The 55,425-nt window shown below is 63.6% G+C and carries 53 protein-coding genes and 1 riboswitch (2 of these 54 cut by a window edge); of the genes, 19 read left to right on the top strand and 34 right to left on the bottom strand.

Annotated features, from left to right (window positions below; genetic code table 11):
- Positions 1-223, top strand: the final stretch of a protein-coding gene (locus BRO63_RS32235) for an arabinose transporter (protein ID WP_088143600.1). It extends 977 nt beyond the left edge of the window; the window shows 223 of its 1,200 coding nt (coding positions 978-1,200); its start codon lies off the left edge, out of view; it ends in the stop codon at positions 221-223.
- Between the two features lie 40 nt (positions 224-263).
- Here BRO63_RS32235 and ribB read toward each other — a convergent pair whose 3' ends face one another.
- Positions 264-983 (bottom strand): 3,4-dihydroxy-2-butanone-4-phosphate synthase, encoded by a 720-nt coding sequence (gene ribB, locus BRO63_RS32240; protein ID WP_088143601.1) that lies wholly within the window; start codon positions 981-983, stop codon positions 264-266.
- 111 nt (positions 984-1,094) lie between these two features.
- Positions 1,095-1,249: riboswitch (FMN riboswitch) on the bottom strand.
- Between the two features lie 112 nt (positions 1,250-1,361).
- Positions 1,362-1,889, bottom strand: coding sequence for an SET domain-containing protein (locus BRO63_RS32245; RefSeq protein WP_088143602.1), 528 nt, complete (start codon positions 1,887-1,889; stop codon positions 1,362-1,364).
- A 105-nt stretch (positions 1,890-1,994) separates the two neighbouring features.
- On the opposite strand from BRO63_RS32245, the gene BRO63_RS32250 reads away from it, so the two are divergent.
- A complete protein-coding gene (locus BRO63_RS32250; protein WP_088143843.1) occupies positions 1,995-2,915 on the top strand; it encodes a bestrophin family protein in 921 nt (306 codons plus the stop codon).
- An 8-nt stretch (positions 2,916-2,923) separates the two neighbouring features.
- On the opposite strand, the gene BRO63_RS32255 is transcribed toward BRO63_RS32250, so the two are convergent.
- Complete coding sequence (locus tag BRO63_RS32255; RefSeq protein WP_013390823.1) at positions 2,924-3,394, bottom strand: Lrp/AsnC family transcriptional regulator; 471 nt, start codon at positions 3,392-3,394, stop codon at positions 2,924-2,926.
- Positions 3,395-3,487: 93 nt separating this feature from the next.
- Here BRO63_RS32255 and ilvB point away from each other — a divergent pair, with 93 nt between their 5' ends.
- Positions 3,488-5,308: a biosynthetic-type acetolactate synthase large subunit gene (ilvB, locus tag BRO63_RS32260; protein WP_088143603.1), complete on the top strand. Its 1,821-nt coding sequence runs from the start codon at positions 3,488-3,490 to the stop codon at positions 5,306-5,308.
- A gap of 95 nt (positions 5,309-5,403) precedes the next feature.
- On the opposite strand, the gene BRO63_RS32265 is transcribed toward ilvB, so the two are convergent.
- The 5 genes from BRO63_RS32265 to BRO63_RS32285 all read right to left on the bottom strand — a co-directional run bounded on the left by BRO63_RS32265 (position 5,404) and on the right by BRO63_RS32285 (position 11,696).
- Complete coding sequence (locus BRO63_RS32265) at positions 5,404-6,183, bottom strand: SDR family oxidoreductase (protein ID WP_088143604.1); 780 nt, start codon at positions 6,181-6,183, stop codon at positions 5,404-5,406.
- Positions 6,184-6,231: 48 nt separating this feature from the next.
- Entirely contained in the window at positions 6,232-7,086 is an 855-nt protein-coding gene (locus BRO63_RS32270; RefSeq protein WP_088143605.1) for an ABC transporter permease, read from the bottom strand.
- Positions 7,087-7,099: 13 nt separating this feature from the next.
- Positions 7,100-7,870 (bottom strand): ABC transporter ATP-binding protein, encoded by a 771-nt coding sequence (locus BRO63_RS32275; RefSeq protein WP_013390827.1) that lies wholly within the window; start codon positions 7,868-7,870, stop codon positions 7,100-7,102.
- A complete protein-coding gene (locus BRO63_RS32280) occupies positions 7,870-8,928 on the bottom strand; it encodes an ABC transporter substrate-binding protein (RefSeq protein WP_088143606.1) in 1,059 nt (352 codons plus the stop codon). Before BRO63_RS32280 ends, BRO63_RS32275 begins: the two co-directional genes overlap by 1 nt.
- A gap of 131 nt (positions 8,929-9,059) precedes the next feature.
- Positions 9,060-11,696: a DNA topoisomerase III gene (locus BRO63_RS32285; protein ID WP_088143607.1), complete on the bottom strand. Its 2,637-nt coding sequence runs from the start codon at positions 11,694-11,696 to the stop codon at positions 9,060-9,062.
- A 62-nt stretch (positions 11,697-11,758) separates the two neighbouring features.
- Between BRO63_RS32285 and BRO63_RS32290 the strand changes: the two genes are divergently transcribed.
- Positions 11,759-14,389 carry a GDYXXLXY domain-containing protein gene (locus BRO63_RS32290; RefSeq protein WP_088143608.1) on the top strand — a complete coding sequence of 877 codons (2,631 nt, stop codon included), beginning with the start codon at positions 11,759-11,761 and terminating at the stop codon, positions 14,387-14,389.
- Here BRO63_RS32290 and gluQRS read toward each other — a convergent pair.
- From gluQRS to BRO63_RS32310, 4 genes are all read right to left on the bottom strand, one after another.
- Entirely contained in the window at positions 14,376-15,272 is an 897-nt protein-coding gene (gene gluQRS / locus BRO63_RS32295) for a tRNA glutamyl-Q(34) synthetase GluQRS (RefSeq protein WP_179215271.1), read from the bottom strand. The genes BRO63_RS32290 and gluQRS overlap by 14 nt on opposite strands.
- Before the next feature lie 66 nt (positions 15,273-15,338).
- Positions 15,339-15,797 (bottom strand): DUF494 family protein, encoded by a 459-nt coding sequence (locus BRO63_RS32300; RefSeq protein ID WP_013390832.1) that lies wholly within the window; start codon positions 15,795-15,797, stop codon positions 15,339-15,341.
- 239 nt (positions 15,798-16,036) lie between these two features.
- Positions 16,037-18,061, bottom strand: coding sequence for a TRAP transporter permease (locus tag BRO63_RS32305; protein WP_088143610.1), 2,025 nt, complete (start codon positions 18,059-18,061; stop codon positions 16,037-16,039).
- 110 nt (positions 18,062-18,171) lie between these two features.
- Positions 18,172-19,131, bottom strand: coding sequence for a TAXI family TRAP transporter solute-binding subunit (locus BRO63_RS32310; protein WP_088143611.1), 960 nt, complete (start codon positions 19,129-19,131; stop codon positions 18,172-18,174).
- Between the two features lie 253 nt (positions 19,132-19,384).
- On the opposite strand from BRO63_RS32310, the gene BRO63_RS32315 reads away from it, so the two are divergent.
- Positions 19,385-20,524, top strand: a complete 1,140-nt coding sequence (locus tag BRO63_RS32315; protein WP_088143612.1) for a DSD1 family PLP-dependent enzyme — start codon at positions 19,385-19,387, stop codon at positions 20,522-20,524.
- Positions 20,525-20,530: 6 nt separating this feature from the next.
- Positions 20,531-21,910, top strand: a complete 1,380-nt coding sequence (locus BRO63_RS32320; RefSeq protein WP_256943449.1) for a DUF6630 family protein — start codon at positions 20,531-20,533, stop codon at positions 21,908-21,910.
- Positions 21,911-21,986: 76 nt separating this feature from the next.
- Here BRO63_RS32320 and BRO63_RS32325 read toward each other — a convergent pair whose 3' ends face one another.
- From BRO63_RS32325 to BRO63_RS32335, 3 genes are all read right to left on the bottom strand, one after another.
- Complete coding sequence (locus BRO63_RS32325; protein WP_013390837.1) at positions 21,987-22,115, bottom strand: entericidin A/B family lipoprotein; 129 nt, start codon at positions 22,113-22,115, stop codon at positions 21,987-21,989.
- Between the two features lie 56 nt (positions 22,116-22,171).
- Complete coding sequence (locus BRO63_RS32330; RefSeq protein WP_013390838.1) at positions 22,172-22,357, bottom strand: CsbD family protein; 186 nt, start codon at positions 22,355-22,357, stop codon at positions 22,172-22,174.
- Positions 22,358-22,497: 140 nt separating this feature from the next.
- A complete protein-coding gene (locus BRO63_RS32335) occupies positions 22,498-24,051 on the bottom strand; it encodes a helix-turn-helix transcriptional regulator (protein WP_088143614.1) in 1,554 nt (517 codons plus the stop codon).
- A gap of 155 nt (positions 24,052-24,206) precedes the next feature.
- On the opposite strand from BRO63_RS32335, the gene BRO63_RS32340 reads away from it, so the two are divergent.
- A complete protein-coding gene (locus BRO63_RS32340; protein ID WP_088143615.1) occupies positions 24,207-24,449 on the top strand; it encodes a hypothetical protein in 243 nt (80 codons plus the stop codon).
- A gap of 87 nt (positions 24,450-24,536) precedes the next feature.
- Here the strand turns inward: BRO63_RS32340 and BRO63_RS32345 are convergent, their stop codons facing one another.
- Positions 24,537-25,502: a Bug family tripartite tricarboxylate transporter substrate binding protein gene (locus BRO63_RS32345; RefSeq protein ID WP_088143616.1), complete on the bottom strand. Its 966-nt coding sequence runs from the start codon at positions 25,500-25,502 to the stop codon at positions 24,537-24,539.
- 210 nt (positions 25,503-25,712) lie between these two features.
- Here BRO63_RS32345 and BRO63_RS32350 point away from each other — a divergent pair, with 210 nt between their 5' ends.
- The gene (locus BRO63_RS32350; RefSeq protein WP_088143617.1) at positions 25,713-26,906 is read left to right on the top strand and encodes an acetylornithine transaminase; all 1,194 of its coding nucleotides are present in this window, start codon (positions 25,713-25,715) and stop codon (positions 26,904-26,906) included.
- A gap of 160 nt (positions 26,907-27,066) precedes the next feature.
- The gene (locus BRO63_RS32355; RefSeq protein ID WP_088143618.1) at positions 27,067-27,396 is read left to right on the top strand and encodes a YegP family protein; all 330 of its coding nucleotides are present in this window, start codon (positions 27,067-27,069) and stop codon (positions 27,394-27,396) included.
- 88 nt (positions 27,397-27,484) lie between these two features.
- On the opposite strand, the gene BRO63_RS32360 is transcribed toward BRO63_RS32355, so the two are convergent.
- From BRO63_RS32360 to BRO63_RS32380, 5 genes are all read right to left on the bottom strand, one after another.
- Entirely contained in the window at positions 27,485-28,852 is a 1,368-nt protein-coding gene (locus BRO63_RS32360) for a Fic family protein (RefSeq protein ID WP_088143619.1), read from the bottom strand.
- Between the two features lie 375 nt (positions 28,853-29,227).
- Entirely contained in the window at positions 29,228-30,121 is an 894-nt protein-coding gene (locus BRO63_RS32365; protein ID WP_088143620.1) for a TIR domain-containing protein, read from the bottom strand.
- 147 nt (positions 30,122-30,268) lie between these two features.
- A complete protein-coding gene (locus BRO63_RS32370; protein WP_256943450.1) occupies positions 30,269-30,826 on the bottom strand; it encodes a hypothetical protein in 558 nt (185 codons plus the stop codon).
- Positions 30,827-30,983: 157 nt separating this feature from the next.
- Complete coding sequence (locus BRO63_RS32375; protein ID WP_088143622.1) at positions 30,984-32,678, bottom strand: RNA-directed DNA polymerase; 1,695 nt, start codon at positions 32,676-32,678, stop codon at positions 30,984-30,986.
- Between the two features lie 244 nt (positions 32,679-32,922).
- Positions 32,923-36,534, bottom strand: a complete 3,612-nt coding sequence (locus tag BRO63_RS32380; protein ID WP_088143623.1) for a YobI family P-loop NTPase — start codon at positions 36,532-36,534, stop codon at positions 32,923-32,925.
- 616 nt (positions 36,535-37,150) lie between these two features.
- Here BRO63_RS32380 and BRO63_RS32385 point away from each other — a divergent pair.
- Entirely contained in the window at positions 37,151-37,483 is a 333-nt protein-coding gene (locus tag BRO63_RS32385; RefSeq protein WP_088143844.1) for a hypothetical protein, read from the top strand.
- 41 nt (positions 37,484-37,524) lie between these two features.
- Here the strand turns inward: BRO63_RS32385 and BRO63_RS32390 are convergent, their stop codons facing one another.
- From BRO63_RS32390 to BRO63_RS32400, 3 genes are read right to left on the bottom strand one after another with little or no spacing between them, the layout of a single operon-like run.
- Positions 37,525-38,082 (bottom strand): sugar O-acetyltransferase, encoded by a 558-nt coding sequence (locus BRO63_RS32390; RefSeq protein ID WP_088143624.1) that lies wholly within the window; start codon positions 38,080-38,082, stop codon positions 37,525-37,527.
- A 57-nt stretch (positions 38,083-38,139) separates the two neighbouring features.
- Entirely contained in the window at positions 38,140-38,565 is a 426-nt protein-coding gene (locus BRO63_RS32395) for a hypothetical protein (protein ID WP_088143845.1), read from the bottom strand.
- Between the two features lie 15 nt (positions 38,566-38,580).
- Positions 38,581-38,955 carry a glutaredoxin family protein gene (locus tag BRO63_RS32400; RefSeq protein ID WP_013390852.1) on the bottom strand — a complete coding sequence of 125 codons (375 nt, stop codon included), beginning with the start codon at positions 38,953-38,955 and terminating at the stop codon, positions 38,581-38,583.
- 400 nt (positions 38,956-39,355) lie between these two features.
- Between BRO63_RS32400 and BRO63_RS32405 the strand changes: the two genes are divergently transcribed.
- Entirely contained in the window at positions 39,356-39,562 is a 207-nt protein-coding gene (locus BRO63_RS32405; RefSeq protein WP_088143625.1) for a hypothetical protein, read from the top strand.
- A 60-nt stretch (positions 39,563-39,622) separates the two neighbouring features.
- On the opposite strand, the gene BRO63_RS32410 is transcribed toward BRO63_RS32405, so the two are convergent.
- Positions 39,623-40,579, bottom strand: coding sequence for a GlxA family transcriptional regulator (locus BRO63_RS32410; RefSeq protein ID WP_088143626.1), 957 nt, complete (start codon positions 40,577-40,579; stop codon positions 39,623-39,625).
- 142 nt (positions 40,580-40,721) lie between these two features.
- Between BRO63_RS32410 and BRO63_RS32415 the strand changes: the two genes are divergently transcribed.
- From BRO63_RS32415 to BRO63_RS32435, 5 genes are all read left to right on the top strand, one after another.
- On the top strand, positions 40,722-41,045 hold the full coding sequence (locus BRO63_RS32415; protein ID WP_373557808.1) for a DUF3817 domain-containing protein: 324 nt from the start codon (positions 40,722-40,724) through the stop codon (positions 41,043-41,045).
- A gap of 3 nt (positions 41,046-41,048) precedes the next feature.
- Complete coding sequence (locus tag BRO63_RS32420; RefSeq protein WP_088143627.1) at positions 41,049-41,477, top strand: CopD family protein; 429 nt, start codon at positions 41,049-41,051, stop codon at positions 41,475-41,477.
- A 240-nt stretch (positions 41,478-41,717) separates the two neighbouring features.
- Complete coding sequence (locus BRO63_RS32425; protein ID WP_088143628.1) at positions 41,718-42,380, top strand: hypothetical protein; 663 nt, start codon at positions 41,718-41,720, stop codon at positions 42,378-42,380.
- Between the two features lie 21 nt (positions 42,381-42,401).
- Entirely contained in the window at positions 42,402-42,884 is a 483-nt protein-coding gene (locus BRO63_RS32430; protein WP_256943451.1) for a hypothetical protein, read from the top strand.
- An 80-nt stretch (positions 42,885-42,964) separates the two neighbouring features.
- Positions 42,965-43,360 carry a YkvA family protein gene (locus BRO63_RS32435; RefSeq protein ID WP_088143630.1) on the top strand — a complete coding sequence of 132 codons (396 nt, stop codon included), beginning with the start codon at positions 42,965-42,967 and terminating at the stop codon, positions 43,358-43,360.
- 29 nt (positions 43,361-43,389) lie between these two features.
- Here BRO63_RS32435 and BRO63_RS32440 read toward each other — a convergent pair whose 3' ends face one another.
- From BRO63_RS32440 to BRO63_RS32455, 4 genes are all read right to left on the bottom strand, one after another.
- The gene (locus tag BRO63_RS32440) at positions 43,390-44,100 is read right to left on the bottom strand and encodes a hypothetical protein (protein WP_088143631.1); all 711 of its coding nucleotides are present in this window, start codon (positions 44,098-44,100) and stop codon (positions 43,390-43,392) included.
- 56 nt (positions 44,101-44,156) lie between these two features.
- Positions 44,157-44,597 carry a hypothetical protein gene (locus BRO63_RS32445; protein ID WP_088143632.1) on the bottom strand — a complete coding sequence of 147 codons (441 nt, stop codon included), beginning with the start codon at positions 44,595-44,597 and terminating at the stop codon, positions 44,157-44,159.
- A 105-nt stretch (positions 44,598-44,702) separates the two neighbouring features.
- The gene (locus BRO63_RS32450; protein ID WP_088143633.1) at positions 44,703-45,278 is read right to left on the bottom strand and encodes a cysteine hydrolase family protein; all 576 of its coding nucleotides are present in this window, start codon (positions 45,276-45,278) and stop codon (positions 44,703-44,705) included.
- Positions 45,279-45,457: 179 nt separating this feature from the next.
- Complete coding sequence (locus BRO63_RS32455) at positions 45,458-46,582, bottom strand: agmatine deiminase family protein (RefSeq protein WP_088143634.1); 1,125 nt, start codon at positions 46,580-46,582, stop codon at positions 45,458-45,460.
- A gap of 148 nt (positions 46,583-46,730) precedes the next feature.
- Between BRO63_RS32455 and BRO63_RS32460 the strand changes: the two genes are divergently transcribed.
- Complete coding sequence (locus BRO63_RS32460) at positions 46,731-47,609, top strand: LysR substrate-binding domain-containing protein (protein WP_088143635.1); 879 nt, start codon at positions 46,731-46,733, stop codon at positions 47,607-47,609.
- Positions 47,610-47,699: 90 nt separating this feature from the next.
- Complete coding sequence (locus BRO63_RS32465) at positions 47,700-48,452, top strand: SDR family NAD(P)-dependent oxidoreductase (RefSeq protein ID WP_088143636.1); 753 nt, start codon at positions 47,700-47,702, stop codon at positions 48,450-48,452.
- A gap of 72 nt (positions 48,453-48,524) precedes the next feature.
- Here BRO63_RS32465 and BRO63_RS32470 read toward each other — a convergent pair whose 3' ends face one another.
- A complete protein-coding gene (locus BRO63_RS32470) occupies positions 48,525-49,430 on the bottom strand; it encodes a hypothetical protein (protein WP_179215272.1) in 906 nt (301 codons plus the stop codon).
- Positions 49,431-49,671: 241 nt separating this feature from the next.
- On the opposite strand from BRO63_RS32470, the gene BRO63_RS32475 reads away from it, so the two are divergent.
- Entirely contained in the window at positions 49,672-51,060 is a 1,389-nt protein-coding gene (locus BRO63_RS32475) for an MFS transporter (RefSeq protein ID WP_088143637.1), read from the top strand.
- A 29-nt stretch (positions 51,061-51,089) separates the two neighbouring features.
- Here the strand turns inward: BRO63_RS32475 and BRO63_RS32480 are convergent, their stop codons facing one another.
- From BRO63_RS32480 to BRO63_RS32495, 4 genes are all read right to left on the bottom strand, one after another.
- A complete protein-coding gene (locus BRO63_RS32480) occupies positions 51,090-53,516 on the bottom strand; it encodes a TonB-dependent siderophore receptor (protein ID WP_088143638.1) in 2,427 nt (808 codons plus the stop codon).
- A gap of 100 nt (positions 53,517-53,616) precedes the next feature.
- On the bottom strand, positions 53,617-54,639 hold the full coding sequence (locus BRO63_RS32485) for a FecR family protein (protein WP_088143639.1): 1,023 nt from the start codon (positions 54,637-54,639) through the stop codon (positions 53,617-53,619).
- Positions 54,636-55,181 (bottom strand): RNA polymerase sigma factor, encoded by a 546-nt coding sequence (locus tag BRO63_RS32490; RefSeq protein ID WP_088143640.1) that lies wholly within the window; start codon positions 55,179-55,181, stop codon positions 54,636-54,638. The genes BRO63_RS32485 and BRO63_RS32490 overlap by 4 nt, the downstream gene beginning before the upstream one ends.
- 129 nt (positions 55,182-55,310) lie before the next feature.
- Positions 55,311-55,425: the 3' end of an MFS transporter gene (locus BRO63_RS32495; RefSeq protein WP_088143641.1), read on the bottom strand. 1,106 nt of this gene lie beyond the right edge of the window; only the last 115 of its 1,221 coding nucleotides appear in the window; its start codon lies off the right edge, out of view — the gene reads right to left on this strand; its stop codon occupies positions 55,311-55,313.

The following is a 55,425-nucleotide window of genomic DNA, read 5'->3' on the forward strand; positions in this document are numbered from 1 at the left end:
ATTCCCTGCCTTCGGCGTCGAAGCCGTGCGCCGCGTGCCCGCGGCAAGCCGGGGCGCAGCCATGGGGGCGTATGTGGCCTTCCTGGACGTGGCCTTGGGGCTGAGCAGTCCGGCAGCCGGCTGGCTGGCCGGCGAGCAAGGCTACGGCGCGGTGTATGCGATGGGTGGCGCATGCGCGCTGGCGGCGATGGTCGTCGCCATGGCGCTCAGGACGCGGAGGTAAAAAAATGGCGGCGCCGGATCCGGCGCCGCCTGCGCAAGGATCAGACCGTCGCGGCCATCTCCAGCACTTCGTCGTCGATCGCCTCGGCCTGGCCGTCCTTCAGCTGTTGCAGATGGTCGGCCAGTTCCGCGATGGTCAGCGCCACCAGCCCGTGCTGGGCGGCGTAGCGTTCCAGGGCGGCGCCGCGCATCATGGTGCCGTCGGCATTCATCAGTTCGCACAGCACGCCGGCCGGGCGCAGGCCGGCCAGCACCGCCAGGTCCACCGAGCCTTCGGTGTGGCCGCGGCGGGTCAGCACGCCGCCCGGCTGGGCGCGCAGCGGGAACACGTGGCCCGGGCTGACGATGTCCTCGCTCTGCGCCGACGGCGAAATGGCGGCGCGGATGGTGGTGACGCGGTCCACGGCCGACACGCCGGTGCTGACGCCTTCGCGCGCTTCGATGGAAACCGTGAAAGCCGTGGCAAAGCGGCTCTGGTTGCGCTGGACCATCGGCGGCAGTTCCAGCCGGTCCAGGGTTTCGCCGGGCAGGCACAGGCAGACGATGCCGCTGCCGTCGCGGATCAGTTGGGCCATGACAGGTACCGTCAGCTTGTCGGCGGCCACGATCAGGTCCGCCTCGTTCTCGCGGTCGAAGTCGTCCATGAGGATGACGGGACGGCCCAGGCGCAGATGATGCAGGGCGCGCTGCAAGCGGGCGGCGAAAGGCTGCGAAGCCAGGCTGGGGATGGGGGACTGCGGGGTAAGGGTAACGTTGGACATTTGAAACGCTCTCGCAAGTTAAAAGGGGCGAAAAACGTTTCAGGGCTACTCGACAGCCGAACGCAATACAGCAGTCCAGGCGCGGGTGCGCCCGGTGCTACCGTTGTGCCGGCACATCTTCTCTCATCCGGACTATGACCGTCGGCCCTGGCATCTCACCAGATCTGCTGACCCCGGTATCCGTGAAGGACGCCGGGCGCTCGCGGGCTCGCCACATTGCATGGCATACCGCCGGTGGGGAATTGCACCCCGCCCTGAAGACGTACTGCATGTCGTGTTAACGACCTGGGGGATTGTACGCCTGTCGGGGGCTGGGGCCGGAATACGCCCGCTGCGACCGGGGTCTTAGGGACGCGGCGGGGTCCGACCCCGCCAGGATCAGGAGGCCGCTTCGACAGTTTCGGGCTGGTCGGCCGCTTCCTTCTTCTTCTTTTTGGCCGGCAGCGCCAGCATCGTGCCGCGGCACGGCGGCGTGCCGCAGAGGCAGCGGTAGCCTTCCTTCAGTTTCTTGGTGATGCGGCCGTCCAGCACCAGACCGTAGTCGTACGACAGCTCGGTGCCGCGCGGGATGTCCTGCAGCGCGACGATGTAGACGCGCTTGCCGTGCTTGCCTTCCTGCGCCTCGCAGTTCGGTTCGCAGGAATGGTTGATCCAGCGGGCGTCGTTGCCGTTGTCGCCGCCGTCGATCACGCGGCCGGAGCTGAGCGCGAAGAAGAAAGTGTGGAAGGGATCGTCCGGATTGGTCGGATGGCGGCGGTCGGCTTCCTTGGCGCTGATGCGCTCGCCGCCGTACTCGACGATGCGCGTGCCTGCGGGAATCTTGCGCGCGGCGAAGACGCCGTTGCCGTGCAGCTTGGAGCGGCGGACGGCATACCAGGGCTTGATCGGAGTGTCTTCGTTGGTCATTGCTCGGTGGAAGTGGCGGTGAGACGAAACAGAATTATATCGGCGCGTATTTGACAGCTTGATGGGCGTATAGTGTGCGCCGCCTTGTTCTTCCTGGTTAGCACCATGATTGTCCGTCCGCGTCCTTCCGCGCTGGCTTTGTTCTTTGTCTTGCGCGGCTCCATCATTCCCCGGATCCTCAGCCGCATCCTGGTCATCACGGCGCTGTCCTGCCTGGTGGTGTGGATGTACCACCAGGAGTGGTTCTCGCCCGCCCACCTGTCGGCGGTGCCGTTTTCGCTGTTCGGCCTGGCCCTGTCCGTGTTCATGGGCTTTCGCAACAACGTCTGCTACGACCGTTGGTGGGAAGCGCGCAAGCAATGGGGCGAGCTGATCGTGCAGGCGCGTAGCCTGGCGCGCGAAAGCGCGGTGCTGCTGGCGGCCAGCACCGCCAACCCCGTGCAGGAACGCATCGTGCGCCGTTGCATCGGCTTCGGCTACGCGCTGGCGGCGCGGCTGCGCCAGGAAGACATGGTTTCTGCTGCGCGCCCCTGGGTGCAGCAGGACGAGGCCGAGACCCTCAACGGCTGCCGCAACGTGCCCGACGCCCTGCTCATGGCCATCAACCGCGATCTGGCGGCCTGCCTGCGGCGCGGCGAGCTGAGCGACATCCTGTACCAGGCGCTGACCCAGCGCGTGGCCGCCTGCGCCGCCATCCAGGCGGCCTGCGAGCGGATCAAGTTCACGCCCTCGCCCTTCGCCTATTCGCTGCTGCTGCATCGCACGGCCTGGCTCTTTTGCCTGCTGTTGCCTTTCGGCCTGGTGGGCACGCTGGAATACATGATGCCGGCGGCCGTGACTATCGTGGCCTATACCTTCTTCGGCCTGGACGCGGTGGGCGACGAACTGGAAGACCCGTTCGGCTCGGATGAGAACGACCTGCCGTTGTCTGCGCTGGCCCGCGTGATCGAGATCGACCTGCTGGAGGGCCTGGGCGTGCGGCCGCTGCCCGAGCCCGCCGAGCCGGTGGACTTCGTGCTGCGCTGAAGACGCGCCTATTCCGCCAAACCGGTCAACGGCAGCTTGGTTTCCTTAAGCCGGCGCAGCACGAAGCAGGATTTGCTGTGCCGGATGCCCGGGATGCGGTAGAGCTGCTCACGCAGCAGCCGCTCGTAGTCGCGGGTGTCGCGCACGGCGATGCGGATGTAATAGTCGTAGTCGCCCGAGACCAGGAAGGCTTCCAGGACCTCGGGAATCTGCGCCAGCGCCCGGCCGAACTCGTACAGCGTCTCCTCGCTGTGACTTTCCAGCGTGACGTGGACGATCACCGTGTCCATGAAGCCCAGGCTGGCTGGGTCGATGTCCACGGTATAGCCGCGGATCACCCCGGCGCTTTCCATGCGCTTGATGCGGTTCCAGCACGGCGTGGACGACAGGCCCACCGCCGCGCCGATGTCGTTCAGGCTGGCGCGTGCGTTGTCCTGCAGCACCTTCAAAATGGCGAGATCAAACTTGTCCAGGTTCATTTTCTTTGATTCCTTCAAATCAAAGATAAATTTACTCCGTCCAGTCGTTATTCGTGGAAAAGAAGATAAATATTCTTCCGATCTACGAATAAGATGGATAGCATGAACGATCGCCTGCACCCCACCGCCGCCGCCGCGCTTGCCGCCACTGAACGCCCCGCTCATAACGGGGCGAAAATTCTGCTCGACACGCTGATTGCGTGCGGCGTGGATACCATTTTCGGATACCCCGGCGGCGCGGTGCTGCCGCTTTACGACGCGCTGTACGCCGAGCCGCGCCTGCGCCACGTGCTGGTGCGCCACGAGCAGGCCGCCGTGCATGCCGCCGAAGGCTATGCCCGCAGCACCGGCCGCACGGGCGTGGTCTTCGTCACTTCCGGTCCCGGCATGGCCAACACCACGTCCGGCCTGCTCGATGCCATGTGCGATTCGATCCCAGTGCTTTGTATCAGCGGCCAGGTCGCCACGGCCGCCATCGGCACGGACGCCTTCCAGGAATGCGACGCCATCGGCATCTCGCGCTCCGTGACCAAATGGAATACGCAGGTCCGTTCGGTGGACGACGTGGCCGCGGTGACGGCCCGCGCCTTCGAACTGACCCGCCAGGGCCGGCCCGGCCCGGTGTTGCTGGATTTCCCCAAGGACGTGCAACTGGCCGTGCCGCGCGATGCGGATGACGATGCCGAGCCCTCGCAACAGCGGCTGGCCGCGCTGCGCGCGCGCCGCCAGGCGGGCAAGCTGGCGCCCAAGCTGCCGCAGTCGGCCGTGCGCCGCGCCGCCGCGCTGATCGCCCAGGCCAAGCGGCCCATCTTCTACGGCGGCGGCGGGCTGGTGAACGCCGGCCCCGAGGCTTGCGAGGCCTACACCGATCTGGTGCGCCACACCGGCGCGCCCTGCACCCTGACCCTGATGGGCCTGGGCGCGTTCCCCGCGTCCGACCCGCAGTTCGTCGGCATGCTGGGCATGCACGGCACGGTCGAGGCCAACCTGGCCATGCACAACGCCGACCTGGTGGTCTGCATAGGCGCCCGTTTCGACGACCGCATCACCGGCAAGCTGTCGGAGTTCTGCCCGCACGCGCGCAAGATCCATATCGACATCGACCCCGCCTCCATCAACAAGGTGGTGCGCGTGGACGTGGCGCTGGTGGGCGATTGCCTGCCGCTGGTGCGCGCGCTGCGCGCCGAACTCGGCGACGAACCGATGGACGCGGCGCGGCTGGCGCCCTGGTACAAGCGCATCGCCGCCTGGCGCGCCCAGGACTGCCTGGGCTACACGCCGGCCGCCGACGCGATCCTGCCGCAGCACCTGATGTCGCGCCTGAACGCCGCGCTGGCGGACCGCGACGCCATCGTGTCCACCGACGTGGGCCAGCACCAGATGTGGGCCGCGCAATACCTGCGCTTCGACAAGCCCAACCGCTGGCTGACCTCCGGCGGCGCCGGCACGATGGGCTACGGCGTGCCCGCCGCGATCGGCGCGCAGGTCGCCCACCCGGACAAGACCGTGGTCTGCGTCAGCGGCGACGCCTCGGTGCTGATGAACATCCAGGAACTGTCCACCGCCATGCAGCACCAGACCCCCGTCAAGGTCGTGCTGTGCAACAACGGCTATATGGGTATGGTGCGGCAATGGCAGGAGCTGATCCATGGCGGACGCTATAGCCACAGCTACAACGCCTCGCTGCCCGATTTCGTGGCGCTGGCGCGCGCCTTCGGTTGGGGCGCGGCCCGGGTGGACGATCCGGCACAGCTGGATGCGGCGCTGGCCGAGTGCCTGGCGCATGACGGCCCCTACTTTTTGGACGTGGCCGTGACGGCGCAGGAGAACTGCTTCCCGATGATGCCAGCCGGGCATGGGCATCAGAAGATGATGCTGGCCGAAGGCGTCTGGTATCAGGACGAGACGACTTAAGCGTCGCTGTCGGGCGCGCGGGGCGGCAGCCGCTTGGGCTCACGGGCACCGGTGGTATGCGCGCTCCGGCTTTCTCGCGCTTCGCCCTGCCACCCTCAAAACTGAATCGACAAGCCCCCATCCACCACCAGCACGTGCCCGTTCACGTATGACGCCGCGGGCGACGCCAGGAACACGGCGGCGCCTGCGATTTCCTCCGGCTCACCCCAACGCCCCATGGGATTGCGCTCGGCGATCCGCGGACCGACCGCGGGGTCAGCCACCATTTCCGCATTGGTTTCGGTAGCGAAGGTGCCCGGCGCGATGGCGTTGCTGGTGATGCCGTAGCCGCCGAACTCCGCCGCCAGCGCGCGCACCATGCCCGTCAGGCCCTGCTTGGCCGCGGGATAGACCGCATCGCCCGAGCGCGCCAACTCGCCCACCACCGAGGTAATCGCGATCAGGCGGCCGCTGCCCTGGCGCACCATGCGCTCGGCGGCGAACTTGGCCAGCAGCATGCCGGCGACCATGTCGGTGTCGATCAGCTCGCGGATCTCGGCGGGGCTGGTGTCGCGCAGGGTCTTGCGGTTGCGCGCTCCCACGTTGTTCACCAGGAGGTCCAGGCGGTGGTGGTCGCGGTCTATGTCCAGGAACGCGCGCTCCATGGCGGCGTCGTCGCTGATGTCGAACGGCAGCGGATGCGCGTCCAGTCCTGCGGCAGTCAGTTCACCCGCCGCGGCCGCGACGGCCTCGGCGTTACGGCCGTTGATCAGTACGCGCGCGCCACAGCCGGCCAGTGCCCGCGCGATGCAGAAGCCCAGCCCGCGGGCAGAACCTGTGACCAGGGCGACCTGTCCGGTCAGGTCGAAGTTGCGCAGATACGGCAGCGTATTCATGTCAGTCGTCCAAAATGCTTTGTCTCAATCAGGGCCGCGCGGATCTACCTATTCCCGGAACTCCGGCGCCCAGTGCAGCAGCCGGCGTTCCAGCCAGGTCACACAATAAACCAGCGCGATGCCGACAATGGACAGCAGCGTTACCGCCGCGAACATGTCGGTGGCGTTCAGCGTCGCCAGCGCGGTGATCATCAGATAGCCCATGCCCGTGGTGGAGCCGACGAACTCCGCCAGCACCACCCCGATCAGCGCGAAGCTGATGGCATTCGGCAAGGCCGCGAAGGTCCACGCGGCCGCGGTCGGGATGCGCACCCGCCACAGGATCTGGCGCGGCGAGCCGCCCAGCGTGCGGCAGAAGTCCACCAGTTCGCGCTCCACGCTGCGCCCGCCCTTGTAGGTGTTGAAGAACACCAGGAAGAACACCACGAACCAGGACGTCACCACCTTGGACGCCAGCCCCAGCCCGAAGAACATGGTGATGAGCGGCACGAAGGCGATGCGCGGCATCGAGTTGAACGCCACGATGAAGGGATTGAACACGTCGGCCAGGAAGCGGCTGCGGCTGAGCGTCATGCCCACCACGAAGCCGCTGCCCACGCCCACCAGCAGCCCCACCATGGTGGCCTGCAGCGTCAACCATAAATGCGGCCAGACCGAGCGCGGGCCGGGCTGCAGCCATTCCCACAGCCGCACGGCCACGCGCGAGGGCTGGCTGATGAAGAAAGGATCGAACAGCGTGTTCTGGGTGAACCAGGGGATGCGCGTGAGCGTTTCCCAGGAACCCAGGATGATGGCAAGTATCAGCACTTGCCACAGCGTGATGCGCAGCCGGCGCGCGATGCTGGCGCGGCGGTCCAGGCGTAGCTGGTCCTGCAGGGAGTCGGCGGTATCAGTCGTGGTCATGACGCGTATCGGTTCAGGCGGCGGCGCGGAACTGCTGTCCCAGCACGCTCCATAGGCTTTGCACGTGGGTCACGAACTGCGGCGTTTCGCGCAGCGTGAAGACGTCGCGCGGATGCGGGATCTCGATGCGCTCGTCCAGCAGCACGCGGCTGGGTGGGCCGGACAACACCACCACGCGGTCGGACAGCAGGATGGCTTCGTCCAGGTCGTGCGTGACCATGACGATGGTCTGACCCAGCTTGCGCCAGATCTCGATCAGTTCGCGGTGCAGGTGCGTCTTGGTGTGGGTGTCCAGCGCGCCAAAGGGCTCGTCCAGCAGCAGGATGCGCGGCTCGACCGCCAGGCTCATCAAGAGCGCCACGCGCCGCCGCATGCCGCCCGACAGCTGGTGCGGAAAGGCATCGGCGAACTGGCTCAGGTGGCCCATTTCCAGCAGTTCGGCCACGCGGCGCTCGATCTTGTCGGCGGACACGCCCTGGAACTTCAGGCCCAGCGCCACGTTCTTCCGCACGCTGAACCAGGGCAGCAGCGTGTCCTTCTGGAAGATGTAGCCCAGCGCCGGCGGCACCTGTCCGTCGACCACGCGTCCGTCCACGCGGATGGTGCCGGTGGTCGGGCGCAGAAAGCCCGCGATCATGTTCAGCAGCGTGCTCTTGCCGCAGCCCGAGGGGCCGACGATGGAGACGAACTCGCCCTCCGGGATCGTCAGGCTGACCTCGCCCACCGCGTGCGTGGTGGCCTGGCGCGTCTGGTAGGCCTTGCCCACCTTGTCCAGCGTGATCATCAAAGGCCCCGGGCGCGGCGCACGAAGCTCATGTTCACGCAACGGTCGTAGGGCACGGTCTTGATCTCGTCGTTGGAGAACTGGCGGCCGTCGCCCATGATGGCCGTCATGCGGTCATAGGCGTCCTGGGTGATGATGTTGTCCTTCAGGAACACCGTTTCCTTGTAGACGCCCAGCGTTTTCTCGATGGCGGCGCGCGGAAAGGCGTTCAGGTAATCGTCGTAGATCGCGTCGGTGACGGCCGCGGCGCTGTTGGCGCTGATGAAGTCCTGCGCGCGGACCAGGCCGGTCACGAAGGCCTGCACCACTTCGGGACGCTTCTGGATGGTGTCCTGCAAGGTCAGGGCCGCGATGCCGGGCACGTCGCCGCCCATGAATTCGTTCCACGAGCTCTCAGTGGTGGCGTCGAAAATGGGCACGCCCCAGCCTTCTTGCTGGGCCTGTTCCATCATGGACATGGTGGCCATGCTGGCGGACACGGAGCCGGTCTTGAGCGCGCCCAGCATGGTCGCCAGGTCGCCCAGCGGGCGGATGTCCACCTTGTCGGCCACGCCGGCCTTCTGCATCAGGTACAGCGCCATGAGCCAGGTGCTGGACTGCGGCTGGGTGGCGCCCACGCGCTTGCCGGCCAGGTCCTTCAACGATTTGATCTTGCCGCTTTCGAAGTCTTCGCGGCGCACGATGACGTTGGCGTAGGTGAGCTTGCGGTCGAAGCCGAACACCAGCGTGGCGGGCTTGCCGGCCAGCGTCAGCGCGGGGGCGGCCGTCGCGGCGGTGGCGCCGAACACGATCTGGCCCGCGGCCAGCAACTGGTTGGTGCGCGGACCGCTTTGCGAATTCAGGTATTCGACTTCCAGCCCACCCTCGCCGAAATAGCCCTTCTTCAGCGCGACATAGCCCGCGGCGAAGAACGGGTCGATGCTGCCCTGGCCGTAGACGATACGGCCCAGCTTGGGCTGCGCGAACGCGACGCGGCCGTTGACCAGGCTGATGCCGGCCAGCGCGCCTGCGGCGGCCAGCACGCGGCGGCGGGTGGTGGAAGCGGGGCTGTTGCTCATGTCGTCCTCGGAATAGGTCTGGTTGCAGCGGTTTGGCGTAGACAATACCCCAGCAACTGGCGTCCAACAATGGAAAACGCCCGGTTGCCCGGGCGTTGTGCGCGATACGCCGAAGAGGCGTGGCTCCCCTGCTATGCGGCGGTCTTTTTAGGCGCAGCCTTCTTCACCGCTTTCTTGACGGCTGTTTTCGTGGCCGTCTTGGTTGCGGTCTTGGTTGCCGCCTTTTTCACCGCGGCCTTCTTGGCCGGCGCTTTCTTGGCGGCGGTCTTGGTCGCGGTTTTGGTGGCCGTCTTGGCCGGCGCGCGGCCCGGCTTTTCAGGACGCGGCTCGAACTCGAAGCCGATCTTGCCGTCCGGCTGGCGGACGAGGAAGGCCTTGAACTTGCGGTTGGTGCGGCTGGAGACAAAGCCGTCGAGCAGGTCGGTGCGGCCGTTGGTCAGCAGCTTTTCCATCTGCTCGCGCGAGATTTCTTGCTGCAGGATGACCTTGCCCGAACGGAAATCGCAGCTCTTTTCGGGGCCGACGGATTTCTCGCAGACATAGCTCATGCCGTGCTCGAACACGCGCGACTGGCACTTGGGGCACGAGCCCACCGGCGTGTGGCCGGAGAAGTCCACGGCCTCGTTGTCGTCTTCGTCGTTCTGGCCGAAGTCGAACTCCAGCTTGAATTCATCGCTGATACGCAGGATGGCGGCGAACGGCCGGCCCATCTTGCTGATGAAGCCTTGCAGCGGGCCGATCTCGCGCTTGGCCAGCAGCTCTTCGACTTCCGGCAGCTCGAAGGTGCGGCCGCCCGGGTGCTTGCCGATGGAGAAGTCGCAGGCAGTGCAGGCAAAGCGGCGATAGTTTTCCTTCACCACGGCGCCGCACTTCGGGCACGGCGTCTGCAGCGTGGCGTAGTCGCCCGGCACCGTGTCGCGCTCGTATTCCTTGGCGCGCTTGACGATGACCTGCGTCATCTGCGCGATCTCGCGCATGAAGGCCTCGCGGCCCAGGCCGCCCTGCTCGATCTGCTTGAGCTTGTGTTCCCATTCGCCGGTGAGTTCCGGCGAGGTCAGTTCGGTCACGTCCAGACCCGACAGCAGCGTCATCAGCTGGCGCGCCTTGGCGGTGGGCACCAGGTCGCGGCCTTCGCGGCGCAGGTAGACCTCGTTGAGCAGGCCTTCGATGATGGCGGCGCGCGTGGCCGGCGTGCCCAGGCCGCGCTCGGACATGGCCTCGCGCAGTTCCTCGTCGTCCACCAGCTTGCCGGCGCCTTCCATGGCCGACAGCAGCGTGCCTTCGTTGAAGCGCGCCGGCGGCTTGGTGGTGAGACCCACGGCCTCGACGTCCTCGGTGCGCACGGTCTCGCCGTCCGCCACGGGCACCAGGTTGGCGTCTTCGCCCTGGGCTTCCTTGCCGTAGACGGCCAGCCATCCCGGGCTGACCAGCACCTTGCCGTCGGTGCGGAAGCGGTGCCCCTGCACTTCGGTCATGCGGGTGGTGACGCGGTATTCCGCGGCGGGGAAGAACACCGCCAGGAAGCGCTTGAGCACCAGGTCGTACAGCTTGGCCTCGGCCTCGCTCAGATCGTGCGGGATCTGCAGCGTGGGGATGATGGCAAAGTGGTCCGACACCTTCTTGTTGTCGAAGATGCGGCGGTTCGGCTTGACCCATTGATTGCCGACCACGGTTTCCGCGTGGCGCGCCAGGCCGCCCACGGCGTTGGAACCGCCCTTGGCCAGCGCGCGCATGGTTTCCTGCACCGTGGCGATGTAGTCCTCGGGCAGGTAGCGCGAATCGGTACGCGGGTAGGTCAGCGCCTTGTGGCGTTCGTACAGAGTCTGCGCCAGCGCCAGCGTGGTCTTGGCCGAAAAGCCGAAGCGGCCGTTGGCTTCGCGCTGCAGCGAGGTCAGGTCATACAGGGCCGGCGACATCTGGGTCGACGGCTTGGATTCTTCCGTGACGTTGCCCGGCTGTTCGCGGCAGGCGGCCACCACGCTTTGCGCGGCGGCTTCCGACCACAGGCGCGATTCGCGCTTTTCCGGGTCGCGGTCGTCTTTCTTGAACTGCGGGTCGATCCAGCGGCCTTCGTAGAGGCCGGCGGCCGCCACGAAGGTGGCGCGCACTTCCCAGTAGTCGCGCGGCACGAAGCGGCGGATGCGCTCTTCGCGCTCGGCCACGATGGCCAGCGTGGGCGTCTGCACCCGGCCGACCGGGGTCTTGAAGAAGCCGCCGTCCTTGCTGTTGAAGGCAGTCATGGCGCGCGTGCCGTTGATGCCCACCAGCCAGTCGGCCTCGGCGCGCGAGCGGGCGGCGGCTTCCAGCGGCTTGAGCTGGGAGTCGTCGCGCAGGTTGGCGAAGGCTTCGCGGATGGCGGCCTGGGTCATCGACTGCAGCCAGAGGCGCTGGATCGGCTTCTTCACGCCCGCGTACTGAATGATGTAGCGGAAGATCAGTTCGCCCTCGCGCCCGGCGTCACAGGCGTTGATGATGGCGTCGACGTCCTTGCGCTTGGCCAGGCGGACCAGCAGCTTAAGCCGTTCGGCGGATTTCTTGTCGGTGGGGCCCAGTTCGAACTCGGGCGGAATCACGGGCAGGTGCGTGAAGCTCCACTTCCCCTTGACCGGATCGTTGGGCGCGACCAAGCTGAGCAAATGCCCGATACTCGATGCGAGGACGTAACGTTCGCTTTCAAAATAGTCGCCCTCCCGCGCGAAGCCTCCCAAGGCGCGTGATATATCAAGGGCCACCGAGGGCTTCTCGGCAATAATCAGCGTTTTATTCATGTGTATCCAGTGGCGGCAGTCCCGCCGTAGTAGCGCGGATAATAAGATCGGAGATTCGCCAGATGCAAGTCGGCACTGAAAGACAAGCGGGATCCGAACTACACGCTTGGCGTCAATTTCTGGCGCGCAGCACCCTCTGGCTAGGTGTTTTGTTGCTGGGAAGCGCCGCAGTTTGCTGGGTCGCCGCCAACTGGCAGGACATGACGAAAGTGCAGCGCTTCGCCGGCGTCCAGGGGTTGCTGGCGGTTTGTGCGCTAGCCGCCGCCTGGGCCGGATTGCGCCTGCGGGCCAGTCCCGGCGTGCGCCGCACCATACCGGGCGCCCTGCTCGCCCTGGCCGGCATTCTGCTTGGCGCGCTGCTCGCTTTACTAGGCCAAACTTACCAGACTGGCGCCGACACCTGGGAATTGTTCGCCTGGTGGGCGCTTTTGCTGCTGCCCTGGGCGCTGGCCGCCGGCAGCCAGGCCGTCTGGCTGCTGTGGGCGCTGGTGCTGAATGTCGCCATGGCCTTGTGGCTGGGCGAGCGGGTGTTCTCCTGGATGCTGATATTCGGCGGCCCGGGCGTGCCCGGCCTGATGATGGCCGGCTTGAACCTGCTGCTGCTGCTGGGCTGGGAGCTGGCTGCCCGCCGCTGGCGCGCCAGCACCCTGGTCGGTCCGCGGGTCCTGGCCGCCCTGGCGATCAGCGTGCTGGTGCTGACCCAGATGCTTGGCGACTTCCTGGGCCGCGGCCTGGGCCTCTATAACGGCATCGCCTGGGTCGCGGTGACCCTGGGCCTGGGCTTCTATTATCAGAAGGGCCGGCGCGACCTGATCATCCTGGCCATGCTGGCCGCCGGCGTCATCTGCGTGTCGCTGCGGGTGGCGGGCGAATGGCTGCTGCGCCTGGAGCCCGGCGTCTGGGCGGCCCTGCCGCTGGCGGCGCTGCTCATGGCCGAGGCCGTCCTGGCCGCGCGCTGGCTGCGCCGGCTTGCCGGCGACCCGCAGACGGCGGTGGCCGCGGCTGCCGATTCCGAACCGGCTGCGGCTTCGGCCGGCAACTCGGTGGACCCGGCCGACGCCAGCGCGCCGGTCGCGCAGCTGGCGCCCGCTCCGGCGCCGCAGGCGGATCCGCCCTGGTACGTGCAATGCCTGCTTGGCCTGAGCGCCTGGCTGTCGACGGTGCTGCTGTTGGTGTTCATCGCCTTCTCGGGCTTCATCACCTCCGAAGGCGGCGCGCTGGTGGCCGGGCTGGTGCTGTGCGCGGCCGGCGTGGCGGTACTGCGCAGCGATGCGGGGCCGTTCTGGCGCCAGTGCGGCACGGCCATGGCTTTCGCCGGGCAGGTCCTCATCATCTTCGGGCTGTCCAGTTCGACCTCGTTCGCCAGCGCCTGCGTCTTTGTGCTGCTGATGGCGGCCACGGTCTATGCGGTCGGGCCCGACGTCATCCTGCGCTTCCTGAGCGGCCTGCTGATCGCGGCGGCCGGCGCGGGCCTGATCTGGCGCGTGCTGTCGCCCGACCTGGGGCAGGAGGACCTGCTGGACGCCTGGATGGCGTTCGACGCCCTGCGTGCCACCTTCCTGTGGCTGCCCATTGCCGTGACCGGCGCCTGGGCCACCGCCGTCATCTTCACCGTCAGCCACCGCCTGGGCGGCAAGCGCGCCCATGCGCTGCAGCCGCTGGGCTGGGCGTTCCTGCTGTCGGTGCAAGGCATGGTGTGGCTGGCCAGCGGCATCTCCATCAAGCAGCTGCCCGCCATGTGGCAGCTGAATCCGCATACGGCCGTGCTGGTCGCGGCCGGCGCGCTGCTGCCCGTCGCGACCGCCTTCGCGGTGCTCTGGCCGCGCCGCCGCATGCTGACGGCGGGCGTCACCTGGGGCGTGCCCATCGGCCTGCTGATCCTGGCGCTGTTCTGGCTGCCCAGCCCCGGCGTGGGCTTCGCGCTGGCCTGGCTGCTGCTGGGCTTCGGCTTGAACCAGTCGCGCGTGGTGGTGTTCGGGGTCATCAGCCTGCTGGCCTATCTGGGCGTCTACTACTACCAGTTGGAGATGCCGCTGCTGCAAAAGGCCTTGTGGCTGGGCGGCGCCGCGTTGCTGCTCTTTGTGCTGCGCGCCATGGTGTGGCTGGTGCCGCGCCTGATGCGCACCATTGCGCCCAGCCAGCGCGGCGCCTTGCCGCCGGTGTCGACGCCCTTGCGCTGGCGTACGCTGGCCATTCTGGGCGGCCTGGTGCTGGTGCTGGCGGTCACCAACGGCGGCATCTGGCAGCGTGAAAAGCTGCTGGCCTCGGGCAAGGTGGTCATCCTGGAACTGGCGCCAGTGGATCCCCGTTCGCTCATGCAGGGTGACTACATGGCGCTGAACTTCGCGGCCAGCCGGGAGGTCACGCGCCTGCGGCTGGGCGGCGAGCGTCCCGAGGCCGAGGAGTCGGTCATGGGCTACGAGCCGGACGGCTATGTGATGCTGCAGACCGACGCGCGCGGCGTGGGCCAGCCGCTGCGCATCCAGCCCGACACCCACCCGCACAGCGAGGCGGAAGTGCCGTTGCGCTACCGCATCCGCGACAACAGCGTGCGCATCGTGACCAACGCGTATTTCTTCCCGGAAGGCCAGGCCGAGCGCTATCAGGTCGCCAAGTATGGCGAGCTGCGCGTGGCGGAAAACGGCGAGGCCCTGCTCGTCCGGATGCTGGACCAGGACCTCAAGCCGCTGTAGCGGCGGGCAGCGGGAAGCGCCGCGCCCATTGCGCGGTGGCTTCCCGCAGGAAATGGCCGCGGTCCGCGGTGTCGATGGCGTCGAAGCCCAAGGCGCGCCAGGCGGCCAGCAGCGCCGCCAGGGGCGCGCCGGTGTCGATGGGCGGGGCCCCATTCTGCTTGGACAGTTTCAGGCCGCTGGAAGCGTCCAGGATCAGCGGCACGTGCAGGTAGCGCACGGGCGGCAGCCCCAGCAGCCGCCCCAGCACGCGCTGGCGCGCGGTGGAGCTGAGCAGGTCCGCGCCGCGCACCACGTCGGTCACGCCCTGCGCGGCATCATCCACCACCACCGCCAATTGGTAGGCCCATAGGCCATCGGCACGGCGCAAGGCGATGTCGCCCACCGCCTGCGCCACGTCCTGCTCCTGCGGACCCAGCCAGCGGTCCACGAAATGTTCCACGCCCTCCGGCATGATCACGCGCCAGGCGCGGGCCTGGCGGCCCTCCGGCAAGCCGTGGCGGCAGGTGCCGGGATACGGCCGTTCGCCGTCGGCGCCGGGTGCGGTCTGGCCGCGCAGCGCCGAATCGGCGATTTCGCGCCGGGTGCAGCCGCAGCCGTAGATCAGGCCGCGCGCGGCCAGGGAGTCGAAGGCGGCCTGATAAGCGTCGTTGCGGCGTGATTGCCACATGATGTCGCCGTCCCAAGCCAGGCCCAGTGCATCCAGCTGGCCCATGATGACCTCGGCCGCGCCCGGCACCGTGCGCGGCGTGTCCACGTCCTCGATGCGCAGCAGCCAGCGCCCGCCATGGGCGCGCGCGTCCAGCCAGCTGGCCAGCGCCGCGACCAGCGAGCCCGCATGCAGCGGGCCGCTGGGACTGGGGGCGAAGCGGCCGACGTAATTCACGATGGGACGCCCGCGCGGCACGGCGCGCGGGTAAGGAGTAACGGCATCAAGCGACGCGGATGCCGTTCAATGCAGCAAGCGCACGCCGTCTTCGTCCAGCAGCTCTTCCAGGACCAGATTGTCGATCTCGGCTTCCTGGCTCCAGAGAACCATGAGGGCGATGATCTTGATCTTGGACAGCGGCACGGGCGTTTCCGGCGAAGCCAGGCCCCGGTCGATGACGATCTCGCGCAAGGGCGCGGGCAGCACGCCAGCCGATTCCAGGAAGGCGATGAAGCCAATGGATTCGGTGCCGAGCTGCTGGTATTCGTTGTCGGTGTAGATCCGGGTGCCGGTGGCGGGGGCCTGGGCGAGATCGACGCAGCGTTCGGTGGTTTCGGCCAGGCCATAGAGCCAGCCTAGGGCGTCGTCGATGTCTTCGTGCTCGAAACCGGCGGCGGCAAGCCGCTTTGCGAGCACGTCCGCCGCAGGACAGGCTTGCGGCGTGTAGTAATTCTCGTACAGATAGACCAGGATATCGAACATATGGCGCAGTTTTGTGCCTGTTTGCACAGTCGGCCCGCATATCGGCAGACCAGCAAACATGAATTTTACTTTACGCTGATTTATAGGGGTGGGCAACCGGCCGGAGGGAGGAATGTTGTATGGAGTCACCCTGCGCCAACATGCGCACATTTTCATCCTAAAAGCTGCCAATATTCATGATTCGGAGCAAAAAGGGGCGGACCTCATGGGTCCGCCCCTTTTTGTTTTCGGACCGCTGGTCAGGCGGCCTTGGGGGCGCTTTCCAGCTTCAGCTGCGCCAGTTGGCGCATGAATACCGGGATGCAGATCGCCAGTCCGACCAGGCCGCTGGTCAGGCCCGGCAGGATCGTCAGCAAGGCGCCGATGGTGCACAGCCAGCGCTCCCAGCTCTTCATGCCCACCAGCATGTAACGCGAGAACGCCGCCGACAGCAGCACCAGGCCGACCATGCAGCCGAATAGCGTCACGAAGAAGTCGTACCAGGTGAAGCCCTGCACCGAAATCAACAGCGACGGCGAGAACACGAACACGAAGGGCACGATCAGCTTGGTGATGCCCAGCCTGAAGGCCGTGTTGCCGGTCTTGAACGGATCGCTGCCCGCCATCCCGGCCGCCGCATAGGCCGCCAGCGCCACCGGCGGCGTGATGTCCGCCAGGATTCCGAAATAGAACACGAAGAAGTGCGCCGCGATGGGCTGCACCCCCAACTGCACCAGCGTGGGGGCGGCCACCGCCACCATGATCAGGTAGTTCGCCGTGGTGGGCACGCCGCAGCCCATCAGGATGCAGACGATGCCGGTCATGATGAGCGCGGCGATCAGCGTCAGCGTCTGCATGTTGGCGATCGTGTCGGGGAGCACCATGGCTGCGCCGCTGGCCAGCACCTGCGAGGCCGAGATCACGATGTACGAGATCTTGAAGCCCACGCCCGTCAGCGTCACCACCCCGATCACGATGCCCACGGTGCCCGCCGCCGCGCCCACCGCCAGCGCGTACTTGGCGCCGGTCTCGAAGGCTTCGTACAGGTCGCGCCAGCGCAGCCGCTGGAACGGATTCAGCAGGCCCACGATGATGCAGCCGGTAATCCCCGCGAAGGCTGCCAGGTACGGCGTGCGGCCGCTGGCCAGCACGCCGATCAGCAGGACCAGCGGGATCAGCGTCGGCCAGCGCATCTTGAACGACTGCTTGAGCTTGGGCATTTCCTCTTCGGTCAGGCCGCGCAGCCCTTCGCGCTTGGCCTCGAAGTGCACCTGCATGAACATGCCGAAGAAGTACAGGAAGGCCGGGAAGATGCCCGCGATGGCGATCTGCTGGTACGGAATGCCCAGGAATTCGATCATCAGGAACGCGGCCGCGCCCATGATGGGCGGCGTGATCTGCCCGCCCGTGCTGCTGGCCGCTTCCACGCCCGCGGCGAAATGCCGGGGATAGCCGATGCGAATCATGGCCGGAATGGTCAGCGAGCCCACCGTGACCGCGTTGGCCACCGACGAGCCCGACAGCATGCCAAACATGGCCGAGCCGAACACCGATACCTTGGCCGGCCCGCCGGCATAGCGCCCGGCGACGGTCGAGGCTACGTCCAGGAACAGCTGGCCCAGGCCGATGCGGGTGGCCAGCACGCCGAACAGCACGAAGTGGAAAACATAGGTCGCGACCACGCCGACCGCCACGCCGTACACGCCCTGGCTGGTCAGGTACATGTGGTTGACGACCTGCGACCACGTATTGCCGGCATGCTTGAGCAGGCCCGGGAAATACGGCCCGAACATGGCATACGCCATGAACACGATGGCGATGATGGGCAGCGGCCAGCCCATGGCGCGGCGGGTGGCTTCCAACAGGCCGATCAGCAGGATGGACCCCATCAGCACGTCCATGGGCATGGGATTGCCCACGCGGAATGCCAGGTCCTCGAAGATGTAGGGGATGTACAGCACCGACAGCGCCAGCGCGATGGCGATGATCCAGTCGTACAGCGGAATGCCGCCGGGCGAGAACCAGGTGGACTTGGGCTGGCGCTGGTAATGCGACTTGGAAAAGCCGAACACCAGGAAGATCAGGCTCAGCACGAAAGCCAGGTGCACGCCGCGGTGCGTGGCCTCGCGCAGCAGGCCGAAGCCCGCCGTGTAGTAGTGAAAGAGGGACAAGGTGACGAGCAGGCCCGACACGATCCAGGTGGCCGTCTTGTCCAGCGGGCGGAAGCGGATTTCCGAATCGTACTTTTCCGCCAGCTGCTGGGTTTTCTCGTGGTCAATTTCCATCGCGGTGAGTCTCTGGTGATACAGCAAGCAGGGCCGCTCGTGGCGGCCCTGCTCAAACACGGCGAGTCAGACTGCGCCGTGGTCTATCCGTGAAAGAAGTTCCGGCTCGCTTACTTGAGCAGGCCGACTTCCTTGTAGAACTTCTCCGCGCCCGGGTGGAACGGGATGCCCGCGCCCTTGACGGCGTTTTCCTTGGTGATCAGCTTGCCCTTGGCGTGGCCGGCGTCCAGCGTCTTGCGCGTGGCGTCGCTGTACAGCGCCTTGGTCACGTCGTACACCACCTGGTCGGGGATCTTGGCCGAGGTGACCATCTGCGCGTTGACCGAAATGGTCTTCACTTCAGGGATGTTCTGGTACGTGTTGGCGGTGATGACGTCAGGCGTGAAGAATTCCTGCTTGCCGCGCAGCGCGTCGATTTCCGGGCCGACCAGCGACACCAGTTCGATATTGCCGGTGGAGGCCAGTTCGGCGATCGCGCCGGCGGGGGCGCCGCCCACGAAGAAGAACGCGTCCAGGCCGCCGTCCTTGAGCTTGTCGCCAGCCTGGTTGGGCTTGAGGTATTCGGCCTTGATGTCCTTGTCGGTCAGGCCGTAGGCGCCCAGGATCAGGCGCACGTCCACCAGCGTGCCGGAGCCCGGCTCGTCCATGGACACGCGCTTGCCCTTCAGGTCGGCCACGCCCTTGATGCCCGAGCCCTTGCGCGTCACCAGGTGGATACTTTCCGGATACAGCGTGGCGATCAGGCGCAGGTCCTGAGCCTTGGGCTTGCCTTCGAAGGTGCCGGTGCCGCTATAGGCCCAGAAGGCCACGTCGGATTGCGTGAAGCCCGCTTCGAACGAGCCGCCCATGACGCCGTTGATGTTGGCGACCGAGCCATTGGACGCCACCGCGGTGGCGATAAGCTTGCCCGGCTGCGATACGGCGTTGCCGATGATGCCGCCCACGGGGTAGTAGGTGCCGGCGGTGCCGCCGGTGCCGATACGGAAGAACTGTTGGGCCTGCGCCGAACCGGCGGCGCCGACGGCGGCTGCCGCGATGGTCAGGGCGGTGATCCAGGTCTTGAGTTTCATGCGAGCTTCTCCGAATTCTTGCTGACGGGTATCAGTAATGTGATCTCTGCCGATGGGCGAATTCCCCCGGCAAAAATCTGCCTCCCCTCGGGGGCTTTCTTTATGATGAAATTCTGTCATGCCCACCCCCTGTAGCCAATGATTACAGGGCTATGGTTTTCCAGGGGGTCGCATCGCCCAAGGTTATGGGTGGTCGCGCTTTGGTTATGGTGTGCGGTTACATCCCTGCAGTGCTGATAACGGAGTTTCCAAGATGTCCCAGGAAGTCATACGCGGCATTGCGCTGCCCCCCGCCGCCCAGCCGGGCGATCCCCTTGCCCGCGTCGACACGCCCAGCCTGGCGCTGGACCTGACCGCCTTCGAAGCCAACCTGCGCGCCATGCAGGCCTGGGCCGACCGCCACGAAGTGGCCCTGCGGCCACATGCCAAGGCTCACAAATGCCCGCAGATCGCGCTGCGGCAAGTGGCCCTGGGGGCGCGCGGCATCTGCTGCCAGAAGGTCAGCGAGGCCCTGCCTTTCGTGGCCGCCGGCATCCGCGACATCCACATCAGCAACGAAGTCGTCGGCCCGGCCAAGATGGCGTTGCTGGGCCAACTGGCGCGCGCCGCCAAGATCAGCGTCTGCGTGGACAACGCGCAGAACCTGGCGCAGCTGTCGGCCGCCATGGTCCAGGCCGGCGCCCAGATCGACGTGCTGGTGGAAGTGGACGTGGGCCAGGGCCGCTGCGGCGTGTCCGACGACGCCACCGTCTTGGCGCTGGCGCAGCAGGCGCGCGCGCTGCCGGGCCTGAATTTCGCGGGCCTGCAGGCCTATCACGGATCGGTGCAGCACTACCGCACGCGCGAAGAACGCGCCACCGTCTCCCGCCAGGCCGCCCGCATCGCCGCATCCTACGCGCAGCTGCTGCGTGAAAGCGGCATCGCCTGCGACACCATCACCGGCGGCGGCACGGGCAGCGTGGAGTTCGACGCGGCCAGCGGCGTCTACACCGAACTGCAGGCCGGCTCCTATGCCTTCATGGACGGCGACTACGGCGCCAATGAATGGGGCGGCCCGCTCAATTTCCAGAACAGCCTGTTCCTGCTGTCCACCGTGATGAGCACGCCCACGCCTGACCGCGTGGTGCTGGACGCAGGCCTGAAATCGGCTTCCGCCGAATGCGGCCCGCCCGCCGTCTACGGCGAATCCGGCCTGACCTGCACCGCCATCAACGACGAGCACAGCGTGGTGCGCGTGGAACCCGGCGCCACGGCGCCCGCGCTAGGCAGCGTGCTGCGTCTGGTGCCCGCGCACGTGGACCCCACCTTCAATCTGCACGACGGACTGGTGGTGTTCAAGGACGGCGTGGTGCAGGACATCTGGGAGATTTCCGCGCGCGGCTTCTCGCGCTGAGCCGTGATGCAGCAGCCCGTCTCCTTCGATTGGAAGATTCCCCTGTCCGACGTGCTGGACACGCTCAGGCAAATCTATTCGACCCGCCACCCGGCGCTTGCATCCGCGCGCCTGGACCTGCTTCGGTCCGTCATGAGCGACGACCGGGCCGACGACTTCCTGCCGGCGCTGGGCCAGGAACTGGAGGCGTTGGGGCTGGCGCTTATCGAGCAGCGCGAAGAGGATGACGCGATTCGTCTGCTGATCGTGCCGCAGGCCCAGGCAGATAATCTCAAGACGCAAATACAGGCGCGGGGTTGGGAGGCCGTTGCACATCGCCAGGAAGGTGCCGCGGCTGGCGCCCAGGCGGCCCTGCCTACGCCGGCTTCGGGTCCGCTGTGCGGCCCCGAGGACTATCTGGACATTCCCTACGCCCTAGCGGTGGCTCCGGGATGGGCCTGCGCCGCAATGGAGGACTGGGAAGCCCCGATGCTCACCGACCTGCGTGCATGGCGGGCATTGCGCGCGATCGACGGCAAGTTTCCGGCGCGGCGTGGGCTGCTCGCCTCCTGCGTAAGCCTCAGCGGCGTACATGCCTGGATCGAACAGGGTCCGGACGGACTGTCCAGCACGCCCTATGCGCGTCTGCTGCATTCCGGCCAGGTCGAGCTGCCCCCTTCCAACCGGCCCGGCATGTCCCTGCCGCCGCGCGCCGCGCAAGCGCAACGCCGGACGCCGGAATTCAGCCTGGGGTTTGCGGGCGACGATCTGCTGCTGGTGGACCGCGGCATGGTCTTTCTTTATCCCGCCTACGGGCGGCAGGCAGGAGACTCAACGGTGGAGCCGACGCTGCTCCACACGGCGCCAGCGCAACGCCGTCCCGTCAGTGACAGGTCCGCCGTCATTCCTACGCCGGACGGCCGAACCTGCGTGCTGTGCCGCGGCCAACTGCTGGAGTTTCGCGAAGGGCGGCTGCATCCCTTGCCGTTCTCTTATGCCGTGCCATTGTCGGGCGACATCTCGCATCCCGTGGCCTTGGGCGACAGTGCCATTGCGTGGCTGGAGGACGACATGCTTTGCCATGCAGGCCTGGATGCTGGCGCCGTTCATCAGCACGAAGTGGCGCATCTGCCTGCCGGCGGCATGACGCTGCAAGCGCTGCAGGGCGGCTGGTTGTTGCTGGGCCATTGGCATGCGCCGCATCGAAGCATGGACCTTGGCCAGCTTTGGCATCCGGCGTCGGGCCAGTTGCTTCGAATCCGCCATGGCGCGCTGGACCTGGATAGCGGGATACAACAGTGGGTCGGCCTGCCAGGCGGCGAGGTCGTGGCGGGCGGTCAGACGCGCTACGCGCGGCTAGGCCGTTTCGACGCCTTGCTGGGCCGCCTGGACGCAAAAGCGCCATAGGACGCAACGCGTAAGCGCAAAAAGGCCGGCGCGCCTTCAGCGCGCCAGCCGTCCAGGCAGGCTACAGGTTCAGGACTTACTGGGCTTTCTGCTGGATCTTCTCCCCGCCACGTTCGATGTCCTTGCCGGCGCCTTCCATCGTGTTGCAACCGGCCGTGATGGCGGTGATTGCCAGCAGCAGCGCAAGCCAGATTCGATGCGTCATTTTTTTCTCCTTTCGGCGTTCATGGGCGTAGCGGGTCATGCCGACAGGCAGCCGCGCTATTTCTTGTTCAGCAAGTCCCGTGCCTGATCCTTGGCTTCGCCCACGTTGCGCTGCACCTTGCCCACGGTTTTCTCCGCTTTCCCTTCGGCTTCGGTCTCGCGGTTGCCGGTCAGCTTGCCTGCCGTTTCCTTGATCGAGCCTTTGACTTCCTTGGCTGCGCCCTTGATGCGGTCGTTATCCATGTTGTCGCTCCTAATTCCAGGTTGCGTGAAACCGCGCTGGAGAGGCCTGCGAAGCCTGGCTCCAACTGCGGACGAACCCACTATAGGAAGCGCATGGCGCGCGCGTAAGAAGCGCGCGCATCAGATCGGCTGGTACTTTTCTACCGAATCCTGTGGACCCGTTTGTCGGCTTGCTTGCCAGGCTGCCTGTCTGGCTGCTTCTGCGCCTGCTTGCGCGCCGGCTTTTCGTATCCCACGATGCCGCGCTGCCGCGCCCAGATGATGGCGGCGCTGCGCCTATGGACGTCCAGCTTGCTGTACAGCGCCGCCACGTGATTGCGCACCGTGTTGCGCGACAAGTGCAGGCTGGCCGCGATCTCCGGGTCCGTGTGGCCCTGGCACATCAGGCCCAGGATCTCGCGTTCGCGCGGCGTCAGGTCCGCCAATTCGCCTTGCCCCTGCGGCGCGCCTTGCGGTGTGCGGATCTGCGCCAGCTTCTCGATGACGGTGCGGCTGAACCACGAGGTGTCCTGCATCACTGTCTCGATCGCCTCCATCAGCTCGACCTCGTTGCGCTTGCGCTCGGTGATGTCCTGGATCGCCGCCAGCACGCAGGGCTGGTCCTGGATGGACACCGGCGCGGCCGACACCAGGCAGTCCAGCAGCGCACCCTCGCGCGTGCGCAGCGCCATTTCCTGGCTGCGCACGCTGGCGCCCTGTTCCAGCGAGGCCATGGCGCGGTCGTAGGCTTGCGGGTCGGTCCACAGCTGCGCCAGCGCATCCTCGTCGCGCGCCAAGGTCTTGGCGTCGTAGCCGGTGGCTGCGACGAAGGCATCGTTGACCTCCAGCAGCCTGCCTGCCGTGGTGCTCAGCGTCATGGGCACGGGCGCCAGCCGGAACGCCGTGGCGAAGCGCTGTTCACTATCGCGCAGCGCCGTCTCGGCCTTGCGGCGCGGCTCCAGGTCGTTGAAGGTGAACAGCATGCAGGGCTGCTCCGCGACCTCGATGGGCTGGCCCGCCACGATCACCAGCTTGTTGCCGCCGCCCTGCACCGCGATGATGGTTTCCGTCTGCGGAATGGTCGTGCCTTCCGCCAGCCGGTGCAGCGCATCCTCGCGTTGCGGCGTATCGCCCAGCACGTCCAGCTGGCGCAGCGTCTTGCCCAGCACTTGTTCGCGCGTGTAGCCCGTCATCGCCAGAAAACCGTCATTGACCTTGATGTGCCGCAGATCCGCCAGCGAGCAGATCACGGCCGGCGCGGGGTTGGCGTTGAAGGTCCGTTCAAAGCGCTCTTCCGCGCTAAAGCGTTCGGTCACGTCCAGCAGCACCAGCACCATGCCCTCGGCCGCGCCCTGCGCATCGCGCAACACCAGATTGCGCACTTGGTGCATGCGGCTGAAGTCCGGATCGCGCCGGCTGGTCACTTCCACCACCACGTCCTTGTAGGCCTCGCCCGCCAGCGCGCGGTCCAGCGGATACTGCGCCGCGCGCAGCACGCGGTGATTGCGGTAGCGCAGCGCAAACGCCTTGCGGTAGCCGGCGGCGGTGCCGCCCAGCGCGGCCAGATCCGTTACGCCATGCATGGCCAGCGCCGTGTCGTTGGCCCAGACAATGCGCCGGTCCTGATCCAGCAGGATGATGCCTTCGATCAGGCCGTCGATGATTTCCAGCAGATGGCGGCGTTCCGTGGTGAACGCCGTGGCAGTCTTCTTCATTCTGGCTCCTGGGTGAGCAAGAGATAAGAAGAAAGTACTAGATAAAGTCGTCCTGCGTGATCTGGGCGAGCGCGAACATGGCTTCTATCGTGGGCTTGCACGATACGCGTGCCGCTGCGCGTGTAGCGCTACACGTGAATCTTCAGGAGACATCCATGAACACGAACCAGAAGCCCGGCGATCCCGCCAACCAACCCGGCATCGACCCGTCCCAGCGTCCCGGACAGGAACCCGGCGACGCGCCGGAAAAGCAGGCTCCCGGCCAAGTGCCGGGCAAGCCTGGCCCGGATGATGTTGATCCGGGCCGCACGCCGCCGGAAGTGCCCGGCAATCCGGGACAGCCTGCAGAAAAGCCCAGGCAGCCTGGCGAGCCCGGCCGGCCGGGTGATCCGGCCTAAGCCGCCATAGCTTTACTTCAGCCCATCATGCAAACCGCCCCGTCGATGCGGGGCGGTTTGCTGCGGGCTTAGGGTTTTGTCGTGCTATCAGTCGACCTGTGCGCCCGACTGCTTCACCGCCTCGCCCCACTTCTTCACTTCGCCGGCAATGAAAGTGCCAGTCGCGTCAGGCGTCAGTGGCATCGGCTCTGCACCGCGGTCGCGGAAGAACTTCTGCATGTCCGGGGAGTTCAGCACCTGGCCGATCTGCTTGCTCAGATAGCCCGTCACCTCGGCGGGCGTATCGCGCGGCGCCAGCACCGCAGCCCAGCCGATCGCCTCGAAACCCGGATAACCCGATTCCGCCACGGTCGGCACGTCCGGCAGCTGCGGCAGGCGCTTGGCCGTCGTCACCGCCAGCGCCACCGCCTTCTTGCTCTGCACATGCGGCAGGCCAGCCGTCACCGAGTCCACCATCAACGGCACCTGATGCCCCAGGAAATCCGCCTGCGCCGGGCCGCTGCCCTTGTACGGAATGTGGCGGATGTCGATCTTCGCCGCCGCCTTGAACATCTCGGCCGACAAATGCTGCGTGCCGCCGATGCCCGCGCTGGCATAGGCCAGCTCGCCCGGATTGGCGCGCGCCTGCGTCACCAGCTGCTTGAGCGAGGTAATGCCCGAAGCCGGCGTCGCCAGGAACATCAGCGGCACCGAGAACACCCCCGACACCGGCGCGAAGTCCTTGGTCAGGCTGTAATTGATGGTCTTGTACAGCGTCTGGTTCACCGCCGCGGCAGAGCCCGCGATCACCAGCGTGTAGCCGTCCGGCGTCGCGCGCGCCGCCTGCTCCATCCCGATATTGCTGCCCGCGCCCGCGCGGTTCTCCACCACAATGGGCTGCTTGACGGCCGCGCCCAGCTTTTCAGCCAGCGCGCGCGCAAAGATATCGGTTGCCTGCCCGGGCGGGAACGGCACGATCAGGCGGATGGGGCGCTCGGGATAATCGGCATGCGCGGTCGCCGCGGCCGTCGCCAGCGCCAGGCCGGCGGCAAGACTGGAAAGAATACGTTTCATGATTGGTCAGTAAAAAGCGACAAAGGGCTGCGCGCGGGGTCGCGCCTGTTGCATAAAATAGAGCGCCCGCGTTGTCTGCCCTTTTGAGGCGGCCCGGGGCGGATCGGCTGGGGGTACGTCACAATAGCATCCCCCCGTCGGTGCTAAATTCGCCTATTGGCATCGTCCAATCACTTTTAATCCCTGTTCTCTCATTCCGCAGGAACCGCCATGGAATTCAGCCAGTTCAAGACCAACGCCCTCATGGAGATCACCTCCCGCCCGGACCTCGTGTTCGTGCGCGGCCAGGGATCCTGGCTGGAGGATCACGCGGGCAAGCGATACCTGGACTTCGTCCAGGGCTGGGCCGTCAACACTCTGGGCCACAGCGCCCCGGAAATGCAGAAAGCCCTGCTGGACCAGTCCAAGCTGCTGATGAACCCCTCGCCGGCGTTCTACAACCTGCCCTCCATCGAACTGGCCGAGCGCCTCACCAGCGCCTCGGTCTTCGACCGCGTCTTCTTCGCCAATAGCGGCGGCGAAGCCAACGAAGGCGCCATCAAGCTCGCGCGTAAATGGGGCCAGGTGCACAAGAAAGGCGCCTACAAGATCATCACCATGAACCACGGCTTCCACGGCCGCACGCTGGCCACCATGTCTGCGTCCGGCAAGCCGGGCTGGGACAAGATGTTCGCCCCGCAGGTCGAAGGCTTCCCCAAGGCCGAAATCAACGACCTGGAATCCGTGCGCAAGCTGATCGACGACCAGACCGTCGCCATCATGCTCGAACCCGTCCAAGGCGAAGCCGGCGTCGTCCCCGCCAGCAAGGAATTCATGCAAGGCCTGCGCAAACTGGCCGACGAGCACAAGCTGCTGTTCATCGTTGATGAAGTGCAGACGGGCATGGGGCGTACGGGCACCATGTTTGCGTACCAGCAATCGGATGTCGTGCCAGACATCATGACCCTGGCCAAGGGTATTGGCGGCGGCGTGCCGCTGGCTGCATTGCTGGCTCGTCAGGAAGTCTGCGTGTTCTCGCACGGTGACCAGGGCGGCACCTACAACGGCAACCCGCTCATGGCCGCCGTCGGCGTCGCCGTGTTCGACGCCCTGGCTGCGCCGGGCTTCATGGAATCGGTCAACGCCCGCGCCAAGCAACTGTCCGAAGGCCTGCTGGCCCTGTCGGCCAAGTGGGGCATGAAGGGTGAGCGTGGGATGGGTCTGCTGCGTGCGCTGGTGATGGATCGGGATGATGGTCCTGCCATTGTTGAAGCTGCGCGCAATCTGACGCCTAATGGTCTGCTGCTGAATGCGCCGCGTGGGAATCTGCTGCGCTTCATGCCGGCGTTGAATGTGACGGCGGAAGAGATCGATACGATGCTGACGCAGCTGGATGGGTTGATTGCGCAGGTGCGTAAGGCGTAATTGAAGCGATACGTTAAGCAGTGACGACGAGGGCCGCGATTAGCGGCCCTTATCTTTGATATGTCCTGAACGCAAGGCATGGACTATCATCAACCGGCATTCATGTGTGTGCATCGCAGTATCGACCCATTGTTGAACTAGCCAGATATTGGAGGTTTCCATGAGCGGTTACTACGAGTTGAAGCGCAGCGGCGATCAGTACATGTTCAATCTGAAAGCCGGGAATCATGAAGTCATTTTGACGAGCGAGCGGTACACCACCAAAGCGAGCGCTCAGGACGGCATTGCGTCCGTTCGGCAGAATTCGCCGATCGATGAGCGCTATCAGCGCAAGACGGCCACCAACGGTTCACCTTATTTCTCGTTGAGCGCGGCGAATGGGCAGTCTATTGGACGCAGTGAAATGTATTCGAGCGCCGCGGCTCGGGATGCGGGAATTGCGTCTGTGAAGACCAATGGGCCAAGCACGGTAGTGAAAGACAATACCTGAGTGGTTTGGGTGTAAGCCCTGATTCGCATCCATCGGTGTCGGGACTAGAGAGCCGCAATGTTTGCGGCTCTTGTTCCGCTTGTTTGCTTCAGTGTGGCCGCCCGGCCTCGACCCATTGTTGGACTAGGTCCATCGACAAGCGATAGCGAGCGCAGTTGTACACGTCCAGTATGCGCAGTTCTTGCGCCAGTATTGGGCGGAACAACGCGACATCGTCTTCGGACAAGCCCAGCGCCGCTGTTGCGGCGTCGGCGGTTTGCTGCTCACGTAGTACCCGGCAAATTGCTTCGTTCAGTTTTTCCCGGAATCGGAATCGCACCGGATCCGGCACGCCCGCAGCGTTCAGTTGCACGGCGTACTTGCGGATCGAGCGCCGATAGGCCCAGGCAAACAGCTCTGCCGCCAGCGTCACGTCGCCGTATTCATAGACCCCCAACATGGCGTAGACGTAGTCCTGTACCTCTACGTCCAGGAAGGACAGCGGCGCGCAGTTGTAAAGCATCAGCGGAATGTTGGCCGACAGGCGGCTGGTGCGCTTGTTGCCGTCTTCGAACGGCTGAAGATAGGCCAGGTTCACCCACAGAAAGAATGCCGCTTCCACCGGGTTCTTGATTAGCCGCGCCTTCTCCACAATCTGGTCGAACATTTCCTGCAGCAACAAGGGCGCCTGGAGCGGCACGTAAGTCGTGTCCCCGATGTTGACCACGATCTGGCGGATGCGGCCCAGGCCGTCGGTATTGGCCAATAGTTCCTCCAGCAGGATCGCGTGAAGGTTGCCGATCACGGCGGACGTCAGGCCATGTGCGGGCACCGCATCGACCAGGAACTCGATGGCTCTCTTATGGTTGAGCAGCATCACTGCATCCAGATCTTCCCCAGCCATTCCGTGCTTGAAGAGTTCCTGCGTGGCCAACAAGGAATACTGGTTGCCTTCCAATCGAGAGGAGGACCAGGACAGGTCGAGCAGTAGCGGTTCCAATACCCGGCGCGCGTAAGTGCCGGCTGGCGACTGACCTGGCATACGGCCCTCGTCGGCCAAGTCTTGAGCCAGCGAAGGCGGCAACAGGGAGTTCTGGTTCGGCACATAGCTTTCCACGAAGGCGCGTTCGTATCCCACAGGTGCACGCGCCGACAACGGCTGCCGAAGCCGGGCCAGCAGGGCTTGACCATGCTCAGACCAGATCATCCCGACGGCCTGGGACGCCGGCTCCGCCAGCCGCGTGGCAATGGTCGTTGGGAGTGTCGATGCGGTTGTTTCGTCCGCAATCCGGTAACGGGTTGCTCGGCCCTGGCCCTCGCGCAGCACCAATCCGGCCTTGCGCAGGTTTTCCAATTGGCGCTTCACCGTGGACCAACTGACGCCGGTTCGGTAGGCCAGTTCGCTGGAACTCACCCACGGCAGGTTCTCGCGCTGCTGGGCGCGCAGAAACTGAAGAATGTCTTCGCGGACGGTCATGGCAAGAGCCGAAGATGTTGAATCAGCTCAATTTAGCAGCAATCAGCTCAAGAAATGAGCTGATTTGGTCTGATTTTGAGCTGATTCCCAATGCGTCCGCCCGAGGAAATCGATTGCCACGATTGCGTCACTCACGCATCAACGGCAAAACGAGTACTTTGCCGCCAACAGAGATGATTGCGGCATTCCGACGTGGTTGTTATCCGAGGTGAGGCAGGTCCGATAGCCACCACGGCGTCCCAACGGCTGCAGCCGGGGCGGAGCACGTTGTATGCGGGCAAGCGAGTGCTATGCGCGCATCGCTCCACCGATGCGCCAAGCATTCAGCGAGCCGGCGGAAAATTGTAGTCTGACACCATTATTTCGCAGGAGAATTTATAGGGAAAATGCTCTGTTGAGATCTACCTCATTGCCTGCAGCCTTGAGCTCCCGAGCCAGGGCCAGCTTCCAACCTCCACCCTCATCCATTTTCTCCCAAACAACGCCAACGTAGTCACTGGGAAGCTCGACGTCGCCGCGTCGGAGCGCACATACGCTTCCACGCCCGAGACGGCCAATGAAATAGCCGAGCTCGAGTAATACGTTTTGGCGCGCGCGGGGCTTTAGCTCATCTTCCCTGATGCTCCGACCCAGGTCGTCAGGGGTTAGGAGAATGACGGCGAAATCAACGTCGCTATTTGCTTCAAACTTCTCAATAACAGTGCCGCCTTGATTTGCCTGTTCATGCAAGATGACGGGCTCGAATTCCATAGCTTTTAGGAACCGGGCAACCATTTCACGCGCTTCGCCGTCGTGCCCATGGACGACAAACACGCGCCGAGATCGGTTGCGCGCTTCTGATGGTACAGGAAGTGATTCCGCACTTACGTCGTGCTTGGCATCTTCAAGGTCATCACGAAGCGCACGTTGCGCCTCCTGCAGCAAAGCGACGGAATTACTTATGTTGCGGGTAACTCCGTCGAAATACTCATGAGCAGGCGTATGGTAGTCACTCATGATTACCATTGGATGCCAGCTTAAGGATGCTGCGGCTTCAAAACGCCTGAATGCGGATGTGTCTTCACCAAAGCATCGTTCAAGCGTGCCCTTGATGGCAGCAGATAGGGCTGTCAGCTCTGCCGAGTATCCCAGCGGTGCCTTCGCGACCTCGAAAGCACGTAGCTCTTCGATGCGCTCCCCAATTCGAGCAATATTGCGTTCGATCGCCGGAAGTGAAAGCTGAAGTTTCGAAGCAACTTGCTGCTGAACGTTTTTTCTGCGGGTAGCCATGGTTATCCGTTGAAAATTGGGTGAAAACAGTCGGATGTAGGACTGAATATTCGCTCGAAAAATAGATTAGATGATTTAAAAAAATGTGATCAGGCGACAACTTCGTTGGCTACGTGTTCAGAAGCTATAGTCTGACACTATTACTTCTTAACGTGTGAGCCGCGTCCCGACGAGAGATTGGAATAGTTTAAGAATGTCCACCTTTGTACGGCCGCTGCTGATAACGGATAGGAAGGTGTCGAACTTCATAGAAACCTTCATTCCACTTCTTGGGTTGAGCAATACGAAATTCTCCCATTCCGCGCCGCGCCCCTCAACGGATGCCGCGTAGCTCAGCAGCCAATAGATGGCCACCTGACGGTAGTCAGCCGAAGAGAAACGTTTGGCGGTGCACTTCACCTCGATCAATGTGCTCCCAAGGGCGAAGTCTCCATGGCCGTTGGCAATCCATTCAAGACCAGGTATTCGTGGCCGGATGACTATCGGATGCCCGCTCGCATGGCTCATGTCTATCATCGAGCTGGCGAGGTTTCTGCCGACTGTCTCAGCCAAGGACTGGTCCCACGCAGTTAGTTGGTCAGGCAGCTTCGCGTCGAAGTATGCGCGCTGCCGCCGGAGTGTTTCAGCGAAGCAGCTTGGCCAATCGATGCCGGTCTTGCCCTCGAGCAGCCGCTCACCTACGGTGTAGCCGAGCTCGAAAAGCATGGCACGCTGCAACGTAGATCGAAGCACGCATTCTTGTCTGAGGGGCTGGACCTGGACTGTGAGCGCTGAATTGTTGAAATGCGCGACAATGCCTGGCGTTAACTGTGGAAATATCTCATCGAATACACCGGGGATTTCGCGGGCTACTGTGCGTGGGTCAAACTGCATCGCTCACCCCTTTGGCCCATCTCATGAAAACGGTCGCAAACCTTGGCTCTGCGCCTCGGGGTAGCTTGCTGAGTTTCATCTTGTCCTTCTCTTCGTCGAACGGTAGTTCAACCCCAAGCGCCCACGATTGGCTAGCCGCGCGCTTCGCCTGCAGCCGGGCTTTGTCTCCCTCGTCAGCGAATGAAAAAGACGCAAGCCAGTAGAGCCGCTGACATTCGGGAGTCATTAGCTGCCAGCGGTTGCGCAGATAGTTGAATGCGGCGCTGTCACGCCAACTGCGCCAACAATCGATGCAAGCGCGACGTACCGCATCCAACTGCGTAGTATCGAAGAGCTGGCGCACGAGCTGCACGCGCCTCGGCGTACTTTGAACGCGCAAACAACGCAAGTAGTGGAGCAAACTTGTATCTGCCCTCAATAAATGCTCGGAATGTACGGGGATAGCGTCGAGCAAGGAGTCAAGCGTCCCATGGATGCTAAGAAACCTCGCGTCATTCCGTAGGTTTGCGATACCTCGCATGATGGTGGAAAACGACGAACGAAAGGCATGGAGGTTTTGTTGCTTTAGCAGCGTTGTTGCGATTTCGAGTGCGACGGTCGGTTCATGAAGCCGTATGGTTCGACCAATCTGGGTAACCAAGAACGAATCGGGCAGCGCTTTCTCCAGTTCACGGTTCAGGAGCTGGCGTACCTCAAGTGTCTCGACGGTCTCCACAAGTGACTCGTAATCCTCCTCGGGGCTATCGGAGTATGGGTCGAACTTTAGGTCGATGCTTCGCAGCTTGGCTGCCTCAATGTCTTCTCCACCAAGTTGCGAAGCGACGTAGTCTTTATAATGCTTCGAGGACAAGAATACGGTTTTTGACTTGTTCAAACTCAAACCGTAGTCCATCAGCCCTTGCGCGAGAACGCCAAGTGCTCGGTATGCCTCCGCTGTGTTCTTCGCAATCAACACATAGTCGTCGACATAGCGATGCCACTGAATCCCGTGAGCTGTGAGCGCAGCGTCCGCTTGATTCAGGAAGAGTTCTGCAAGGACACGTGCACCCTGGCCGCCGACCGGTAGGCCGAACGAACGTCCGGCGAAGAGCTTGCTGAGAAGAGCGTTGACCTGCTTTGACACTGGTACAGCGTCGCCGCCAAGGCTGCTAACAAGGTTCTCGATGTAGTGGTGAGAAACGTGCTCGTAGAAGCTGGAGATGTCCGTTTGAACGACGATCGCGTCGTCGCCGGCCAAGGCCGCTTGAACAACCGTTGCTTCCTTGAAGGCCCGCCATGTTCTGCTCTCGTCGAAGAGCTGCTCGCCACCAGTCGGCAGGAAGCGGTAGGAGTGGACATTTGGCGAGCGATGGGGTTCAAGTGCCTCTGCAATTGCGATGGCCAGCCCGTTAAGGTAGATGTTCCAAAACAGGTGGATCTTGGTTACTACTCGAAATCCAGCGGGGCCGGAAGGAGCCAGAAGCCGCTCGCTATGGACATGCAGCGTCGCGAGACGTTCATGATTGTCTTTGGCCGCTTGGCTATCTCGAAGCTCTGAGTAAAAGCCGTAGGCGATAGCGGCAAGCGCTTCAGCCTCGTCGCCACAAAATCGAACGTCTATGTCGAATGGCAGCGTGTCGTTGTCGCCGTGCTTCGCAACTTCACGAGCAGCACGTTCGAAGTGATGTAGTTTTGGTTTGAGCAAGAAATACTCTCCTTGTACATGCTATGCCTTCTGCATTGGACCGTTCAAACTAGCGTCGCATTCCCAATACACAATACTAAGTGGCGATTAGGGGTAACTGACTTGCGCAGCCTTTAGTGTGCTGCAACGACCGATTGAACGCATAATTAGAAGAAGCCGACGGCAGCTATAGAAAAATAGGTGTCAGACTAAAATTTCGCTACCTAAGAGCTGAGAAATTGTAGTCTGACACCTATTTTTACGATCAACGTCTATAGAGGTTCACTCTTATATCATCCGTAAAGAGGCGATCCTCACCCCAGGAAGAGATGATATTCCTTGAATCAAGCCATTGGACTAAATCCCGATTCTCGGGGCTGTTTTTCAACCTTGGCGTAGCATACCCCGTTTTAATTTCGGAAAATGGATTCGGTAGATTAGCCAATACGTGACGCACCTCGTCATCCGACATGAGAGAATGATACTTGTTAAAGAGTGAAATTTGCGTCGGCACGGGGCTAGAATGCATCACTAGAGATTGCGCACTACTCCCGTGAAGTTTGAATATGCTGGGGTCTGCGCTGTTGATAATTGGACCGATAAGTGCTGATCGTTCTGGCAGGTCCACGAGCGCTCCCAGGTCCATCAATTCAACTATCCCGAGCTTGGCTACATTATCAATATCAGATCGTAGAATTTCCTCTCGAAAGTCATCGTCGACTGCATAGCTATCGGGATCAGCCAGATACTTTTCGATGTTGGTCGCGACGAAGAGTACCTGCAAATTTCTACTGTCTGCGAGTGCGGCGAAACTCTCTTTAGTGAATGTGATTTTTCGTTCAGCTATCAGGATTTGGCGCTTGATTGGCTCGAGTCCTTTGGGTAGGCTCGTGAATGGATTCGGCAGAGCGCGGGCATAATCTCTGTAGGCGGCATCAGACAGAGAACCCGCATTGACGAGGAACTGACGCAGCTTCAGTGAGTCCGAGTCGCTTGGCATCGGATGTCGCAGGATAGAGGCACGGACAACATCTAGATCAAGATACCCAATTAGACTATCTGCCTCAAACCCAGCAGCTTCTATGAAAGCGAGACAATTCATCCAGGTTGCTTCAATCGCATTTAGCTGGAACAGTATTGCGTGCAATTTCTCGGATACACCCTCTAGAGTCGGTAGTTGGGTTGTCTGCCTTTGAAGAAACGCCCTAAGATTATTTTTATCAAGTATGTCTTGGCTAAGGATCTCTAGGATGGCGGGGACATCCTCCTCTGAGTTGTCTTGCAGCTCTAAAAGAATATCGCTCAGGTAAAGATTGAAATCACGTTTCACCCTGGTCATCAACGCTGCATTATTTATTGAACGGATGGTAGTGAAATTTTTCGTACGCATTGCCTCGAGGTCGTTCTGCCCTACAATCTCCAGGCCGACGAATTCCAGGTTATTTATCGTGAGTTCGTACAACCCTTCTTTGAAGATGAAGCGAACAATTTCAGTGTGCTCCTTGATAGCAGCTAGATCTTTGACCTCAAAGTCGAGGCATTCAAGGCGTTCCGGTGCTAATTCGGGCAAGATCACCAGAATTTCTGAAAGATTCGCAGCAACAAATTCTGAAAGTCCGTCAAAGTCCCTAACGAGCATTTTGAGCGAGCTTGTCGGTAGATTCCCGATCAGTTGGGCAACGTGAGAGATATTGTTCGCGCTGGCGATGGCTGCCGGCACAAGATTTTTCCACGCGTTCACTAATCCAAAGAGAAGCCCTGAAACATCGCGGCCACCGGTGTAATAAGCACTGAAAAATTCTTCGCAGCTTTCGAATTCAGATGAGAGAAATTCGAAAAGTTTTTGTGTTTGATTAGGGTAAAGACTCCGATCATTCAGAAGACTATCGACAAGCTTAATGTTTAAGACATAGCTCTGCCGAAAGTCCTCATCTCGCATAGCTGCGATGACCTCTTTGGGATTGTCGAGCGGAAAAGTCGGCTCAGGCGTGACAAACGCGCGTATTTGGATCAGAAACCTGTTGTCATTGGGCGACAAACGGCCTGAGTGAAAGAGTGAAGTGTATTGGTAATAGGTGTCGTCGAGATGCCCTTCTAAGATCAAAAAGCGGGCGAGTTCTCCATTCTCTTCGAAACCGTTGAAAAGCTCTTCTATGTGGTCGGCGTTTACACGCAATAGCTCATTGAGCTTTGTCGTGCGAAGTGTGGGGATCTTTAATTTGAGATCTTGTATTCGACGCAGCACTTTGTTCTTACTATCGGCCTCTTTAATTTCGATCTCCTCCTTGCGGTGCAGATAGGATTTTTGAGAGTCCACCTCGGTTTGCAATTTGGAAATATCGATCCAATATTGGTGATTATTTGCAGTGCGGTGGAGCAGACGAGGCGCCTCAATCAGCTGCTCGAACGCATCGTGACCGGCTAGTTGGGGAAGCGCAATCCATGTGCCCTGATCAAGACTGACGTAGACAACACCTGGTGGAAGCTTCTCAATCAGAGCCATGGCGTAAATTTGCCGCAACTCTCCCACGCCCAAAGGCGTCTGTCCCTCGGCAACTTCAAGTCGCTTCTCGAGTTCCTCGATCTCGGTTCGGTATCTGGCCTCACCATGCCTAATGAGCTTGTCTTTCCGGTTCAATATTTCAGCGAGATTCCCTGAGCCGCGGTGCAATTGCTCAAAATCCCTTGGATAGACGTTTTTATATATCAGGATCGCGAGAAGCTTGTTGGCGTCAAGCAGGTTCTCTCCATCCGTCTCTAAATTTGCCACATAAATGGCGTATTCATTAAAGATGTTCTGAATCAACCTCAGGTCATTTAGGTAGCGTGAGACCTCTCTTAGAAACTGCCGATCTAGACGTTCATCAAGCGCAAGTCTTCTTCCTTGCTGCAGTACCATATCGATCGAATTTGATGTATTTATGATCGGTATGACAGGAATAATAAATTCGAAAAATTTGGTTCGATCGGTATTGACAAAGATGTCATCGCGCAAGGCATAGAGAAACTTAATCGTCCGCTTTACGCCCGCATTCTCGTTCACAAGGCTGTTAATTTCACGCAGTGTGACGAAAATCTCGGCGTCGTTGAATCGATCTAGGTCCTCGATGATTACGAGATCGTAATCGGTTGATTGGAAGAAGTAGACTATTTCATCTAGGTGACGATTCAGTATGGATACCTGGTCATCATGTGCAGGCCTAATCTCAACATCCTTCAATGAGATGCTCTTTAGTGACAGGCCGAAGCTCGCAACGTAAAAGTGATGTAGTGTTATCCAGAGGAATATTGCTGCGAACACCAAGATTCCGAGGCTGATCCCATTGCTGAGCGCAAGCGGAGTAAAAAAAGTTCCGCTCATGATCTCTGCTCGCTGACTAAAAACATACCAAAGAGCGAGAATCCCAAGCGTTATATAGAGAGACTTAAAGATCGACCATACGCTGGGCGACTGAATTCTTTTAAATCGCGACAGTGGGAGTTTGTTCGCGTCAGCACCATAAAGCATCTGTTGGAGAATGCTCCTCTCAATCTCTTGTCGGCTCACCTTCTCGCCCTCCGAAACAGCCTCGGGAACGAATGCGGCGAGAGAGATATGAAGCGCAGGCCGCCGATATTGTCTCAAGAAGGATTGAATGATGCTGCTCTTTCCTGAGCCATAGGGACCGGTCAGTGCGATATTGGAAACCTTCGCATTGCTCATCGCAAACATAATTGCTTCGGAATATATGCCAGCTTTGTCCGCCTTATCAGTTGGGGCGAGATCCACAAACTTCTCTCGCATATCAGTGGAGCCATCTCTTTTTTCCAACCGCGACAAGATATTATTGAGGCGGTTAGCAAGCCAGCGGGTAAAGGATATGATGGTTTTTATCATACGATTCCGAGCAAGCGTAACCCTTACGAGTCAGATTGCCTTGTTCCCTGAGTTTTTATATCCGTGAGGATAACCCGGTTCGCGTTATTTAGGTATTTGTCGATGCACTCGGCCCAGACCGAATGTTATTTGCGCGGGCTTTATGCCGGCTTTCTCCAGCTAATTGACGTTCGAAACCTGAAGGTTCGAAAAGCCGTTCGGATCGGATAGTGGTCGCGCATCAGTGTTTGCTTTTCGATCCCCAGCAGTCGTTCGTGGACGCTAATCCGAACTTCTGCATCAGGTCGAAGGCGGACATCCTGCTGCGATATGAGCACGGCCTTCCTGTAGCGAATTTGTCCCCCAGCTCAATTCGCGTTCCCCCTTACCGTATACTCGCTCCACTACTGAACCACCGGTAGCCCGGTTTGGAAGCCGGCAATGTCTTTGGCGGACAGCCGCCGCTCAGGCGGCATTTTCACGTCCGAATGCCTCTGCACGTCCCTATGGGCGGGCCTTGGCGAGGGTGCGTTCGCGCACGCCGGTTTCCAAAGACGCCGGTCTTCCAACCTTGCCATGTGCCCGCCCACCCCATTTGGAAGTGGGGAGCAGGTTTAACTTGTCTTTGGAGGCTGTCATACAATCCCACCCCCTCACCCAAAATCCCTGGTCCGTCGAATCCGACCCCGAACTCGGCCCAGTCCCCCTCGCCCATCTCCACCACATAGACCGAGCCCGCCACGCCATCGAGGCCATCGCCCGCATGGTCGGCAACAGTGCATCCGAACCCGACGCAACCGGCGGTCAGCCGTTGGACGCGTGGACGGTGGCGGCGTTGATGGGTGGAGTAGAAGGCTTATGCGATCACCTGGGCACCTTGACCGATGCCATGCTGGCGCAGGCGCGCTTTTGCAAGGTGGATGCGGATCTCGGCGACGTCACGCACGGCGCGCCGTCGTCGATTCAGTAGCCAAACTTAGCGACCAGAGGCGCGGCGCTCACGCGCCCGCCCTATTCAGCAATCGACCGAATCACCCTGGCCGGATTCCCACCCACCAGCGTATTCGCCGGCACATCCTTGGTGACCACCGAACCCGCCGCGACCACCGAGTTCTCTCCCACAGTCACGCCACCAATAACGGTCGCACCCGCCGCAATCCAGACATTCCTCTCGATCACAATGGGCTTCGCCGTGACGAAGTCACGACGCCGCGAAGGTTCGATAGGATGGCCGGACGTGATAAGGCTCACGTTCGGCCCGATCATCACATCATCGGCAATGCTCAACCCGCCCAAGTCATAGAAGGTGCAGTTCTGATTGACGAAGACGTTGCGCCCGACGCTGATGTCGGGGCCTCCCGTCGTATAGAACGGCGGTATCAACAGAAAGCTCTCATCGACCGTCTTGCCGATCAGTTCGCTGAACAAGGCCCGGACTTCGGCGGCGTCGTTGAAGGTCAGGCGGTTGAGGGCGGCGGTGATCGCCATCGCGCGTTTGATGTTGGCCGTCATGGCCGCTGATTCGGGCGTTCTTCTGGGAATGATCAGGCTGCGGTCGTCATTTGCCATCTGCGGCTTTCCTTTGGGGTACGGCGTAGTCAGCGCCAGTGAACACAAAGCCCGCACTCAACGCGGCTTCCAATTCACGCCATCCCTGGACCGATACTCCGGCGTCCCCGTGCAACACCCGCCCGCGCCAAACGCCTGCCGCCCCAGGAACGCAGTCACCACCCCCTTGCTCTCGGTCAGCCGCTGCTGGACGCAGAGGGTCGGCAGCAGAGAGAAGTCGCCTTCAAGCACCAGCGTCCACTTCACGTTCTCGCCTTCGGCTGGCTCGACCTTGTACACCTTGCATTCATGCACCAGTAGATGCACGGACTGCCCGGCCAGCACACCCTTGAACTGCAGCTCCGGCGGCGTGTCGCGCGTGGCGATGGTTTCGGCGTAGAGTTTTGATCCGAGCGGCGCGGGTTGCAAGGACGAGGAATCGCAGCCGGCCAGCGCACCCATGGCGGCCAAGGTGATGAAAAACAGGCGAGCCAGGCGGGTCATGCCCATGCGCTTCCGTCAGGCCACGTTGGCGAAGCGTTGTTCGAGGTAGGCGATGATGTCGCTGGACTCATACATCCAGCGAGTGCCCGCTGCATCGTCGATGCGCAGGCACGGCACCTTCACCTTGCCGCCGCCTGCCTGCAGTTGTGCGCGCGCTTCGGGATCGCCCTTGGCGTCGCGCAGCGCGATGGGCGCGTTGAGCTTGTGGATGGCGCGCCGCGTCTTGACGCAGAACGGGCAGGCGTGGAATTGGTAGAGCGACAGCTTGGCCGCTTCGGTGTTGACCGTGGCCTGGCCTTGCGCGGAGCGCTGTTGCGGGCGGGGCCGCGTGAGGGCGTCGCCCAGCACGATGATTTGACCCAGGCCGACACGTAGGGCTTTGACTAGCATGGAGTAGGACTCGATACGGATGGACAGGCGGCCAGTCTACTCTGTGCGGCGTATTCCGGTCTTGCGGATGCTCTTAGCCACGCCGACGGGCGTTCACCCTGTGTCAGGTCAGGATTCGGGACTCGAAGTTGGCGCGCTATTGAAACCGCGGCAGGTAGCCGCAGCCTGTATAAGCAGGCCTTGCAGGCGGCCTGACGTTGCCGATGATCTGGCGCCTGTGCATGGAGCCCGGGATTCCCGCGCAGAGCCTGATTCGGCCGCCTGCGCACGCGCAGAGAGGGATCGCATGCGAATCAATGTGGCGCTCCCGGTCAAAAAAAAGTAAACCGTAACCCAGCAGCACACCCGTCATACGCAGCCAGTACCCGCCAATCTCACGCCGCGCTCTCAGGAGACTCCCTTGCGCTACGTCCTGATCTTCGCTTGCATCGTAGTGGCCGCCGCCGGGACGGCTTGCTCGTCCCGCCAGCTGTATGACACCGGCCAATCCTGGCAACAGAATGACTGCAACAAGATCGCCGATAACCAGGAACGACAGCGTTGCCAGAGCGACGCGTCCAAATCCTATGACACGTACCAGCGTCAGCGGCAGGACGTCCAGAAATAGAATCGCCCGGCACGTTTTTAGAGACGAAAAGGCAACAGCGCGCCTGGCACCCCGACCTCGTTAAGCCACGCGCCGGAACGCCCTTCGATACCCCATCGGGCTCGTTCCTAAGATGCCCGTGAAATGTTCCCGCAGCGATACCGCTGATCCAAATCCCACCTCCATCGCCACCCGCTCCACCGGCAGGTCCGTCGTCTCCAGCATTCCGCGCGCGCGGTTCACCCGTGACTGGATCACCCACTGCAAGGGACTGACGCCTAGCAGTTCCTGAAACCGCCGGTTCAAGGTGCGCACACTTACCGCGGCCTGCGCGGCCAGCGCGCCTACAGTCAGGTTGTGCGCCAGTCTGCTCTCGATCCAGTGCAGCAGTGGCGTCAGGTCGGTGTGCGAGGCCGGTGTGGACCGGACGATGAACTGCGCCTGGCCGCCAGCGCGTTCCAGCGGCACCACGGCCAGCCGGGCGCTGTTGGCGGCGACAGCGGCGCCGTGGTCGCGCTTGATCATGTGCAGGCACAGGTCCATGCCGGCGGCGGCGCCGGCGGAGGTGAGGATCTGGCCGTTGTCGACGAACAGCACGTTGGGATTGACGTCGATGGCGGGGTAGCGGCGGGCCAATTGGTCGGCGGCTTTCCAGTGGGTGGTGGCCTTGAGGCCGTCGAGGATGCCGCTGGCGGCCAGGGCGAAGGCGCCGGTGCAGATGGAGGCGATGCGGGCGCCTGCGGCGTGGGCGTGGCGGATCAGGTCGAGGATGTCGCGGGGGACATCGCGGCTCGGGTCGGCCAGGCCGGGCACGATGACGGTGTGCGCGTGACGCGCCACGTCTAGGCGGGCGCGGATGTGCAGGTCATAGGCGTGGGTTTTGACGCGGGGTTTGCTGGCGCAGACTTGCACGTCGTAGGGGCGGCGGCCATCGAGGGTTTCGGCGAGCTGGAAGATCTCGCAAGGCGCGGCGAGGTCGCCCGCGACCAGGCCGTCGAAGGCGAGCACGGCGATGCGATGAGGGGCTTTCTTGGGCATGCCTGGGGTTCCGGCGGTTGCGAAGGGCCAGATCTGCCCGATCGCACGGTTGGCGGATTTCTTTCGAAGATTGGCATTTTGGCCAATGGCAAGCGATTGCGCCAGCCCGGACAATGCCGGTTCCCTTTGCGTTGCGGTGGCCATGTCCATGAAAGATTCCGGCGGTTCGACGAACTCTCTATTCAAGTGGGCGGCGGTCCTGGAGGGGACGACGCTGCTGGCGCTGGTCTGCGTCGCGGTGCCGTTGAAGCATCTGGCCGGGGTGCCGGCGCCGGTGTCGTGGATTGGGCCGGTGCATGGTGTGGCGTTCATGCTCTACATCGCGCTGGCGTGCAATGTGGCGTCGGCACAGGACTGGCCGCGCAAGCGGCTGCTGCTGACCTTGCTGGCGACGCTGGTGCCGTTCGGCGGCTATGTGATCGCGCGCAGACTGGACCGCGCCGTGGCACCCGCCAGAAGGGCGTGAGCGATGGGGTATCTGCTGATCAAGTCGCTGCACATCGCGCTGATGCTGTTTTGGGTGGCGGGGATGGTGGTGCAGGGGTTCGTGTTGGCGGCAGCCGCGAAACTGCCTGGGCCGGCGTTGCCGCAGGAGCTGGCGCGATTGCGCTTGTTGCGCCGATGGGAGCGCACGCTGACCACGCCGGCGATGGTAGGGGCGTTGGCGACGGGCGTGTATCTGGCGGCGAGCGCGGGGTGGTTTGGCAGCGGCTGGCTGTCGGTGAAGCTGGCGTTGGTGTTGGGGCTGGCTGCGGCGCATGGAATGCAGGCCGGGCGGCTGCGGCGGACGGTTGAGGCTGCGGGTGGCGGTGAAGGAACGGCGCGCGCAAACCTGTTGCCGCTGGTGGCGATTGCGCTCGTGCTCATCATTGTGCTGGTGGTGGTGAAGCCGTTCTGAGGCGCGGGCGGTTCCAGGCGTCGCAGGCGTGGGCGGTGGCTGTCAGCCACTGTAGGCACGGCCGCAACGGCGCCAGACTACGGATTTTGCCCGGGGCGTCGTAGTCCACATGCGCTGGGGCGCGCACTTCTGGATCACTCCTGATGGATTAATCCTCGCCCAGACCGCGCGGGATCGTTATTAAATGTGCGGCAAGCTCGACTATCCCGTTCAGGTGGTTGAATAAAGCGAGGTGTACCCATGCCGCACTCTCGATTCATCCAGCACGCTTTGGCCGTCATTGGGGCCTTGTTCATGGCGTTGGGCGCCACCGCGCAAGCGCAGGGCACTGGCCAGAACGCCCCGGTTCCAACGCCGCTTGCACCCGCGAAATACTGTGAATGCCGCTTCTCATCCGGGCAATACGAGGCCTATAGCGTCAACGGGACGTGCACCGTCCAGCGGTATGCCGGCGGACGCAAGTGCGAATACGGTTTCTCGGGTATTGGGGCCAATCAGGCGGTTCTCACTTCCATACTTGGGCAGGACGCGTACCAAGCGCAGCTGCAATCCGCGACGCAGATCTTCCCCCGCTATCTGGCGTTCGCGCAATCGGGAGACACGTCGGCCTTGAGCGAGAGCGGCTTCATTGAGAGCGCCCTGCCAGTCCTGGCGCGAGGCAGCTTGTTTCGACAGGCCGTCGTCATCGCGGAGTTGCCCGTCAAGCAGATCGATAACGAGATCGTCATTTTTTCCAGGAAGTACAGCAACGTCATATCGGAGGTATTCCAGGGAAAAAGGCCGCCGCTTTCGGTGAAGTGGACGGAGGGCTTCCAGTTTGAGATCGGGCGAGGCTATGTGCTGATGGATTACAAGCAAGCGTCGCAATTACTGGTGTTGTTCTTCTCCGACGAGAAACGGTGATCAACCATGGATTTGACATGCATGCGAGAACTGCCCGGACTGGATTGGGCCATGCTTTGCCTGACCGCTGTGGTGGCTCTGATCTTGTTCGTGTTTGGGCTGTATCTGTTATTTCGACCCAGGCCCTCCCCCACGACTACCACCAAGCCCGAGGTGGAAGCGTTCATCGACAAGTATGGTTTGAAAGGGCCGGTCGGCGTGTTCCTGATACTCGTCTCCATTGCGTTGGTCGGAGGGCTTTATTGGCATTTGAACGACAGGTTTCCCGCCAATGCGGAGGAGTTTTCAGGGGCTCCACGCACACTGGGTTCGATCGCCGAGGGGCTGCGCCGGAACTCGGGCGCCGATATTCTTTTGAAGGGCGGAGCCGAGACTGTCGTAATCTCTCAGCCGGTCAGCGGCGCATGCTGGTCAGCGCTGGTAGATCAGGTGTGCGCGGTGTATCGGGATACGTTGACGTGCAGCCGGGATGGCGATCGGATTGTCATCGACCGCAAGCCCTGAAGCAGCGCGCCGTATGAGCGGAAAAGGTGTGGCAGACTACGCCCATTCACGGCTATTGGGTGCGAGCACCCGCTTTCCGCATGAACCTCAGCAACCGCCTGAAAGCCTGGGCCAAGCGCATCAAGCGCGACGGCCTGACGCTATGGTTTGCCGGCAAGCATGCCCGCACGCCCTGGTACGCCAAGGCGCTGGGCCTGTTCGTGGTGGCCTATGCGCTCAGTCCCATCGACCTGATTCCCGACTTCATCCCCGTGCTGGGTTACGTCGATGACGTGCTGCTGTTGCCCGGCCTGATCTGGCTGGCCATCAAGCTGTTGCCACCCGACGTGCTGCAGGAATGCAGGGTTCAGGCGGACGCCTGGATGCAGTCGAAAAGGGAGAAGCCGCGCAGCCTGGCGGGCGCGGTGATGATCGTGGCGCTATGGCTGGGGATAAGTATTGTGGCGTGGTTCTGGCTTGCGCCGTATTTTCGGTAGCGCCCTGGCCGGCGGGCTTGCGCGTGGAACTACGCCGAACCTTCTTCCACAAACCCCAAGTTCCTGAGTTCCGCGATTGCGCCCTTTTCCTCCTCCCGCCGCGCCTTGGGCGCGGCCAGCGAGGCGGTCAACAGCATGGACTGGGCGGGCGAGCTATCAAAGCCATGCAGCGTGCTGGCGATGCCGGGGAACGCCTGAACGAAAGCCGCTCCCAGCGCCTCGTACCCCGGATAATTCCCCTGCTTGTCCACGATGACCTGCGTCTGCGGATCGCGCCGGATCAGATGCAGCGGCACGCCTTCGCAGCGCAGGCCCAGCAGCCTGGCTTCGCTGATGTCCAAGGCCCAATCGGTTTCGGAGTAGAAGGCGGCGCGCGCGGTTGCGAACTGATCGAGGAGGCGCTCGTCCTTGCAGAAGGCGGTGGGCGTCAGATTGAGATTGAGCTTGCCGATCTTGCCCACCAGCTTGACCCGGCGAAAGAACGAGGCCCACACCAGCAGGATGGGATTGGTGGACAGGTCCTCGATCAGCACGTCTTCAAACATGCAGGGCTGGATCATCGAGTTGACCGCTCGGCATTTAGAGAGGCGCACGTTCTGCACGCGCGACATACGCTGTGGGATCTTGACCATGGACAGCGCGCAGTTGTCGAAGGTGCAGTCGTGGAAGTGCAGATCGCTGAAGTGCGAGCTGCCCTTGTCGTATGCCATCAGGAAGGTCGTGCCTTCGGTTTTCTGCATGAAGGAGTCTGTCGATGAGACGGGTTGCTGGCATGTGCCCTGGCTGAGGGTTCGCTTCAATAGCTGCCCGCCGGCAGCGCATCTGCCAAATAGGCGGCGGTATCCGGTTCATTGCGCAATACATGCCGCATCCACGCCCCGCGCTCATGCGCGGTCACTTCCAGTTCCCACACGCATGCAATGAACGGTCCCTGCACGGGCTGAAACTGCTCGGGTTGATCCAGCGGCGCGGCGTACATCTGCTGGCACAGAATGCCGCCGGATATCCACCAATCCGCCAGCAGCCAGACCGCTTCTTCGCCCACGTGCACGATGCAGAAGCCCAGGCCCGTGGCACGCGGATCGCGGGTGGCGTCTTGCAACGCGGCCATTGCGGTTTTGCGGGCGGCTGCGGCCACTTCGGCGGACAGCAGTGGAACGGTTGGATCGGGATTGTGTTGTATCGCGTACGCCTTGAGGGCCACGCCGTCTTCGCGCCATTGATCGATGAACGCCATGCGGCGCGGTGCGTAAGGTTCTGCGGGTAAGGTTCGGAAAGACATGATGGGCGGCTTGGTTGAACCTATCAGGGGCATGTAGGCAGATACTCTTCGTGCAGTCGGTCAAGCCAGCAAGGACAAGGCTTCATCCAGCGACAGCACGGTGGTGCGCGACGCAAAGGCGGTGGCGAACAGATGCTCGTGGACGATCGGGTCCGGGTCGTAGCAGCAGTCCTGGACCGTCAGCAGGCGGTAGTCCGCGTCGCTGGCATGCGCGATGGACGACAGCATCACGCCCGTGGATGCGACGCCGGCCATGATCAGCGTGTCTATGCCTTTTGCGGAAAGCCGCACTTGCAGATCGGTGCCGAAGAACACGCTGGCGCGGTGGGCGATGATGATGGGTTCATCTTCGCGGCGGTCGAGTTCCGGCGAGATGCGGTCGTGGACGAAGCGGCCCAGCTGCTTGATGCCCTGCCCGTTCTTGTTCAAGGGGCTGACTTCAGGATACCCGGGGCTGAAGTGGATCTTGGCGAAGTAGACGCTGATGCCGGCGTGCCGCGCGGCGTCGCACAGTTGCCGCGTGTTGTTGAGCAAGGCGGGGGCGACCGACGGGAACAGTTCCATGATGTCGGTCTGGTAGTGCATGACCAGCAAGGCAGTACGCGCCGGGACAATGGCTGGGGTCTGGGTGTTCATGCTCCGCTCCGCAAGAGGTTTGCCACGCGCGCCTTGCGGGGATCCGGCCTGCCGGCTCGGTGTCATGCGTGGCGACGTGATTGGGTGCGACAGAAGGGACGCACGACTCTACCACGGTGGGCATGGCGGAATGTTGTCCGAAGAACGATCCTGTGCGACCCCTTGCGAAACGCCAGAAGCTACGCGACCGGCAACTGATTCGTCACGCAATGGATTCCGCCGCCGCCTGACGCGATGGCGTCGATATCCAGCTGCACCACCTTGCGGCCCGGATATAAACGTGCCAGTAGATCGCGCGCCTTCGCGTCCGCTTCCGCATCGCCGAATTCCGGTGCGATGACAGCGCCGTTGATGACGAAGTAGTTGATGTAGCCGGCCGCGAAGTCGGGGTTGTCGCGCAGGAACTTGCTGCGCCTCGGATTGAGCGGCGGGCTCATGGTGTGGATTTCCAGCGGCTTGCCGTCGGCGTCCGTCGCGCGCCGCAGAATCTCCAGATGCTTGCGGGTCAGCGCGTAGTCGTAGGACTCGGGATCCATGTCGAGGTTGGCGACGACGACGCCGGGGCGGGTGAAGCGGGCGTAGAAATCGACATGGGCGTCGGTGATGTCTTTACCCTTGATGCCGGGCAGCCAGATGATCTTGCGCAGGCCCAGGCAGCGCTTTAGTTCTTCCTCGACTTCAGCCTTGCTCCAGTCGGGGTTGCGGTTGGAATTGATCCAGCTGCTTTCGGTCATGATGCCGGTGCCGCGGCCGTCGACTTCGATGCCGCCGCCTTCGCCGACCAGTTCGCTTTGCAGGTATTCGGTATCAGTGAGCTCGGTGGTTTCGGCGGCGATCTTGGCGTCGGCGGCGTGGCGCTGTTTGTTGCCCCAGCCGTTGAAGTTGAAGTCCACGCCGGTGGCCGAACCCCGCCCATCCAGCACGAAGTTGGCGCCGATGTCGCGCATCCAGATGTCGTCCAGGCGGGTTTCGACGAAGCTGACGTTGTCCGCGCCGCAATGGCGTTCGGCCAGGCTGCGTTCGCGGCTGCGGCAGAACACGGTGACGGGCTGGTGGGCGGCGATGGCGCGGGCGATGCGGCCGAGCGCGGCCTGGACGTCGGCGGTGAAGTCTTCCCAGATGGCGTCCTGGGCGCCGAAGGCGATGAAGGCGCGGGCCTGGGGCGCGCCTTCGTCGGGCATGTGCCAGCCGCGGGCGGACGCGGCCTGCGCGCCGGATGCGAGGACGCCGAGGCCCAGCGCGGCAGCGGCGCGGGCGCCGAAGAGCAGGGAAGCTTGTTGGATGAGTTGGCGGCGGGTGGGCACGTCGGGCTCCTGGAATTCTGGACGATCGATAAAAAATGGTTATGTTTGAGTCAAAGGTGCGCACCTCTTGAATTCCAGTGTATTTCTCGCCCGGCCGCGCGGACTAGCGATATATTTAGTGGAATTCTGATTAGCAGGGCTTATCGATATGCTCAAGCAATGGCCTCCCCTGAACGTGCTGCGGGGCTTCGAGGCGGCCGCCCGGTTGGGTAGCTTCCATAAGGCGGCCGACGAGCTGCACCTGACGCAGTCGGCGATCAGCCAGCAGGTGCGCAGCCTGGAGGACTATCTGGGCCAGCCGCTGTTTTTCCGCCAGGGGCGCGCGGTGTCGTTGACCGATGCGGGCTGGGATCTGCTGGGCACGACCCAGGCCATGCTGCAGCAGTTGGCGGCCGGCATCCGCAGGTTGGACCAGTACCGCAAGCCGAACCAATTGATCGTGAACACCAGCCCGGCGTTTTCGCGGCACTGGCTGCTGCCCAGGCTGGAGGCTTTCCGCGCCCTGCATCCCGAGGCGGATCTGTGGCTGTACACCAGCGATGCCGCGCCGGAGATGGCCAAGCAAACCATCGATATCGCGCTGCGCGATGATCTGGGTCCGCAAGCGGACTGCGCGTTCCGCGTGCTGGTCGAGGACCGCATGTATCCGGCCTGCCATCCTCGCCTGCTGGCGGCGGACGCGCGCGCCACGCTGCATGGCGAGCGCGAGATGGATTGGAGCCATTGGGAAACGCAGGGCGGCGCCGACGTGGGCCAGCGCGGCCAGGGTATGAATTTTTCCGACCCCGGCCTGTTGCTGGACGCAGCGCGCGAGGGCCTGGGCATGGCGCTGGTCAGCAGCCTGCTGGCCGAACGCTCGCTCCGCGACGGCTCGTTGGCGGCGTTGACGGAGCAGACCGTGCGAGGCCCGAAGTGGGCCTGGCTGGTGCATCGGGACAGCCAGGATGAGCCCTTGACGCGCGCGTTCTGCGATTGGGTGTCTGGAGAACTGGGAGCGTCGCCGGAGGGCGGCGGAGCGGCAGCCTAGACCTTGCCTCTCGGGTTGCGGTTTTCATCACGGTGTTAAGTTGTAGCCTCACCGCCGCATGCGGCGCCTTCCTGAGCAAGAGACTCCTCGATGTCCAATCTTCAATCCACGCGTCCCGTCGCCCTGGTCACGGGTTCCACCTCCGGCATAGGCGAGGCCATTGCTCGCCGCCTGTCGCGGGACGGTTATGCGGTGGTCGTGCATTCACGCCGTTCGGCTGAAGCCGGCCATGCCTTGGCGCGCGAGCTGGGCGAGGCGGTCTATGTGCAGGCGGATCTGGCGAACGATGCCGACCGGGTCCGGCTGGTCCGGGAAGCCGTCGCGGCATGGGGGCGGCTGGACGTGCTGGTCAACAACGCCGGAATCAGCCACGTCATTCCCCACGCGGACCTGGCCGCGGCCACGCCGGACATCTGGCATGCATTGCATGAGGTCAACGTGGTTGCGCCATTTCGCCTGGTGGCCGAGGCGCAGGCCGCGCTGCAAGCGGCGGCGGCGCATGGCCGGCCTGCTTGCGTGGTCAACGTGAGTTCGCACGCCGGCGTCCGGCCCAAAGGCGCTTCCATTCCTTATGCGGCGACCAAGGCGGCGCTCAATCATGTGACGCGCTTGCTCGCGCTTTCGCTAGCGCCGCATATCCGGGTGAATGCAGTTGCGCCGGGCCTGGTGGATACGCCGATGACGGCGGATTGGACGCAGGCCCAGGCGCTGTGGCGCGACAAGGCGCCGATGCGCCGGGCGGCCAGTCCGGAGGATATCGCGCAGGCGGTCGCCATGCTGGCCGCGTCGGATTATCTGACCGGCGAGATCCTGCTTTCCGATGGCGGCTTGAATCTCACGTAGCAGCGCAAACCGCACGGGCATCGCAGCCCTTGGGAAGCGGGCTTGCGCGCCCTGCCGGCATCGACGCCGGCCTTACTTCTCCGCGTACTTCTTGCTGGCCGTGTCGTAGGCGTAGATGACGGCATCGCCCGCGCCCAGCTGGCGGGTCTTGTCCGGCCCGGAGATTTCCGTGCCGCTGCGCTTGACGGTCACGCGCGGCATGTCGCTGCCGCCGTGCGCGGAGAAGACCAGTTCGCCCGAGCTGGCCACGCAGGGCATGACGTCGCCTTCGGCGCAGGCCGCGCTGTTGTCTTCGCCGGTGTTGATGCTGCCTACGTAGGTCCAGCCCGCGCCTTCGTCCGGACCCGCCGGATTGAAGACCAGCAGCGCGTAGCCGCTGAAACTGATGCCGTTGTCGAAGCCTTCGGTGGGCACGGCCAGCAGCAGCTTGCCGGCGGGCGTGCGGTATTCCACCGGCTTGCGGCGGGTGTCCACGTCTTCCGGCTTTTCATAGGCGCCGAATTCGCCGACGGAGTGCTTCATGCCGCGGAACTGCCAGGGGCGGTCAGGCGTGGAGCCGGTTTGCGTGAACGTGGCTTCGGCCAGGTTGACCTGGGTGCCGGGGCCGATTTCGTCCTCGCCCGGCTTGCCGTAGCGTTCGCGGGTGTCCCAGGTGAAGCCAGTGTAGTAGCGCGTGCCGCCCAGTTCGAAGGCATGGCCGAACCAGAAGGTGGCGATGCTGCCGTTGGCGACTTCGTAGGAGTCGGCGCCCTTGCCGTCGATCTGGTAGATGGAATACATCACCGTGGGGGCATCGGGCGGCGCGATGGCGGCGGCCTGGGCGGTGGGCGGCAGCGCCGCGGCGCCGGCGGATTCGGCGGCCGTTGCGGCGGGGCCGGACAGGGCGGCCAGGGTGGCTGCCAACAGGCCGGCCATGGCCGTGCGGCGCAGGCGGCCGCGGATGCTGGAGTGGGAACTGGCGCTCAGAGTGGTTTTCATGTTTTGGACAGCTTCTTGTGGGCCTGTGGCCGGATGTCGTTCTTGGTCCTGATGGCGGCATGCCATTGTGTGCGGCGTCATGCTAATGGGCTGTCGTCGCGGGCGCCGGACAACAATTTGCCAATTGTGTCGGACTGCAAAGGCGCTATGCTGTGGTCCAGCCTTGCAGCAGCTTGCCACGCCCGAGTCCCGCCCGGCAACCTCCGCCGTGGCGCGGGACGCCGCCCAGGAGCCGTCCCGCATGCCATCCCTTGCTGACAGCAGCATAGCCCCATCCCAGGCCGGCGATGGGCTGCCGGTGCGGCAGCGGCTGTGGGCGATTTCCACGCTGATCCTGGGAACATCGATCGCCACGCTGGACACGTCCATTGCGAACACCGCGCTGCCCACCATTGCGGCAGACCTGAATGCCGCGCCCGACGCGTCGATCTGGATCATCAACGCCTATCAGATCGCCATGGTGGCCACGCTGCTGCCGTTTGCGGCGCTGGGCGATATCGTGGGCCACCGGCGCGTCTATCTTTATGGGCTGCTGGTGTTCACGCTGGCGTCGGTCGCTTGCGGGCTGGCGGACTCCCTGCCGATGCTGATTGCCGCGCGCGCGTTGCAGGGCGTGGGCGCGTCGGGCATCCTGGGGGTGGGAGCGGCGCTGATCCGCCTGACCTTTCCCAGCAGCCAGATCGGCCGCGCCCAGGGCCTCAATGCGCTGACGGTGGCGGTGTCCTACGTCGTCGGACCTTCGGTGGCCTCGGCCATTCTTGCCGTCAGCACCTGGCATTGGCTGTTCCTGATCAACATTCCGCTGGGCGCCGTGGGCATGGCGATGGCGTGGCGCACGCTGCCGCACAATGCGCCGCGCCGCGCGCCGCCACGTTTCGATGGCCTGGCGGCGCTGTTGCTGGGCGCGACCTTCGCGCTGGCCGTGCTGGCGCTGGGTGACGCGGCGCATCTTGCAGGCTGGCCGCGCATCCTGCTCGAAGCCGGCGCGGCGGCGCTGTGTTGCGCGCTGCTGCTGCGCCGGCAACGCGCGCATTCCGCGCCCATGCTGCCGCTGGATCTGTTGCGCCGGCCGGCGTTTGCCATGTCGGTATTGACGTCGATCCTGTCGTATACGTCGCAGGGGCTGGCGCTGGTTGCGTTGCCATTTCTGCTGCAGATGAGCCTGGGGCGCTCGGACGTGGCGACCGGCCTGCTGCTCACGCCCTGGCCCATCGTCGTGGCGTTCGCCGCGCCCATCGCAGGCTATTTGTCGGAACGGCGTTCCGTCGCGCTGCTGGGCGGCGGCTTGTTGGTGCTGTGCGTGGGCATGGCGCTGGTCGCGCTGCTGCCCGCGCACGCGTCGGATGCGGACATCATGTGGCGCCTGGCGCTGTGCGGCGCGGGCTTCGGTTTCTTCCAGGCGCCCAATCTCAAGGCGCTGACGACGAGCGCGCCGGCGGAGCGCAGCGGTGCGGCCAGCGGCGTCATCCCGACCGCCCGGCTCATCGGGCAGGCGAGCGGCGCGGCGCTGGTGGCCGCCTGCTTCACGCTTGCCGGCAATGACGGCGCCGGCGTCGCGCTATGGATAGGCGCGCTGATTGCGGGCCTGGCATGCGTGGTGAGCTTTCTGAGGGTGCTGGCGGGCGAGTAAGGCGGAGCCTCTTTCGAGGCCCCGACCTTTCAGTACGTCGCCCTCAGGTTCAGCATCACGCTGCGCGGCTCGCCGTAGTAGTTCGAGCCATAGGCGGCCCATACGCGCTGGTAATAGACCTTGTCGAACAGGTTGTTCACCGTCAACGTGCCTTCCAGGTGCTTGTTGAAGCGGTAGCCGGCTTGCGCGGAGACGGTGGTGTACGGGCGTTGCTCGAACTTCACCGGACCGTTCAGGCGGTACATGCTGCTGACGCTGCGCACGCCGGCTCCCAGCGACAAGCCTTCGAGCGTGCCGGTGGCGAAGGTGTACTTGGTCCACAGGTTGAAGGTGTGGCGCGGCGTGATGAAGGCGTACTGCTGCGACTTCTGTTCTTCCGTGCCCTTCAGGGTCTTGGTGGTGGTGTAGGCGTAGCCGGCGGTGATGTCCCAGCCGGGCGCCGGGCTGCCGCTGATCTCTGCCTCGAAGCCCTGGCTGCGCATCTTGCCCGCGGCCATGGAGAACAGCGGATTATTCGGGTCCGTCATCGAGCGGTTCTCGTCTTCCATGCGGAACAGCGCGGCGTGGCCGTTCAGGCGCTTGTCCAGGAATTCGCCCTTCAGGCCGATCTCGAACTGCTTGCCGGTGCGCGGGTCCAGCAGTTGGCCGTTGACGTCGGTGACGGTCTGCGGCGTGAAGATGCTGGTGTAGCTGGCGTAGGCCGACAACTGCTCGTTCAGGTCCACCACCAGGCCCAGGTAGGGCGTGAACTTGCCGTTGATCTTGTCGCTGGTGTTGGTGAACTGGTTGAAGTAGGCGTTGCGGTTCTGCGTGCGGTTCTCCCACCAGGTGAAGCGGCCGCCGGCGATGATGGTGGCCGCGTCGGTCACGCGCAGATTGGTGCGCGCATACAGGCCGTACTGGTCGGTCTTGCTGTCGTTGCCGTTGGTGAACTGGTAGTCCGGCTTGGGGATGTTGTTATTGGGATGGTAGAGGTTGGTGTCGGCGTTGTCGCCGCCGCCGTAGCGGAAGTTCTTGTGGACGTTGCGGTAGTCGGCGCCCACGGTCAGCTCGTGCTGGCGGCCGAAGGCTTCGAAGGGCGTGGCCACGAAGGCGTCCAGGCCATAGGTCTTCCAGTTGCTGCGGTACTTCCAGCTGACGAGGCAGGTGTCGCCGGTGATCGGGTCCACCGCGCAGTCGGACCAGCCGAACTCGCGGCTGGGCTCGTCCTGTTCGCGGTAGATGCCACTGACCTTGATGCGTCCGCCGTTGGCCAGGCGGTGGTCCACGTCGGCGAAGTACTCGGTGACTTCCTCGGTGATGTGGTTCCAGCTGGGGTCCAGGTTGGTGGAGCGGCGCACGTCCAGCAAGCGGCCGTCGGTGTAGCCGGGCAGGCCGAAGAACGGGCGGCCCTTGTATTGCTGGTACGTGGCGCCGGCGGTCAGGACGGTGTCGGGCGTCAGGTCGAAGCTCAGGGTGCCGTAGAACAGCGGCTTCTCGGTGTACACGCCGTCGACGAAGGATTTGCGGTCGTCATAGGACGCCACCAGGCGGCCGCGCAGGCGGCCATCGCTGTCCAAGGGACCGGTGATGTCGGCCTCGGTGTAATAGCGGTCCCAGGAGCCCGTCATGACCTGGCCGCTGAAGGCGAATTCCTTCTGCGCGCGCTTGCGCACCAGGTTCACGGTGCCGCCGGGGTCTCCCGCGCCCTGGTACAGGCCCGAAGGTCCGCGCAGCACTTCGATGTGGTCATAGATGGCCAGTCCGAAACCCGAGGACAGGTCGTTGCCGGTGCTGGCCGGCGTGTTCACGCCGTCGACCTGGATCGTGTCCAGCGCATAGCCGCGCGAGTAGAAGTTGCCATGGTTGCCGCCGATGCTGCCCGCTTCCACCGTGATGCCGGTGACGGTGCGCATGGCATCGTCCAGCGTGGTCAGGTTCTGGTCGTCCAGCAGCTGGCGCGTCACCACCGAGACCGATTGCGGAATCTCGCGCAGGCTTTGCGCGTTCTTGCCGATGGTGACGGCGGGGGCGGTGTAGGACCCCGTGCCTTCGGTGACGGTGAGGTCGCGGCCGGTGACCGTCACGGGCGCCAACGTGGTGGCTTCGTTGGAGGATGGGTCGGCCGGCCGCCGCACCACGAAGCCCGAGCCGCTCTGCACGGCCACCAGGCCGCTGCGCGCCAGCAGGCGGTTCAGCGCGACCTGCGGGGTCATGGAGCCGGATACGGCGGGGGCGCTCAGGCCGGCCACCACATCGGGGCTGAACAGCACCTGCAGCTGCGCCTGCCGGCCCAGCGCCACCAGCGCGTCGGCCAGGCTGCCGGCGGGCAGGTCGAAGGTTTGCGCGGCCGCGCTCTGCGCATGGGCCGCGGACGGCGCCAGCGCCTGGACCGCCAGCGCGGCGGTCATGGACAGCGCGCACAGCAGCGCGTAACGGCCGGCGCTCAGCCGACGATGAAAATGGCGTTGCGCCATGGACTTTCCCCAGTCTGGAAGTGGATCTTCAACTGGGGAAGACGCGCCAGCCGCCAAAACCCGAACCTGTCTAATTAAAAATAATTCTTAATTCTTATCTTCAGCGGCTGCCGATCACCGCAGCGCCGTCCGGTCGCCGGCTGACCGTCACCGGCAACAGGCCGGGCAGCATGTCCAGTACCGCGTCGGGCTGGCGCAAATCCAGCGTGCCGGACAGGCGCAACCCCCGGGCGCGCTCGTCGGCAAAGCGCAGCGGCGTGTCGCGGTACAGGGCCAGATAGCCGGCCAGCTGCTGCAAGGTGGCGTCGTGCAGCACCGCCACGCCGCCCTGCCAGGCGCCGATCTCGCTGGCGGGCACCTGCTGGCGGCGCAACAGGCGCGCGTCGGCGCGCGACAGCAGCACCGTGTCGCCGGCCTGAAGCGTCTGCGCGGCGGGGGCGTTGGCGCCCTTCGCGTTCAGCCTGACTTCGCCGCTGCGCACGCCGACCTGCAGCACGTCGGGCAGCAGCAGCACATTGAACTCGGTGCCGATGTCGCGCAGTTCCGCGTCGCCCGCGGCCACGATCAACGGCCGGCGGTCGGGCGCGGCGTCGATGTAGACCTCGCCGGCGTCGACGCGGATGTGGCGTTCGGCCAGCGTGTAGCGCACGCTCACGCGCGTGCCGACGTTGGCATGCAGCCGGGTGCCGTCAGAGAGGTCCAGGCTGCGGGTCTGGGTGGACGCGTTGGCGACGGTCTCGTAGCTGATGGGCACGTATTGGTAGGCAGCGGCCGCGATCAGCAGCATCGCGGCCAGTGCGCCGCCCCAGCGCAGGAAGGCGGGGCGGCGGGCGGGCGCGGACCACGGGCGGGGCTGGGATTGCGGCCGGCTGCGCGGCGGGATCTGAGCCTGGCCGGTGGACCGGGCGTGCGTACGCGTGGGCGCGGCGTCCGGGCGCGGCAGCGCTGCCATGTCCTCCCATACCAGCTCGAGCCGTTCGTACTCTCGCCGATGCTCGGCCGAAGCTTGCAGCCAGGACTGGAAGGCCTGTTCGGCGCCGGCGTCGGACGCGCGTTCCCGGCGGCGCATGAACCATGCGCTCGCGGCCTCTTCGACAGCGGACAAAGGTAGGGATCGGGTCATGGCGTTTCGCCGTGGACACGGCGCTTGCAGTGCGCCAGCGCCAGTTGCAGGTGCTTCTCGACCGCCCGCACGGAGATGCCCATGTGGTCGGCGATGTCCTCGCAGCGGAGCTCATCATACCGATAAAGCAGAAAGGCCTCGCGCTGGCGCGGCGGCATCTCGTCGATGGCGGCCTGCAGCAGCCGCAGGCGTTGGCTGGCGTCGGCGCGCGCCTCGGGCTGCAGGCCGGCGGGGGCGGCCAGGCCCACGGCCGTGGGTTCGAAGCCTTGGTCGTCCAGGCTGGCCACCACGTGCTCGTCGCGCACATTCTCGCGGCGCCAGTGGTCGCGCAGCAGGTTGCGCGCGATCTCGTACAGATAGGCGCGCGGCTTTTCCGGCGGCGCGGCGCCGTCATGCGCCGCCAGCCATTTGGCGAAGGTCTCCTGTGCCAGATCCTGGGCAGCCTCGGGCGAACGCTTGAGCTGCCGGTTCAGGAAACCGACCAGCTCCGCGTTCCACGCCTTGTACGCCTCGGCGATCACGCCGAAGCACCGCTCCCCCATGATGCCCCTGTCGATGTCCGGCGCCGGGTTCTGTGACCTGGGCGCGTAGGCATGGCTTGATCAAATGATAATGATTCTTATTGTATCAAGATTCTCAGGCACTGCCAGGGGGAGCCGCGCCTCATCGCATCAGGGCGCGTGCAAGCTCCTGAGCTTCCTCAGCTCCGGAAACCACCGCATCCACAACCCCGCTACGGCAATCGTGCCGACCCCGCCGATCACCACCGCGGGCACCGCGCCGAAG

The sequence above is a fragment of the Achromobacter xylosoxidans genome, from assembly GCF_002192695.1.
Lineage (GTDB): Bacteria > Pseudomonadota > Gammaproteobacteria > Burkholderiales > Burkholderiaceae_B > Achromobacter > Achromobacter xylosoxidans_C.

What these genes read in the sequence shown, in the direction of transcription:
- BRO63_RS32285 (WP_088143607.1), bottom strand. Translation starts at nt 11,696, where the DNA reads ATGAATAAAACGCTGATTATTGCCGAGAAGCCCTCGGTGGCCCTTGAT.
- BRO63_RS32480 (WP_088143638.1), bottom strand. Translation starts at nt 53,516, where the DNA reads ATGGCGCAACGCCATTTTCATCGTCGGCTGAGCGCCGGCCGTTACGCG.
- BRO63_RS32250 (WP_088143843.1), top strand. Translation starts at nt 1,995, where the DNA reads ATGATTGTCCGTCCGCGTCCTTCCGCGCTGGCTTTGTTCTTTGTCTTG.
- BRO63_RS32445 (WP_088143632.1), bottom strand. Translation starts at nt 44,597, where the DNA reads ATGGCGTTCATCGATCAATGGCGCGAAGACGGCGTGGCCCTCAAGGCG.
- BRO63_RS32310 (WP_088143611.1), bottom strand. Translation starts at nt 19,131, where the DNA reads ATGAAACTCAAGACCTGGATCACCGCCCTGACCATCGCGGCAGCCGCC.
- ribB (WP_088143601.1), bottom strand. Translation starts at nt 983, where the DNA reads ATGTCCAACGTTACCCTTACCCCGCAGTCCCCCATCCCCAGCCTGGCT.
- BRO63_RS32325 (WP_013390837.1), bottom strand. Translation starts at nt 22,115, where the DNA reads ATGACGCATCGAATCTGGCTTGCGCTGCTGCTGGCAATCACCGCCATC.
- BRO63_RS32485 (WP_088143639.1), bottom strand. Translation starts at nt 54,639, where the DNA reads ATGACCCGATCCCTACCTTTGTCCGCTGTCGAAGAGGCCGCGAGCGCA.
- BRO63_RS32340 (WP_088143615.1), top strand. Translation starts at nt 24,207, where the DNA reads ATGAACACGAACCAGAAGCCCGGCGATCCCGCCAACCAACCCGGCATC.
- BRO63_RS32395 (WP_088143845.1), bottom strand. Translation starts at nt 38,565, where the DNA reads ATGACCCGCCTGGCTCGCCTGTTTTTCATCACCTTGGCCGCCATGGGT.
- BRO63_RS32305 (WP_088143610.1), bottom strand. Translation starts at nt 18,061, where the DNA reads ATGGAAATTGACCACGAGAAAACCCAGCAGCTGGCGGAAAAGTACGAT.
- BRO63_RS32415 (WP_373557808.1), top strand. Translation starts at nt 40,722, where the DNA reads ATGTCCATGAAAGATTCCGGCGGTTCGACGAACTCTCTATTCAAGTGG.
- BRO63_RS32430 (WP_256943451.1), top strand. Translation starts at nt 42,402, where the DNA reads ATGCGAGAACTGCCCGGACTGGATTGGGCCATGCTTTGCCTGACCGCT.
- BRO63_RS32380 (WP_088143623.1), bottom strand. Translation starts at nt 36,534, where the DNA reads ATGATAAAAACCATCATATCCTTTACCCGCTGGCTTGCTAACCGCCTC.
- BRO63_RS32275 (WP_013390827.1), bottom strand. Translation starts at nt 7,870, where the DNA reads ATGATCACGCTGGACAAGGTGGGCAAGGCCTACCAGACGCGCCAGGCC.
- BRO63_RS32475 (WP_088143637.1), top strand. Translation starts at nt 49,672, where the DNA reads ATGCCATCCCTTGCTGACAGCAGCATAGCCCCATCCCAGGCCGGCGAT.
- BRO63_RS32255 (WP_013390823.1), bottom strand. Translation starts at nt 3,394, where the DNA reads ATGAACCTGGACAAGTTTGATCTCGCCATTTTGAAGGTGCTGCAGGAC.
- BRO63_RS32335 (WP_088143614.1), bottom strand. Translation starts at nt 24,051, where the DNA reads ATGAAGAAGACTGCCACGGCGTTCACCACGGAACGCCGCCATCTGCTG.
- BRO63_RS32410 (WP_088143626.1), bottom strand. Translation starts at nt 40,579, where the DNA reads ATGCCCAAGAAAGCCCCTCATCGCATCGCCGTGCTCGCCTTCGACGGC.
- BRO63_RS32365 (WP_088143620.1), bottom strand. Translation starts at nt 30,121, where the DNA reads ATGGCTACCCGCAGAAAAAACGTTCAGCAGCAAGTTGCTTCGAAACTT.
- BRO63_RS32320 (WP_256943449.1), top strand. Translation starts at nt 20,531, where the DNA reads ATGCAGCAGCCCGTCTCCTTCGATTGGAAGATTCCCCTGTCCGACGTG.
- BRO63_RS32300 (WP_013390832.1), bottom strand. Translation starts at nt 15,797, where the DNA reads ATGTTCGATATCCTGGTCTATCTGTACGAGAATTACTACACGCCGCAA.
- BRO63_RS32425 (WP_088143628.1), top strand. Translation starts at nt 41,718, where the DNA reads ATGCCGCACTCTCGATTCATCCAGCACGCTTTGGCCGTCATTGGGGCC.
- BRO63_RS32370 (WP_256943450.1), bottom strand. Translation starts at nt 30,826, where the DNA reads ATGCTTTTCGAGCTCGGCTACACCGTAGGTGAGCGGCTGCTCGAGGGC.
- BRO63_RS32440 (WP_088143631.1), bottom strand. Translation starts at nt 44,100, where the DNA reads ATGCAGAAAACCGAAGGCACGACCTTCCTGATGGCATACGACAAGGGC.
- BRO63_RS32265 (WP_088143604.1), bottom strand. Translation starts at nt 6,183, where the DNA reads ATGAATACGCTGCCGTATCTGCGCAACTTCGACCTGACCGGACAGGTC.
- BRO63_RS32460 (WP_088143635.1), top strand. Translation starts at nt 46,731, where the DNA reads ATGCTCAAGCAATGGCCTCCCCTGAACGTGCTGCGGGGCTTCGAGGCG.
- BRO63_RS32280 (WP_088143606.1), bottom strand. Translation starts at nt 8,928, where the DNA reads ATGAGCAACAGCCCCGCTTCCACCACCCGCCGCCGCGTGCTGGCCGCC.
- BRO63_RS32245 (WP_088143602.1), bottom strand. Translation starts at nt 1,889, where the DNA reads ATGACCAACGAAGACACTCCGATCAAGCCCTGGTATGCCGTCCGCCGC.
- BRO63_RS32360 (WP_088143619.1), bottom strand. Translation starts at nt 28,852, where the DNA reads ATGACCGTCCGCGAAGACATTCTTCAGTTTCTGCGCGCCCAGCAGCGC.
- BRO63_RS32400 (WP_013390852.1), bottom strand. Translation starts at nt 38,955, where the DNA reads ATGCTAGTCAAAGCCCTACGTGTCGGCCTGGGTCAAATCATCGTGCTG.
- BRO63_RS32350 (WP_088143617.1), top strand. Translation starts at nt 25,713, where the DNA reads ATGGAATTCAGCCAGTTCAAGACCAACGCCCTCATGGAGATCACCTCC.
- BRO63_RS32270 (WP_088143605.1), bottom strand. Translation starts at nt 7,086, where the DNA reads ATGACCACGACTGATACCGCCGACTCCCTGCAGGACCAGCTACGCCTG.
- BRO63_RS32355 (WP_088143618.1), top strand. Translation starts at nt 27,067, where the DNA reads ATGAGCGGTTACTACGAGTTGAAGCGCAGCGGCGATCAGTACATGTTC.
- BRO63_RS32290 (WP_088143608.1), top strand. Translation starts at nt 11,759, where the DNA reads ATGCAAGTCGGCACTGAAAGACAAGCGGGATCCGAACTACACGCTTGG.
- BRO63_RS32490 (WP_088143640.1), bottom strand. Translation starts at nt 55,181, where the DNA reads ATGGGGGAGCGGTGCTTCGGCGTGATCGCCGAGGCGTACAAGGCGTGG.
- BRO63_RS32390 (WP_088143624.1), bottom strand. Translation starts at nt 38,082, where the DNA reads ATGGCAAATGACGACCGCAGCCTGATCATTCCCAGAAGAACGCCCGAA.
- BRO63_RS32330 (WP_013390838.1), bottom strand. Translation starts at nt 22,357, where the DNA reads ATGGATAACGACCGCATCAAGGGCGCAGCCAAGGAAGTCAAAGGCTCG.
- BRO63_RS32315 (WP_088143612.1), top strand. Translation starts at nt 19,385, where the DNA reads ATGTCCCAGGAAGTCATACGCGGCATTGCGCTGCCCCCCGCCGCCCAG.
- ilvB (WP_088143603.1), top strand. Translation starts at nt 3,488, where the DNA reads ATGGATAGCATGAACGATCGCCTGCACCCCACCGCCGCCGCCGCGCTT.
- BRO63_RS32450 (WP_088143633.1), bottom strand. Translation starts at nt 45,278, where the DNA reads ATGAACACCCAGACCCCAGCCATTGTCCCGGCGCGTACTGCCTTGCTG.
- BRO63_RS32345 (WP_088143616.1), bottom strand. Translation starts at nt 25,502, where the DNA reads ATGAAACGTATTCTTTCCAGTCTTGCCGCCGGCCTGGCGCTGGCGACG.
- BRO63_RS32465 (WP_088143636.1), top strand. Translation starts at nt 47,700, where the DNA reads ATGTCCAATCTTCAATCCACGCGTCCCGTCGCCCTGGTCACGGGTTCC.
- BRO63_RS32435 (WP_088143630.1), top strand. Translation starts at nt 42,965, where the DNA reads ATGAACCTCAGCAACCGCCTGAAAGCCTGGGCCAAGCGCATCAAGCGC.
- BRO63_RS32420 (WP_088143627.1), top strand. Translation starts at nt 41,049, where the DNA reads ATGGGGTATCTGCTGATCAAGTCGCTGCACATCGCGCTGATGCTGTTT.
- BRO63_RS32470 (WP_179215272.1), bottom strand. Translation starts at nt 49,430, where the DNA reads ATGAAAACCACTCTGAGCGCCAGTTCCCACTCCAGCATCCGCGGCCGC.